The organism is Thioclava sp., from assembly GCF_048263065.1.
Classification (GTDB): Bacteria; Pseudomonadota; Alphaproteobacteria; order Rhodobacterales; family Rhodobacteraceae; genus Thioclava.
Genome location: NZ_JBLXEM010000017.1, coordinates 1 through 41,906 on the forward strand (window position 1 = coordinate 1; position 41,906 = coordinate 41,906).

Below are 41,906 nucleotides of genomic sequence, written 5' to 3' on the forward strand. Positions count from 1 at the left end.
ACAGATGTCCAAAGGTGTTCCTGTCAGCCTGTGCCCTCGCCGCCGTCGTCATGTTCTGGTTATGAATCCTGACCCTAACGATAGCGGCATGTCCCAATTCGACTGACCTCTGCGATAAATTTGAACTGATACCCACCGCTCTTCTATCCCCTAACCGATGACCCAAGCAAAGCTTTCTCTATGCTGCATCAGACACATGAGGTTACCGTAGGTTTGTAGACGCTTAACTCAGTAGTGTGGAAACCAAAGATAGATACACTGGTGCAAAGACGGTAGGCGCTCGCAATTGCAGCAGTCCAATCGCTTAGCCTTAGTCTCTCGCGCAGCACCCGCGAGCCCCCTAGCCCTCGCTCGCAAACCCCTGTAAACCCGCGCCAAACGCATCTTTCCAAGGGGCATTCATGGCGCGTCATCTGATCACCTCGGCCATTCCCTATATCAACGGGATCAAGCATCTGGGTAACCTCGTGGGCAGCCAGTTGCCCGCCGATCTGTTCGCCCGCTATCAGCGCGCGCGCGGACATGAGGTGATGTTCATCTGCGCCACGGATGAACATGGCACCCCGGCGGAACTTGCTGCGGCCAAGGCGGGCAAGCCGGTGGCCGAATATTGCACCGAAATGCACGAGGTTCAGGCCGAGATCGCGCGTGGCTTCAAGCTGTCGTTTGACCATTTCGGGCGTTCTTCGAGCGTGCAAAACCGCAAGCTGACGCAGCATTTCGCGGTACAGCTTGCCAAGGCCGGGTTGCTGCGCGAAGTGACCGAAAAGCAGATGTATTCCAAGACCGATGGCCGCTTTTTGCCCGACCGTTATATCGAAGGCACCTGCCCCAATTGCGGCTATGAAAGCGCACGCGGCGATCAATGTGACAATTGCACCAAGCAGCTTGATCCGGTCGATCTGATCAATCCGCATTCGGTGATTTCCGGCTCGACCGATCTGGAGCTGCGCGAAACCAAGCACCTGTTCCTGCGCCAATCTGCGCTAAAAGATCAACTTGATGCGTGGATTGATTCCAAGACCGATTGGCCGCTACTGACGACTTCAATTGCCAAGAAATGGCTGCATGATGGCGATGGTTTGCAAGATCGCGGCATCACGCGCGATCTGTCTTGGGGGGTGCCTGCGCAATTTGAGGGCGCACCGTGGTCGGGCATGGAGGGCAAGGTTTTCTACGTCTGGTTTGACGCTCCGATTGAATATCTCGCCGCGACGCAGGAATGGGCCGACAAGACCGGCGGCGACTGGGAACGCTGGTGGCGCACCGACAAAGGCGCCGATGACGTGACCTACACGGAATTCATGGGCAAGGATAACGTGCCGTTCCACACGCTATCTTTCCCGGCGACGATTTTGGGTTCGAACGAGCCGTGGAAGCTGGTCGATTACATCAAGTCGTTCAACTACCTGAACTATGATGGCGGCCAGTTCTCGACCTCGCGCGGGCGCGGTGTGTTTATGGATCAGGCGTTGGAAATCCTGCCCGCCGATTACTGGCGCTGGTGGTTACTAAGCCATGCGCCCGAAAGCGCCGATAGCGAGTTCACTTGGGAGAATTTCCAGGCCTCGGTGAACAAAGACTTGGCCGATGTGCTGGGCAATTTCGTCTCGCGCATCACCAAATTCACCCGCTCGAAATTCGGTGAGGCACTGCCCGAAGGCGGTGAATGGGGCGATCAGGAAGCCGCGTTGATCGACGAGCTGACCACCCGCAGCCGCGCCTATGAAACCTACATGGAAGCGATGGAAATTCGCAAATCTGCCGCCGAACTGCGCGCGATCTGGGTGGCTGGGAATGAATATCTGCAAGCCTCGGCCCCGTGGTCGGTGTTCAAGACCGATCCCGACCGGGCGGCTGCGATTGCGCGGCTCGCATTGAACCTGATCCCGCTTTATGCGGTTCTGTCCACGCCTTTTATCCCCGATGCCGCCGATAGTATGCTGGGCGCGATGCAGACCGAGGACCGTAGCTGGCCGCTAGATGTGAAGGCTGCGTTGACCGCGCTGCCCGCAGGTCATGCCTTCACCACGCCAGAGGTTCTCTTCCGCAAGATCGCCGATGAAGAGCGCGAAGAATGGCAAAATCGTTTTGCTGGAATGCGCGACTAAGGCGTAAACGGCCTGCGGCGTTAACACTTCCCAAAACGCGCCTTTTGCGGCACTCTGTTGCAAAAGGCAGGAGCAGGCCATGACATTTTCACACGACAAAGGACCGCGCTGATGGGGCAGGTTCTGGGTGTGCTTGGCGTGGCCGGATCGCGTCTGGTGCTTGCCAGTGTTGCCGTCGCAATCTGGCTGCTTTCGCGCCCCGGCGGCTGGGCCGTTCTGGTGGTATTGGTGTTGCTCGGCCTTAGAGTTTTCCCCAATGCACCACAATAAGGCTATACTCACGATCAAACTGCAAAGCAGCACATAATCAATAGGACAAGCATGAACATTATCGACTTACTGGGCGGCGGCGACATTGTGATGATCGCGATCGCAGGCTTCCTGATCGTTTGTGTCTTTCTGGGCGTGCGGATCGTGCCGCAGTCGGAAAAATACGTGGTTGAACGCTTTGGGCGCTTACGCAGCGTGCTCGGGCCGGGGCTCAACTTTATTGTGCCATTTCTGGACCGCGTGCCGCATAAAATCTCGATCCTCGAACGCCAGTTGCCCAATGCGCTGCAAGACGGGATCACCGCCGATAACGTGCTGGTCAAAGTCGAAACCTCGGTCTTTTATCGCATCATCGAGCCGGAAAAGACGGTCTATCGCATTCGCGATGTCGATGCCGCGATTGCTACCACGGTCGCGGGGATCGTGCGTTCGGAAATCGGGGTTCTGGAACTTGACGAGGTGCAATCTAACCGCGCGCAGCTGATCTCCAAAGTGCGCGAGCAGGTGGCCGCGATGGTTGATGACTGGGGCATTGAGGTGACGCGCGCCGAGGTGCTGGACGTGAACCTTGATGAAGCGACACGCGCCGCGATGATGCAGCAGCTTAACGCCGAGCGCGCCCGCCGCGCAACCGTCACCGAGGCCGAGGGACGCAAACGCGCGATCGAACTGAACGCCGAAGCGCAATTGTTTCAGGCGCAAAAAGAGGCAGAGGCCCGCCGCGTCACCGCAGATGCCGAAGCCTATGCGACCGAAGTCGTCGCAGGCGCAATCGCCAAAAATGGCCTCGCGGCGGCGCAATATCAGGTGGCTTTGAAGCAGGTTGATGCCATCGCGCAAGTCGCTAAGGGTGAAGGAAAGCAAACCATTATTCTGCCCGCCGCAGCACTCGAGGCCTTTACCGACGCCTTCTATCTACTAGGGAAAAAGTGATGGAATACTGGCAGCAAGGTTGGGTTTGGGTCGTCGCTGGTGTGGTGCTGGGTGTGTTGGAAATGCTGATCCCCGGCTTTGTGTTTCTGGGCTTTGCGATTGGTGCAGTGATTGTGGGCGCGCTGATCTGGATCGGAATTCTTGGGCATGCGTTGCCATTAACGCTTTTGATTTTCGCAGCAGTGTCGGTGGTGACATGGCTGGTGCTGCGCCGCGTGATGGGCGTGCGGCACGGACAAACCAAACACTGGGACCGCGACATCAACGAAAACTGAGCCGACGTGAAGGAACGTGAGCGCATGATGCGCCGTTTTCCTCACAGTTATAACGGTTAGAATTGTTGCAGTCTCATAGGCAAAGCGCCCCCGCAGGAACGCTTTGCAAAATGGACACGGCGCCTTTCGGGGCGCCGTTTTTCAATAAGCCAGTGATCGCTGATCATAACGAGCAAGGGAACGTGTCGCCCGTCTCTGCGTTTCTACAGTGCAAGGAAAGGAATTGGCATGATGCGACAATCCAATCTTGGTGGGTTGATTATGACCTTCGTGGCGCTCATTGCGGCGCTGGGCGTGGTGATCTGGCTCGTAGCTGACACCCCGCTGGACGGCGGCGCTCAGGTCGCCACCGACCCACCACCCTATGAACAAATATCCGATCCGAATGCGGCAAGCGTGACCGTCGCCCCCACACCAAAAGGTGGGGTGACTGCGGATCCGACCAAGACACAGTAGGGTGGCATTTAGGCCCCGCGCAACTCGGCGATAATCGCTTGGGCTGCGGCGCGCGGATCAGGGGCGCGATGAACAGGGCGCCCGACCACGATATGATCTGCCCCCGCCGCGATGGCCGAAGCAGGCGTCGCGATACGCTTTTGATCGCCCAGATCGGCCCCGGTCGGGCGCACACCGGGCGTCACAATCAGCTTGCCTGCAGCCTCGGGCAAGGCTCGGATCAGCGCGGCTTCCTGTGGACTGGCGATCACGCCATCCGCCCCCGCCTCAAAAGCACGGCTTGCCCGTTCCACCACCAGATCGGCAATGTCGCCGGGCTTGATTAGCGCACCGTCCAAATCGGCGCGATCCAAAGAAGTCAGGATCGTGACCGCAAGAATTTTCATATCCTTGCCAGCTGCACCCTGCTTGGCCGCGTTAACGATATGCGGGTCGCCATGCACGGTCAGAAAATCCAACTCGAACTGGGCCAGACCCTTAACCGCCGCCTCGACCGTCGCGCCGATGTCGAACAGCTTCATATCCAGAAAAATGCGCTTGCCCTGATCAAGCTTGAGTTCACTCGCAAGTGCCAGCCCGCCCCCCGTCAACATCCCTAACCCGATCTTGTAAAACGAAACGGCATCGCCCAGCTTGTTGGCCAGCAGCAACCCCGCGTGGGCGTTTGGCACATCAAGGGCGACGATCAGCCGATCATCGGCGGGTAGCATGTGATCAGTCATGGGGGCGCTCCTTTAACGGTTCGCCCCGTGATGAGGCGCAAAGGCGCTCCCGTCAAGCATGCGGGGCGGCGTTTACAACCCACCGATACCGCGGCGCTGCGCCTCACGGGTCAGCGCGCGGGCGAGTTGGCGGTGGCATATCTGCTCACTCGCCTCGACAAGAACGGGGATGCGCAGGGGCTGCGTCAAGCCAGGCGTAAAAAATTCTACGACCGCCTCAAAGCGGCGCTGTGCAGCGTTATAAATCAAAAGTGCGATCCGGGTGGCGGTAGCGTGATGCATTTTTCAGACCTCCACGATCAAAATAAAGTTATCTTAAGATGAACGCCAAAGATTACGATTTGGTTTCGTGCCGCGACAAAATATCCCTGCAAGCCCCGAAAATTGCTCTTGAAGCTGCGCCGCAGCGCGCCCATTTCTTACTCGAGACCCGGCCAGTGGGCGCCTTTTCTGGGCCCGAATTTTTCCGGGGGCTTTATCAAAAAGGAGAGACCGATGGACATGGAAAAGTTCACGGAACGGTCGCGCGGCTTCCTTCAGGCCGCCCAGACCATCGCGATGCGCGAGGGCCATCAACGTGTAGTGCCAGAGCATCTTTTGAAGGCATTGATGGATGACGATCAGGGCCTTTCGTCCAATTTGATCGCCCGCGCAGGCGGCGAACCCAAGCGCGTGCAAGAGGCGGTCGATCTGGCGGTGAACAAGCTACCCAAAGTGTCGGGCGGCGACGGTCAGGTTTATGTCGAACAAAGCCTTGTGCGCGTGCTGGACGAGGCTGAGAAGATCGCCAAAAAAGCCGGTGACAGCTTTGTGCCCGTTGAGCGCGTGCTAATGGCGCTGGCTTTGGTGAACACCCGCGCGAAAGACGCGCTTGAGGCCGGGGCAGTTACGGCGCAATCGCTCAACACTGCGATCAACGATCTGCGCAAGGGGCGCACGGCCGATAGTGCCTCGGCTGAGGAAGGCTATGACGCGCTTAAGAAATATGCGCGCGATCTGACCGAGGCTGCCGAACAGGGCAAGATCGACCCGATCATCGGGCGCGATGACGAAATCCGGCGCACCATGCAGGTGCTGTCGCGGCGCACCAAGAACAACCCCGTTCTGATCGGGGAACCGGGCGTGGGTAAAACCGCGATCGCCGAGGGTCTTGCGCTGCGCATCATTGACGGCGACGTGCCCGAGAGCCTGCAAAACAAAAAGCTGCTCGCGCTGGATATGGGCGCGTTGATTGCCGGGGCGAAATATCGCGGTGAGTTCGAGGAACGTCTCAAGTCGGTGCTCAAGGAAATTGAGGCTGCGGCAGGCGAGATCATTTTGTTCATTGATGAGATGCATACGCTTGTGGGCGCGGGTAAATCCGATGGCGCGATGGATGCCGCCAACCTGATTAAGCCCGCTTTGGCGCGTGGGGAGTTGCACTGCGTGGGCGCCACGACTCTGGATGAATACCGCAAATATGTCGAAAAAGACGCGGCTTTGGCACGCCGTTTCCAGCCCATAATGGTCGAAGAGCCGACGGTCGAAGACACGATTTCCATCTTGCGCGGCATCAAGGACAAATACGAGATGCACCACGGCGTGCGGATTTCGGATAGTGCCTTGGTGGCGGCTGCAACGCTGAGCCATCGTTACATCACCGACCGTTTCCTGCCCGACAAGGCGATCGACCTTGTCGATGAAGCCGCCTCGCGTCTGCGCATGGAAGTAGACAGCAAGCCTGAGGAACTCGATGCGCTGGATCGCCAAATCCTGCAAATGCAAATTGAGGCCGAGGCGCTCAAGAAAGAGGATGACGTCGCGTCCAAAGACCGGCTCGAGAAAATCGAGAAGGAGCTGGCCGAGGTGCAAGAGCGTGCCTCTGAGATGACCGCCAAATGGCAGGCCGAACGCGACAAGCTGGAATCGGGTCGCACGTTGAAAGAGCAACTCGACAAGGCGCGCGCCGAGCTGGATCAGGCCAAGCGCGAAGGCAATCTCGCCCGCGCAGGTGAGCTGTCTTACGGCATCATCCCGTCGCTGGAAAAGCAGCTGAACGAGGCCGACTCTGCCGAGGGTGACGACCTTTTGGTCGAGGAATCGGTGCGGCCGGAGCAGATCGCGGAAGTGGTCGAGCGCTGGACGGGTATTCCGACGTCGAAAATGCTGGAAGGCGAGCGCGAGAAACTGCTCAAGATGGAAGAGGAGCTGCATAAGCGCGTCATCGGTCAGGACACTGCGATCACTGCGGTGGCCAATGCCGTGCGCCGTGCCCGCGCGGGCCTGAACGACGAGAACCGTCCGCTGGGTAGCTTCCTTTTCCTCGGGCCGACCGGCGTGGGGAAAACCGAGCTGACCAAGGCCGTCGCGAACTATCTGTTTGATGATGATCAGGCGATGGTGCGTATCGACATGTCCGAATTCATGGAGAAGCATTCGGTCTCGCGGCTGATCGGCGCGCCTCCGGGCTATGTCGGCTATGATGAGGGCGGCGTGCTGACCGAAGCGGTCCGTCGGCGTCCCTATCAGGTCGTCCTGTTCGATGAGGTCGAAAAGGCGCATCCGGACGTGTTCAACGTGCTGTTGCAAGTGCTTGACGATGGTGTGCTGACCGATGGTCAGGGCCGCACGGTCGATTTCAAACAGACGCTGATCGTCCTGACCTCGAATCTTGGGTCGCAGGCGCTTAGCCGGTTGCCCGAGGGCACCGACACGAGCGAGGCCAAGGAGCAGGTCATGGAGGCCGTTCGGGCGCATTTCCGCCCCGAATTCCTCAATCGTCTCGACGAGATGGTGATCTTCGACCGGCTCAACCGCGCGGATATGACTGGCATCGTAACCATTCAGCTCAAGCTACTGGAGAAACGCTTGGCGCAGCGCAAGATCACGTTGGATCTGGATGAGGCGGCGCGCAAATGGCTGGCGGATGCGGGCTATGATCCGGTTTACGGGGCACGTCCCTTGAAACGGGTGATCCAGCGTTCCTTGCAAGACCCGCTCGCCGAGGCAATCTTGGGTGGCAAGGTGATGGATGGCGACACCGTCACGGTTTCTGCAGGCCCCGACGGGCTCGTTATCAACGGGCACGCGGCCACGCCCAAGGGCAAACCTAACGGCGAAGGCGTGCCTTTGCACTAAAGGAAACCAGCCGGGGGCTCTGCCCCCCGGACCCCCCGGGATATTTCCGTCAAGAGGAAGATGGCGTACAAGATGGGTCTGGAGACAATCTAACCATGCCCGCCCTGTGCCGCGATTGCCTAGAAAGTTTCGAAGACGCGCCCAAACGCTGCCCGCGTTGTGGGCGCGCGCGTATTTTATCGCATCCCGAACTGTTTGAACTGTCGATCGCGCATATTGATTGCGACAGCTTCTACGCATCTGTTGAAAAGCGCGATGATCCGGCGCTGAGTTCAAAGCCGGTGATCGTTGGGGGCGGCACGCGGGGAGTTGTCACCACCTGTTGCTACATCGCGCGGATCTCGGGTGTGCGCTCGGCGATGCCGATGTTTCAGGCCCGCAAATTGTGCCCTGACGCAGTTATCATCAAGCCACGTATGGATCATTACGTCGCCGTTTCACGCCAGATCCGCGAGCGGATGGCGGCGCTGACGCCACTGATCGAGCCGCTTTCGCTGGATGAAGCGTTTCTGGACCTAACCGGTACGGCCAAGCTGCATAGCGCCCCTCCGGCGCTGCAAATGGCCCGATTAGCGCGAATGATCGAGATAGAGATCGGGGTCAGCGCCTCAGTCGGGCTGTCGCATAATAAGTTTCTCGCCAAGATCGCCTCGGATCTGGATAAACCGCGCGGGTTTTCGGTAATCGGGCGCGCGGATACCGAGCCGTTTCTTCATGACAAGCCAGTTGGCGTTTTGTGGGGGGTCGGGGCGGCAACACGAGCGGCTTTGGGACGCGCTGGTATTCGCACGCTGGCCGATATTCGCCGCGCAGGGCAGGAGCGGATGGTGGCGCGGTTTGGGGTGACCGGGGCGCGTCTGTTTGATCTGGCGCATGGCCATGACACGCGCAAAATCACCCCCGGTGCGCCGATCAAATCGATCTCGAATGAGACCACATTCGGCATGGATATAAGCGGGCGGGATGCGCTATTGGCTCAGCTCTGGCATTTGGCCGAAAAGGTGTCTGCGCGTATGAAAGCGCGCGAAATTGCGGGGCGCACGGTTACGCTCAAGCTCAAGCGCGCCGATTTTTCTACGCTGACTCGGCAAACCCAACTTGAAGAGCCCAGCCAGCTTGCCGACACGCTATATCGCGCGGCGGAGCGGTTGTTTGATACGCTGCCGTCCGCGACTGCGTATCGCTTGATCGGGATAGGATTTTCGGACCTGTGTGGCGCGGACGGGCGTGACCCGGTGGGCGATTTACTGGATCCGCAAGCCAGCAAGCGCGCCGGAGCCGAGCGTGCTGCCGATGCGATCCGCGCGCGCTTCGGCCGCGAGGCGATCAGAACCGGGCGCGGACTGGATGCGAAAGATAAAACCAAATCCTGAGGGCTCATTTACGCGATCTTCACTCCTGCTCGGGCATGTTTCTTGAGATGATATACTAAGGACGGGTTGATAAGATGATCTCTGGATGATGCGCTGGTGGCCGCAATCAGAACATCTGATGACAGAGCTGAGAAATTGGCTGCGCGAGGTCAAGGCACAGCAAGCCTCGTGAGGGGCTATTCGGCGGCCAGACGCATGGGCTGCGCACCGATGGCACAGATGCGAGCAATGACGCGCTCCATCAGCGCGTGGAAGGTCGCGAACTCCTCATTGGGTTCGATCAACGCCTCATCCATGTAAAGCGCGCGGTCGATCTCGATCTGCACGACGTGAACATTGTCGCGCGGTCGGCCGTAGCGTTGCGTGATATAGGCCCCGGCGAAGGGATTGTTACGCGACACGGCAAGGCCCTCATCGGCGAACACTGATTCGATCTGCGCCACAAGGCTGCGCACCGCAGAGGCACCATAGCGATCCCCCAGAACGATTCTGGGTCGGCGCGCCCCCAAACTGTCGAGCGCCTCGGACGGCATCGAATGCACATCAATCAAAATGGCTTGGCCGTGGCGATGATGGGCTTGGCTCAACAAATCTTCCAAGGCGGCATGATAGGGGCGCCAGACATTGTTCAGGCGGGTCTCTGCCTCGATCTGGGCGATCTTGCCGCGATAAATCGCACGCCCTCCAGACACCACGCGAGGTATTACCCCCAGCCCAGCTGCCACGCGCGGACCGGGGTGCGACCGCCCAATCCCCGCGATCAAGGCCGAATCAAGCTCGTCATCAGAACGGTTCAGATCAACCCAGGCACGCGGGTATTGCGCCGCGATCAACGTCGCGCCATATCGGGGCGCAGAGGCCAGCAAACGATCCACAAACGCATCCTCGGATGACCGCAACTGCCTTATATTCAGCACAGAGCGCTGTTGCAGGCTTGCCGGGTAGTAAGCACCCGAATGCGGAGAGGCAAAAATCACCGCCGTCTGCTCGGTTTCGGGACGCAGCAGGGTAAACGCCGCCGGGGGATGTGGTTTTTCGGTCATGAAGCCTCACGATAATGCGCCGCAGCTTACACCGGAACGCTTTGTAGCCAAATCCCCCTTGAAAGCCCTTTCGACTCCTTTTATAGACCCCCAGACCGACGCGATCCCGCGTCTTTCGGTTTGTTCATCTGCCCTTAGGACATTTGACGTAATCGAGGCGATGAAACGGGGTCAGGCGGCTGTGGGCGGTTAGCTCAGCGGTAGAGCACTACGTTGACATCGTAGTGGCCACTGGTTCGATCCCAGTACCGCCCACCATGATTCACCGCCCCCGGTGTTCGGGGGCATTCGTTTTTCAAGGCGCACGCGCGCCGCGAATAGGAGAAGGCCAATGAAGGTCCGTAACTCGCTCCGCTCGCTCAAGCAGCGTCATCGCGATTGTCAGGTCGTGCGCCGCAAGGGCCGCGTCTATGTGATCAACAAGACGCAGCGTCGCTTCAAAGCCCGTCAGGGCTGAAGCAGACCGAGCCTAACGTATAAAGCCGCGCCGTGTATCACACTGGCGCGGCTTATTCATGTCAGCTGTGGACAGGTCTATTTTGCCCCACCTTCGCGCCACGCAGAAAGCGCGGCATTGTGCTCGGGCTCCTCAGGGGCGCTTAGTGCGGCGGGCGGTGTAACCGTTTTCTTCATGCGAAAATAATACGCCTCGCGCGCGCCGAAATAGAAACTCACTACAGCCCCCAGCAACCACCAAAGCGGTTCGGGGATATAATTCAGCCCGACCATGCGCTGCGCGAACCCCACGGGATCAATCATCGCATAAACGAATAGCCCCACAATCCCAAAGGCCAGGACTGGACGCGGCAAGCGATTGATACCGTTTACGATTCTATCAAACACACCCGGGCGGACATATTCAAACTCTGCCCCATGCTCTTGTAGCGCTGCAACATAGGCAGCCTGCGCGGCTTCAAGTTTCTTGGTCGCGTTGGGCACGAATACTTCGGCCATTGAGGTCGCCGCATCCCCCACCGCCTTGGCCGCCCCTGCCCCGCCAATCAGCTTGTCGATCACACCCATTTCGAGACCCGCTTGCGATGCTCGCCCTCGCTTAACCGGTAACGGGGCGAGATGAACTCCTCGGCGCGCAAAATCCAGCCGCCCTTGGTGCCGGCGCGTGTGTTGGCGTATTTGCGGCTGGCCGGGCGTGCATCGGCGACGCGGTAGTAGTAGTTGCGTCGCGCGATTCCATAAGCATCGACGAAATAGCCCGGTGCCGCGGCTTGCGCCAATTCCGCCGCCGCGATGGTTTGCGGACCGATCACGCCATCAATTACGACGCGCTGGCCCATATCGGTCAACAGTCGCTGCAAGATCACAATCGCATTGCCGCCTGCGTTGACATACATATCGAAAACAGAAGGCTGGATCGCGCCCGGCAGCTTCTTGATGAGCGGCTCTTCAAAATAATGCTTGATGAAAATTTCGACGGCCTGTTCGCGGTTTAACGCGCGCACATCCATCTCATCGACGCGACCATCGCCGGTCTGATCGAGGTCAAGCCGCTGCAACGTGCCCAGCGTCACCCCGTATTTTGTAGCCCCACCCGGATCATCGGGATCATCGACGTAACCGCCTTCACGCGCAACGATTTCTTGCGCTATCTGCGTGACAGATTTCATGGCCTATCCCCGTTTTAACAACGGCGACAGGCTTGCAATTATGGGTTAAAGGCCACGAAAAGCAGCGCGCGCTAGGGAAGTAATCAGCAAAAGATTACGAGGTCGGCGCCTCATAGACGCCTTGCTCTTTGAGCGCGTCGATAACTTCCTTGGGCATGTAATTCTCATCATGCTTGGCCAAGATTTCAGACGCGACAAATGTTCCGTCTTCCATCTGGCCGGTGCCGATCATGCCCTGTCCCTCTTTGAACAGGTCCGGCAGAACGCCCGCGAATTTCACTGGAACGGTTGCGCCGCCATCGGTAACGGAGAAGGTGATAACCTCTCCCTGACCACGTTTCAGGGTGCCGGTCTCAACCAGTCCACCCAAGCGAAAAACTTCGCCAGGCTTGGGCGGTTCGGTGGCAAGTTGCGAGGGGGCGCGGAAGAAATTGATGCCATCGCGCATCGAATAGCCGATCATCCCGGTCGCCAAGACCAAGGCGACGGCGGCCACGGCCAGCACCTGAATACGGCGTTTCTTCTTAAGGCTCTTCATCTTCTCTCCTCCTCGCACCCGATCTTACGGGAAAACCGGCGCCAGCATAAGCCCCTCGGCCTCATCCATCCCCAGCATCAGATTGGCATTCTGCATCGCTTGGCCCGAAGACCCTTTGCACAGATTGTCCAACGCGACCACGACCGTAGCGCGGCCGGGGATACGATCCCCTGATACACCAATATGAACAAAATTGGACCCCGTAACTGACCGTGTCGAGGGGAGTGCGCCGAAAGGTAGCACCTCTAGGAAGCGCTCAGAAGCATAGCGATCCTGCAATGCTTGATAAATTGCATCGACATCGCCGCGAACATAGGCGGTCGCCAGAATGCCGCGATTGAACGGTGCAAGATGTGGGGTGAATTGGACCATCACGGGACGACCGGCCAAAGCACTGAATTCCTGATCGAACTCTCCGATATGACGATGTGTTCCGCCTGCAGAATAGGGATACGTTCCACCCGACAGCTCGGCATGAAGCAGGTTTTCCTTAAGCGCGCGACCCGCGCCAGACACCCCGTTTTTTAGATCGAGTATGATCTCATCAAGGTCGATTACGGCCGCCTCAATCAGCGGACGGATCGCGTATTGCCCGGCGGCGGCATTACAGCCCGTGCCTGCCACCAGCCGCGCGTCGCGAATCGCCTCACGATAGAATTCGGTCAGCCCGTAGACCGCCTCTTTCTGCATCTCGAGCGCCGCATGGGGTTTGCCATACCATTTTTCATAGGCGGCAGGATCGCGCAGCCGGAAATCGGCGCTCAGATCGACGACTTTCAGATCACGCGGCAAGTCTTTGATCACTGCCTGCGAGGTTGCATGCGGCAACGCACAAAATGCCAAATCCACGCCGGAAAAGTCAATTTCCTCAATTTTGACCAAGTCGGGAAGGTCCAGATGGCGCAGATGAGGAAACACATCGCCCATGCTCATGCCCGCTTTTCGCTCGCCCGACAGGGCCACGATATCCATCCCCGGATGGGTGGCGATCAGGCGAACAAGCTCGGCACCGGTGTAGCCCGAAGCCCCCAGAATGGCGATTTTTTTGGACATGGATAAACCTTCGCATCATGGACGGGCGGTCAACGCCACTGCGCGCCCTATTTCGGCGCTCCACCCTGCTGCGTCAAGATTTATCCCACGCGGCCCTGTCGCCGACGCATCAGCAAAAGCCCTGCCAGCCCAGTCAGCAAAAGCGGCGCTGTCGCGGGAAGCGGCACTGCCGAGGGGGTCTCAACAAGCGGATCACCCGGCAAAAGCGCCGATGAGAGGTCGAGACCATAGCTGAGCGGCGCGTTGCCGTAGGTAAAGATCATCGCCAAATACAGCGTGCCGCCAAAGCTGCTGTCGAGCGTGATGCTTTGACTGGCGGTCAGGTTATTTGATGCGCTGACCGGCTGAAACGGATCGTATGAGATGCCGAAGTCGCCGGGATCCAGACCATCCCAATCATAGGAAAAGGGCGTAGAGCTGTAACGAATTGACCCGCCCCCGTTCAGATAGCTGCCGGTGAACGCATCCGCTCCCGACAGAAACAGCGTCAGAACCTGCGCACCGCTGGCCAGACCGCTCACTGCGAAGATATCGGTGTCACCTGCGGTCCCGGTGCCAGTGATCGCCGAAGTACCACTCGCAATCAGCGTCGGGCTGGTCCAGATTGAGGAATACTCTCCAGCATCCAGTTCTGACACAGTCAAAGCCGATACCGGGCTGGCCGCAAGGGTTAGCAGACTGACAAGAATACGCAGAGTCGCCATCTTAGGCCTCGATTCGGATTTCGTTCACGAAAGAGTTAACGTCCGATTAAGGCCGAATTAAGCGCCCTATGCGGCAACAAAGCGGATCGGATGGCGCAGAAATTGCGTCGCATGGTTTGACACTGACGCTGGATCACCTGTGGTGAGAAACTTCGACTCTTTCCCCGCGCCCGTAAATTCAGGATGGCGCGTCAGGTAATCGGCAAGGCTTTCGGCCACCAGATTGGCTTGGCTATAGACGGACACATCCTCGCCCAGCGCCTGCTGGAACACGTCTTGCATCAACGGATAATGGGTGCAGCCAAGGATTGCGGCCTCGGGATTGGGCATGCGCCGCTTAAGTGCCTCGACATGCGATTTCACCAGCGCTTCGGCCAGAATTTCATCGCCGACCTCAATGGCATCGACCAAGCCACCACAGGGTTGCGCCTCGACATCCACGCCAATCGCACGGAACGCCAGTTCGCGCTGAAACGCCCGACTGGCCACCGTCGCAGGCGTCGCAAACAGCGCCACGTGTTTCACCGCCACTTCGCGCGGCGCGGAATTGTCGCCCCATTTGCGCTCGGTCAGCGCCTCGATCATCGGCACGAAGACGCCCAGCACGCGCTTGCCCTCGGGGATCCAGCTTTCCTGCATCCGGCGCAGCGCCGCAGCCGAGGCCGTGTTGCACGCCAAAATGACCAGATCGCAACCCTCATCCCAGAGCCGCTCAACCCCTGCGCAGGTCAGATTGAAGATGTCATCGCTATCGCGCACCCCGTAAGGCGCATGGGCATTATCGCCAAAATAGCAAAATGGAACATCGGGCAGGCGCTTGGCGCAGGCATCATAAACCGTCAGCCCGCCCAGACCTGAATCAAACACCCCAACGGCCATGGCACTCTCCCGCGCGAAATCCCGGCGCGGGAATTGCGCCGGGTGGGCATCATTTAAGCCCAAGTCTTCGCGAAAGAAACGTCTTTATGCTTACTCCGCAGCCATCGGTTGCGGATGACCGCCCGCACGGAACGCCGCCAGCAGCGCCTCGCGACGTTTGGATGCCATGACCTCGCCTTGCGCCTTGACCGGGCCGTAGCCACGGATGCTAAGGGGCAGTTCGGCCAGTTCACGCGCGATTTCCAGCGTGTCCGACGTCACTTTGGGCAAGATTTCGGCCATGTCGGCCTCATATTGCGCGATCAGGGCACGTTCCATTTTGCGCTCGGCGGCGCGGCCAAACGGGTCAAGCGGCGTGCCGCGCAGCCCTTTGAGCTTGGCCAGAACCTTGAAGCCGCGCGCCATCCACGGGCCGAATTCGCGCTTGATCGGTCGCCCATTCGCACCTTCTTTCGACATGATCGGCGGCGCGAGATGGAAGTGCATCTCGAAATCGCCGTCGAATTCAGCGCGCGCTTTTTCCGCGGTCGCAAGATGCAGCCGCGCGACCTCATATTCGTCCTTATAGGCCAGCAGTTTATGATAGCCCTTGGCGACCGACACCTGCAGATCGCCGGGCGCGCTATCCACCAGCTTGCGGAAGCGTTTCGCAAGCCGTTTGTTCTGATACGCCACCAGATAATCGGCGCGGAAATCGACGGGATCGACCGGGGCTTTGACCACCTCGGACGTCATTGCCCGCGCGGCCTGTTCAGGATGCACCATCGCCCAGCGGCCCAGATCGAAGGCGCGCTTGTTTTCCTCGGGCTTTGCCCCGTTGAGATCAATCGCGCGGGTGATTGATGCAAGGCGTAGCGGCACATAGCCCTGCTGCCACGCCGCGCCCAACACGACCATGTTGGAGTAAATCGAATCCCCCAGCATGTGGCGTGCCAGTTCAGACGTATCGACAAAGGCCACACGATCTTTGAGCCGCGCCTCAAGGCTAAGACGCAACTGATCGCCCGGCAGGTGGAAATCGCGGTTGCGGGTAAATTCGCCCGTCACGATCTCATGGCTGTTCACCACCGCCCCGGTGCGCCCCGTCGTCATCAGACCCAGCGTTTTGGAACCCGCCGAGACCACCAGATCGCCACCAATCACGCAATCCGCCTCGCCCACGGCGACGCGAATCGCGCTGATATCTTCGGGTTTTTCGGCGATGCGCAGATGGATATGCACCGCGCCGCCTTTTTGCGCGAGGCCCGCCATCTCCATCATGCCCGCGCCCTTGTCATCCAGATGCGCCGCCATCGCGAGCACCGCGCCGATGGTCACGACGCCCGTGCCCCCGACACCGGTGATTACCACGTTATGCGTGCCATTGATCGCGGGCAGCGTGGGCATCGGTAGATCGGGCAGGTCCAGATCCTTGGCCTGCGCCTTTTTGATTTTCGCGCCCTTGAGCGTGACGAAGCTGGGGCAGAACCCGTCGAGACAGCGGAAATCCTTGTTGCACGACGATTGATCAATCGCGCGTTTCGTGCCGAGTTCGGTCTCCACAGGCACGATCGAGACGCAGTTGGATTGCACGCCGCAATCGCCACAGCCCTCGCAGACATCAGTGTTGATGAACACGCGCTTGTCGGGATCGGGGAATTTGCCACGCTTGCGGCGGCGGCGTTTTTCGGCTGCGCAAGTCTGCACATAGATCAGCGCCGAGACACCCTTTTCCTTAGCCAGCCGCTTTTGCACTGCCATCAGCTCGGCGCGCTCGAATTTTTCGACCGTTGAGGGGAAAGCGCTGAGATCGACCTCTTCCTTCTCGTCATAGACCACCACAACCGGCTTCACGCCCATCGCAGTGATTTCGGCGGCGATCCGCTGCGCGCTTAGATCGCCCTCGTTTTCCTGACCACCGGTCATCGCGACCGCATCGTTGAACAGAATTTTGTAGGTGATGTTGGTGCCCGCCGCCAAAGCCGCGCGGATCGCCTGAACGCCAGAGTGATTATAGGTGCCATCGCCGAGGTTCTGGAACATGTGCTCGCGGTTCGAGAACGGGGCCTCGCCGACCCAGTTCACGCCCTCGCCGCCCATATGGGTGAAGCCCTCGGTATCGCGGCCCATCCATTGCACCATGTAGTGACAGCCGATCCCGGCATAGCCACGCGTGCCTTCGGGCAGCTTGGTTGAGGTATTATGCGGACAGCCCGAGCAATACCACGGCGTTCGCGCAGCAATTTCGGGCGCGTTATCGGCGCGCTGAGCGGCCTCGATTTTCGCGATACCGGCCTTGATGGCATCGGTATCGCGCCCTTCTTCGATAAAGATTTCGCCCAGCTTTTGCGCAATCATCACCGGGTCCAGCGCGTAGCGCGTCGGGAATAACTCCACCCGGCGGCCATTTTCCCAGTTGTCACCCTTGTGCCAACCATAAACGCGCCGTCCACGGCGGTCATCAAACAGCGTCTCTTTGACCTGCACTTCGATCAGCTTGCGCTTTTCCTCTACCACGATCACCAGATCGAGCCCCTCGGCCCATTCGTGGAAGCTGTCCATATCCAGCGGGAAGGTCTGCGCGACCTTATAGGTGGTGATGCCAAGGCGCTCGGCCTCGGCGGCGTCGATACCCAGCAGCGACAGCGCATGGCTCAGATCCAGCCAGTTCTTGCCCGCAGCGACCAGACCAATCTTGGCCCCCTCCTTGCCCCAAACGCGCTTATCGATGCGGTTGGCGCGTGCAAACGCCTCGGCGGCAAAACGCTTGAAGTCAATCATCCGGGCTTCTTGTGCTACCGGCGTGTCGTTAAGGCGGATGTTCAAGCCACCTTCGGGCATCTTGAAATCGGGGGTGACGAATTGCATCCGCTGAGGATCGCCATCGACCACAGCCGTTGCCTCAACCGTATCTTTCATCGTCTTGAGCCCGACCCAAACGCCCGCAAAGCGGCTAAGCGCATAACCGTAATGGCCCAGATCAAGTATCTCTTGCACCCCTGCGGGGGACAGTACGGGCATATAGGCATCCACCATCGCCCAGTCCGATTGATGCAAGACGGTCGAGGATTCGCCTGTGTGATCATCGCCCATCGCCATGATGACGCCACCATGGGGCGAACTGCCCGCCATATTAGCGTGGCGCATCACATCACCCGAGCGATCCACGCCCGGCCCTTTGCCATACCAAAGGCCAAACACGCCGTCATATTTGCCGTCACCGCGCAATTCAGCCTGCTGACTGCCCCAAAGGGCGGTCGCGGCGAGATCTTCGTTCAGCCCCGGCTCAAAGCGTACATTCGCCGCCTCCAGCACCGTTTTTGCGCGCGCCATCTGCAAATCAACCGCGCCCAGCGGGCTGCCGCGATAGCCGGTGACATAACCTGCTGTGTGCAGCCCCGCCGCCGCGTCACGCGCCGCTTGGGCCAGTACAAGACGCACCAGCGCCTGCGTACCATTCAGCAATACCGGCGATTTCGTAAGGTCAAACCGATCCGAAAGAGTTATTTCTTGCCTTCCCATTGAGCACCTCCCCTTGCTATGTGGGCATTTGCCTTATGGTAGGTCATAAATTCTGACCTAGAAAGGGAAAATATGTTACAAAGCGGTTTCGTAAATCAGCAAGTGTAAGGTAAAGGAACTTGCGCAGCCAAGTGCAAAGCCGAACCGAAAGTGACCGGAATGGATTGGGACAAGCTTAGAATATTTCACGCGGTGGCCGATGCGGGGTCTTTGACCCATGCGGGCGACGCTCTGCATCTTTCTCAATCTGCCGTGAGCAGACAGATCCGCGCGTTGGAAGACGTGCTTGGAACGACTCTATTTCACCGCCATGCGCGGGGACTGATTCTCACCGAGCAGGGGGAATTGCTTTTCGAGGCCACCTCATCGATGGCGAAAAAGCTGGATAGCGCCTCGGCGCGCATCCGCGATTCCGAGGAAGAAGTGCTGGGCGAGTTGCGCGTGACCACGCCAACCGGCTTTGGCACGCTGTGGCTGGCCCCGCGGCTGATCAAGCTTTACGATAAATATCCCGACCTCAAGATCAACCTGATGCTGGAAGAGCGCGTGCTGGATCTGCCGATGCGCGAGGCCGATGTCGCAATCCGCATGAAGGAGCCCGCGCAGGCGGATCTGATTCGCAAGCGGCTGCTCAATATCCGGATGCGGCTTTATGCGACGCCTCAATATCTGGAAAAGGCCGGCATGCCGCAAAAGATCGAAGATCTTGCGCATCATCGGATGATCTGCCAGACGCCCTCGACGCCTCAGGTGCAAGCGGGCGCGCAGCTGGGGCAGCAGGTGCTGGCCTATGATCAGGCCTCAACCCTGATGGTGAACAACTACTTCGGGGTGCTCCAAGGGGTGCTCAATCATATCGGGATCGGCGTCCTGCCCGATTATCTGACCGCCGACTTCCCCAACCTTCAGTTGGTGCTGCCCGAGCTTGAGTCGGTCGAGGTGCCCGTCTTTCTGGCTTACCCCGAAGAACTCCGCTCATCGCGCCGCGTCACGGTGTTTCGTGATTTCATCCAAGAAGAAATTCTCGCATACCGACGCCAAAAAAGTAGTGAAACAACCGAGGGTTGAGCCGAGGCATAACCGCAACGCATAGCAGGCATGTCCGGCGCGCGACCGATTTTCCCTTGATGCGTTCACACTCTGCCCATAAATGAGGCTTAGAGGGCGAAACGTGTCTAGGCGCGCATCACCTTCTACCTCCCTGTTGGACTTCGGCCGAGCTTTGTCTCGGCCTTTTTTTTTTGCGCGGCGCATTTTCGCGGGTTGCGGCGCTGAAATCCAGCCACTCACACGGCAATAACAAGGTGTCCCTAAATTACACCCTCTCGCCGCTTTTGACCAAGCCGGAAAAGCACGTCGCCATACGCAGCGAAACGGCTGACATTGAGCCGCCCAAGACTCAGAGCCTTCGGTCTCTGCGGTTTTTTGTGCGCCCCTCGGGGCGTTTGGGCCCGCCGACCCCTTCCCCCCTTGGCCCGATTGCCCTATGAAATCGCCAAAGCGCATAGCCCCGGAGAATGCAGATGGACGAGCCGCAGATCACGCAGCAACTCATCGAGGCCCATGGTCTGAAGTCCGACGAATACGACAGCATTCTCGAAATCATCGGGCGCGCGCCGAATTTCACCGAACTCGGCATCTTTTCGGCGATGTGGAATGAGCATTGCTCGTATAAGTCGTCCAAGAAGTGGCTGCGCACGCTACATACCGAAGGTCCGCAAGTGATCTGCGGCCCCGGCGAAAACGCCGGCATCGTCGATATTGGTGACAATCAGGCCGTGGTTTTCAAAATGGAAAGCCACAACCATCCCTCGTATATCGAACCCCACCAAGGCGCGGCCACCGGCGTTGGTGGCATTCTACGCGATGTGTTCACGATGGGCGCGCGCCCGATTGCCGCGATGGACAGCCTGTCGTTTGGCATGCCCGATCACCCCAAAACCGCCCATGTTGTCAAAGGCGTGGTTGAGGGCGTGGGCAGCTATGGTAACTGCTTTGGCGTACCCAATGTCGGGGGCGAGGTGCGCTTTCACCCCTCCTATAACGGCAACTGTCTGGTCAATGCCTTTGCCGCAGGCCTGATCGACAGCGACAAGATCTTCTACTCTGCCGCCTCGGGCATCGGCATGCCGGTGGTGTATCTAGGCGCGAAAACCGGGCGTGATGGCGTCGGCGGCGCAACAATGGCAAGCGCCGAGTTCGACGACACGATCGAGGAAAAGCGCCCCACCGTGCAAGTTGGCGACCCCTTCACCGAGAAATGCCTGCTTGAGGCTTGTCTTGAGCTGATGGCCTCGGATTCGGTGATCTCGATTCAGGATATGGGCGCGGCGGGACTGACCTGTTCGGCTGTTGAAATGGGCGACAAGGGCGGGCTTGGCATCAAGTTGCATCTGGATCAGGTACCCCAGCGCGAAGCCAACATGACCGCCTACGAGATGATGCTCAGCGAGTCCCAAGAACGCATGCTGATGGTGCTCAAGCCCGAGAAAGAGGCCGAAGCCCGCGCGATCTTCGAAAAATGGGATCTCGATTTTTCCATTGTCGGCGAAACCATGGCCGAGGATCGCTTTCTCATCCTGCACCATAACGAAGTGAAGGCCGACCTGCCGCTGTCCAAGCTGGCGTCCAGCGCGCCGGAGTATGACCGCCCTTGGGTGGAAACGCCCGCAGCCGACCCCAAGATTGAGCTGCCCGCGATTGGCCCGATTGCCGCGCTTGAAGCGCTGATCGGTTCGCCCAATTACGCAGCGAAGAATTGGGTGTTTGAGCAATATGACACGCAGGTCATGGGCGACACCGTGCGCCGCCCCGGCATGGGCGCGGGCGTGGTGCGGGTGCATGGCACGCCCAAGGCGCTGGCTTTCACTGCCGATGTGACCCCGCGCTACGTCAAAGCCAACCCGTTTGAGGGTGGCAAGCAAGCCGTGGCGGAAGCCTATCGCAACCTGTGTGCCGTGGGCGCAAAACCGCTGGCCACCACCGATAACCTCAATTTCGGCAACCCCGAAAAACCCGAGATCATGGGCCAGTTCGTCGGCGCAATCAAAGGTATCGACGCGGCTGTGCGCGCGCTGGATGTGCCGATCGTGTCGGGCAATGTCTCGCTGTATAACGAAACCGACGGCACCGGGATTCTGCCCACGCCGACGATTGGCGCGGTGGGGCTGCTTGATAGCCTTGACGATCTGATCGCGGGTCTACCGATGGCGGGTGACGTGGCGATGGTGATTGGTGACACCAAGGGCCACTTGGGTCAATCCGCGCTTGCCTTCGAGGCGTTCGGTATGGAAAGCGGCGATGCACCGCCCATCGATCTTGACGCCGAGCGACGCCACGGCGAATTCCTGCGCGAAAACCGTACCTTGGTCAGATCCGCAAGCGATCTGTCAGATGGCGGTTTGGCGCTCGCAGTATTTGAAATGGCCGAAGCGGCGGGCTTGGGCGTAAGCGTCGAGAGTGACGACATCGCCACCCTGTTCGGCGAAGATCAGGCGCGCTACTTGGTCGCCTGTTCCTTCGATCAGGCCGAGGCGCTGATGGCCGCGGCACGCCGCGCCGAGGTACCTTTGACGACCGTCGGGCGCTTTGGCGGAGAAAGCATCACTTTCGGGGCCGAAACCGCGCCGCTGGCCGAGCTGTCGACCCTCTATCGCAGCGCGTTCAAAGCCGCGATTGAGCGCTGAGGCGCCTTTCGCACTCTGACCCCAAGATGCGTTCGCGCGGTAGCGCCCCCTTGCGGCGGCCTGTTCACACGCTTAGATTTGCCTCAAAGGACGAGGAGCCCTATTTATGGCGATGCAAGCGCATGACATCGAAGCCCTGATCCGGGTGGACTTCCCTGATGCCAAGATCACGATCACCGATCTGGCCGGTGACGGGAACCACTGGGCAGCCGAGGTCATCGACGAGAAATTTCGCGGCATGAACCGGGTGCAACAGCAACGCGCCGTTTATGCCGCGCTTAAAGGGGCGATGGACGGGCCCGATGGGGCGCTACATGCGCTGGCGCTGACGACGAAGGCGCCCGATTAAAGATGGGTGAGGCGCTTTCGGCGCTTTGGATTTTGTTTCGGGGATTTCCCCGGCTTTTATCACACGGGCTTCGCGGGTTGCGCGAAGACAATGCAAAGGATCACAGCGATGAGCGCGCAAGATCAGATCAAGAAAACAGTGACCGAGAATGAGGTCGTTCTCTTCATGAAGGGCACCAAGGACATGCCGCAATGCGGGTTTTCCTCACGCGTGGCCGGGGTGCTGAACTTCATGGGCATCGACTATGCCGACGTGAATGTGCTGGCCGATGCCGACATTCGCCAAGGCATCAAGGATTATTCCGACTGGCCGACAATCCCGCAGCTTTACGTCAAGGGCGAGTTCGTGGGCGGTTGCGATATCATCACCGAGATGATGCTGTCGGGCGAGTTGGACCAGCTGTTCGAGACCAAAGGCGTGACCTACAACAAAGAAGCCGCTGATCAAATTCGCGCCGCCAACGCCTGATCCGGCACGCAGCGCAGAAAATCGCCCCGCCCCAACAGGCGGGGCTTTTTCATGTGCTCAGAGCCGTGCGAAAAGCGGGTCAATCTGACAATAGGCTTCAAAATCGCGCGCCTGATTACGCGCCATTCCGGCCAATTCCATCGCGTAGATGTCCATGCTCAGCAGGGCGCCAGCTTATAGCCACGCTCTGCGGCTTCGGCGGCTGCACCCTTGCCCGTAAAGTTTTCCTCAATCGCCACAGCCGCCGCAACCAGCGTGTAGGGCAGCTCGAAAACCGCGACCTCAGGCCAGCGCGTCACAAGATCGCGCACCAACGCACGCCACTCGTCCCCCGAGCTCGTTAACTGCTTGATGGCATAGGCCACCAGCACATCATCGTTACTATACGTCATCACCCCAGCCGGATTGGCGTCATCCACGCCGACTCTCTTCGAAATATGTTTTTTTGCAATGGGATAGATCGTATTGTCCGTTAACTCTTTTTGCGGATCCGATTTCCCGCTTTGACCAAACGGTTGAAACCATTACGCGGCTTCGCTAGCGTTTGTCGCAGAGTTTTATGTGGACAGCCCCATGCCCCCCATCGACACGCCTCATCTATATCCGCGCAATCCCGGCACGCTGCTTGATCTGGCGTGGTTTGACAAGATCGCGGTAAACACCCCTGCCGCATCCGCGCGCGCAGCAACCCTAGCCACGCGCCGTTCGGTGAAACAGGAGTGGCAGGCCGCGTGGCTGGTGAATGCGATCCAATGCATCGACCTGACGACATTGGCGGGCGATGACACCGAGGCGCGCGTAGCACGGCTTTGCGCCAAGGCGCGCCACCCATTGGCCGATCATATCCTTGAGGGGCTGGGGCTGGACGCCGTGCAAACCGGCGCGGTGTGCGTTTACCCCACGATGGTAGGCGCGGCAGTGCGCGCGCTCGAGGGTTCGGGCATTCCGGTGGCCTCGGTCGCGACCGGTTTTCCCGCCGGGCTGATGCCGCTCAATTTGCGGCTCGCCGAGATCCTGTATGCGGTCGAACAAGGCGCCGCCGAAATCGACATCGTGATCAGCCGCGCGCATGTGCTGCAAGGCGACTGGGCCGCCCTATATGACGAAATCGCGGCGATGCGCGAAGTCTGTGGCGACGCCCATATCAAGGCGATCTTGGCCACGGGTGAATTGGGCAGCCTGCGCAACGTCTACAAGGCCTCGATGGTCGCGATGCAGGCGGGAGCCGATTTCATCAAGACCTCGACCGGGAAAGAAAGCGTGAATGCCACGCTGCCCGTCAGTCTGACAATGGTGCGGGCGTTGCGCGATTATGGCGCGCGCACCGGGTATAAAATCGGGTTCAAACCGGCAGGCGGGCTGAAAACCGCGAAAGACGCAATCGCTTGGCAGGTGCTGATGAAAGAAGAACTGGGCCGTGACTGGCTGCGCTCTGATCTGTTCCGCATCGGCGCCTCGTCGCTTTTGGGCGATATCGAACGCCAACTCGAACACCATGTGACCGGGCGCTATGCGTCCTCCAGCCGCCACGCCTTGGCCTGAGGGAAAGATGCCGACAGTGAACGATATCCTTGACAGCATGGACTATGGCCCGGCCCCCGAAGCGGCGGGTGAGGTCACCGCATGGCTGACCGCACGCGCGCCCTTTGGCCATTTCATTGACGGCAGCTTTACCGCTCCTGCCGACACCTTCGCCACCGACAACCCCGCCACCGGCGAGGCGTTGGCGCAAGTCAGCCAAGGCTCGGCGCAGGATGTTGCGCTGGCCGTGAAAGCGGCGCGCAAAGCCGCACCGAAATGGGCCGGGCTGGCAGGCCATGAGCGCGCGAAATACCTGTATGCGATCGCCCGCCACCTGCAAAAACGCGCGCGCTTTCTGGCAGTCTTGGAGGTGCTTGATAACGGCAAGCCGATCCGCGAGACGCGTGACATCGACGTGCCCCTCGCGATCCGCCATTTCTATCACCACGCGGGCTGGGCCGAACTGCTGACCGATGAATTCCCCGACCACACCCCGCATGGCGTTTGCGGCCAGATCATCCCGTGGAACTTCCCGCTGCTGATGCTGGCGTGGAAAATTGCTCCCGCTTTGGCGGCGGGCAATACCATGGTGCTCAAGCCCGCTGAATATACCCCGCTGACTGCGCTGGCCTTTGCCGAGATCTGCGCCGAGGTCGGATTGCCCAAAGGCGTCGTCAATATCGTGACCGGCGATGGCGCGACTGGCGCGGCGCTGGTGGCCTCGGACGTCGATAAGATCGCTTTCACGGGATCGACCGATGTCGGGCGCACAATCCGGCGCGCAACGGCAGGCACGCCTAAGGCGCTGACGCTGGAACTGGGGGGCAAATCGCCCTTCATCGTGTTTCCCGATGCCGATCTTGATGCGGCGGTTGAGGGTGTCGTCGATGCGATCTGGTTCAATCAGGGTGAGGTGTGCTGTGCGGGCTCGCGCATTCTTGTGTCTGAGGCCATCGCGCGCGATTTTACGGACCGTCTGCGCGCGCGGTTGGGCAAGCTGCGCGTCGGCGATCCGCTGGACAAGTGCACCGATCTCGGCGCGATCGTGCACCCTACGCAATTGACCCGCATCCGCGATCTGGTTTCGGCAGGTGAAGCTGCTGGTGCCACTCTGATCCAACCAGAAATGCAACTGCCCGCCAAAGGCTGCTATTTCGCGCCCGGCCTGCTGGTCGGGGCTGAGCCTGCCAACCCTGCGAGCGCCGAGGAAATCTTTGGCCCCGTGGCCACGGTAACTACCTTCCGCACGCCTGCCGAGGCGGTGCAACTGGCCAATAATACGCGCTACGGGCTGTCGGCTTCGATTTGGTCGGAAAACATTACGCTTGCGCTGGATATCGCCGCGCAGGTGAAGGCCGGCGTGGTCTGGGTTAATTGCACCAATCAGTTCGACGCCGCCGCTGGTTTTGGCGGGATGCGCGAAAGCGGGTTTGGACGCGAAGGCGGGCGCGAGGGCATGGCGGCCTATCTGCGCGCACCCGAGGTCAAATCCAAACCCGAGGCCAGCGCGCCAGACTTCAAGGCAATGCCCAGCCCCGCGACGCTTGCATCCAGCGGCATCGACCGCACCCCCAAGCTGTATATCGGCGGCAAACAGGTGCGTCCCGATAGCGGCCACTCCTACACGATCACGGCCAAGGGCCGCGAGTTGGGTCTTGCGCCGCTGGGCAGTCGGAAAGACATCCGAAACGCCGTGGAGGCCGCACATAAGGCGGGTGCTTGGGGCAAGCAAACTGGCCATAACCGCGCTCAGGTGCTGTATTACATCGCCGAAAATCTGGCCGCGCGCCAAGGGGAATTCGAAGCGCGCCTGAAAGAGGCCGGACACGATGCGTCCGAGGTCGCAGCCACCGTTGCGCGCGCTTTCTACTACGCCGCTTGGGCGGACAAGTTCGACGGAGCGGTGAAATCCACGCAATCGGCCAAAATCACGCTGGCGATGCATGAACCTTGGGGCGTGATGGGCGTCGCCTGCCCTGATGCCAGCCCGCTGCTGGGTTTTGCCTCACTCGTGCTGCCCGCCATCGCGATGGGCAATCGCGTGGTGGCCGTGCCTGCGCAATCCATGCCGCTGCTCGCCACCGATCTGTATCAGGTGTTTGACACCTCTGATCTGCCCGGCGGCGTGGTCAATATCGTGACCGGCCCGCGTGATGATCTGGCGAAAACACTGGCGCAGCATGATGACGTGGCCGCGATGTGGTATTGTGGCGACGCGCAGGGCCGCGAGATGGTAAAGGGCGAAAGCGCAGGCAATCTCAAAGCGATTTGGGCATTTGAAAACCGCGACTGGCGCGATGCGCAGGGCCGCGAACTCCTGAACCGTGCTACGCAAATCAAGACGATCTGGGTGCCTTACGGGGAGTAGGCTGTACGTGACTTGAGGGTTGAATTTCGACCGTCTAGCGCAGCTTGGGCACGCCGCCTGCCAGCGTTTCACGATCAACCACGCCTTGGCGCAGACTGACGCCGATTTTATGCGCCAGTGCCGACCAGCGCGCCGCTTGATCCGCGTCCAGCTCCTCGCATAACACCTCATCAAACAGGGCAAGCCAGCCCGAGAACATCCCGGGACGCACATTGCTGGCCTTGCGATGGGCCATCATTGGTGAGCCGTCATAACCGGGTTCGCGCAGGATCGCGCCTTTCCAGAACGCGGCTACCTTGGCCTCATGCGCGGGCCAGTCGGTGACATGCACGGCAAAGATCGGGCCAAGCATTCCATGGCCGCGCACGCGGTCATAGAAATGCGCGACGACTCGGTCGATGTCATCGGCGGAAATATCGAAACGGGCGAGCGGCTGGGTCATGACATGCAGATAGGCCTGCGCGCTGGCGCGATCAAGCGGTCAGATCGTCTCAGCCATCGCCAAACAGATCGGGTTTCGGCGGTGCGGGGCGCGGCGCCTCTAGCCCAAGATGCCGCCACGCCCGCGCGCCCAGCATCCGCCCGCGCGGCGTGCGTTGGATAAGTCCCTGTTGCAGCAAATAGGGTTCAATCACCTCTTCGATCGCATCGCGCGCCTCGGACAGTGCCGCCGAGAGCGTTTCCACCCCGACCGGGCCGCCACCGTAATGTTCGGCCATCAGCATCATGTAGCGGCGATCCGCGCCATCAAGGCCTAGATTATCCACCCCCAACCGGGTCAACGCGCGATCCGCAATGGCGCGCGAGAGTCGCCCGTCGCCCTCGATCAGCGCGAAATCAACAACACGGCGTAGCAAGCGCCCAGCGATGCGCGGCGTCCCTCGCGCGCGTTTGGCAATCTCGCGGGTCCCCTCGGGATCAGCGGGAATATTCAGCAGGCGCGCGCCACGGGTGACGATTTGATCCAGCTCGTCCTCGGTGTAAAATTCCAAGCGCGTGGGAATCCCGAAGCGGTCGCGCAGCGGCGTGGTTAGCAGCCCCAGACGGGTGGTCGCGCCGACCAGTGTGAAAGGTTGCAACTCGATGCGCACGGTGCGCGCGGCGGGGCCTTCACCGATCACCAGATCAAGTTCGAAATCCTCAAGCGCAGGATAGAGCACCTCTTCGACGGCTGGGTTTAGGCGGTGAATCTCGTCGATGAACAGCACATCGCGCGCCTCAAGATTGGTCAGGATCGCGGCCAGATCGCCCGCCTTGGCCAGCACCGGCCCCGATGTCATCTTGAAATTCACCCCCAACTCGCGCGCCATGATTTGCGCCAAGGTGGTTTTGCCCAGACCGGGGGGGCCGTGAAACAGCGTGTGATCCATCGCCTGACCGCGCAGCTTGGCGCTTTCGATGAAGACGCGCAGATTGGCACGCGCCTCGGCTTGGCCGACGAATTCCTCAAGCACCTGCGGGCGCAGGGCACGATCGGCATCATCGGCTAGGCGCTCGGGGCGCAGGGTTGGATCGGAGTCGGTCATCTCGGTCATGTTACGCTCGCATCAAGGCAAGGCCAAGCGGGGGCGCTGCCCCCGTCTCTGGCAGAGACTCCCCCGGGATATTTCGGGAATTTGGACTGCATCAGTCTTTCGGGGCCAGCAAGCGCAAGGCGGCGCGGATCAGCTTGGCGGTGTCGGTGGTATCCGGGTCATCGCTGGCTTGCGCTACGGCACCGGCAGCGTCAGAGGGCGAGTAGCCCAGATTGGTAAGGGCCGAGATTGCCTCGGCGGTGAAGTTGGTTTTGGGCGCGGCGGGGGGGGCTGGTTTTTTGGCGCGCGGAGCGGGGCCGTCTTCGATAACCTCAAGCGTGGCGGTGTCGACCGTCAACTCGGCCCCCATCGCCATCACCGAAGGCGCCTTTTCCTTGAGTTCCAACACCACACGCTGCGCCAGTTTCGGGCCTACGCCGGGGGCGGCTTTGACCGCCGCCCAATCGCCCAGCGCGATCGCGCGGCCTAGGCCCTCGGCACCCAGCGTGCCGAGAACCGCGAGCGAGGCTTTAGCGCCGATCCCCTGCACTGAGGTCAGCAGCCTGTGCCACTCTTTTTCCAGCAGGGTCGGGAAGCCAAACAGTTGCAGCAAGTCCTCGCGCACCAGTAGATCGGTATAAAGCGCGCAGGCTTGCCCAACGGGGGGCAGCGATTGCGCGGTGCGCGTGCTGACATAGACGATATAGCCCACGCCGCGCACGTCGATCAGCACATGATCCATTGCGCGATGCACAATGATGCCTGCGATGCGACCGATCATGCGCGCCTCCGTTTTTGGGTGTGGCCGAGGGCCGTGCGCGACAGTTGCGCCGCCCCCATTCGTGCCGCCGATTGCAGATGGAACGCGTGACAGATCGCAATTGCCAGCGCATCCGCCGCATCGGCGCTATCAAATTGCACGCCGGGCAGTTGGTGGCGCACCATATGCTGCACCTGCACCTTATCGGCATGGCCTACGCCGACCACGGTTTTCTTGACGGCATTGGGCGCGTATTCGCCCACCTCTAGCCCGGCCTGAGCGGGGGCAAGCAATGCGATACCGCGCGCTTGGCCCAGTTTGAGCGTGGCAACGGCGTCTTTGTTGACAAAGGTTTGCTCGACCGCAGCCGCTTCGGGCATGAACTGGGCGATCACCTTACAAAGGCCGCGATGCAGGTCCAACAGGCGCGGTGCCAAATCAGTGCCGGCAGAATGCAATGTACCGTTACCCAAATGGCGCAGGCGTGATCCTTCCATCTCGATCACGCCCCAACCCATATTGCGCAGCCCTGGATCGATTCCGATCACCCGCATCGCATTTGCCCCTGTTTGTTATCATTAATCCCCGATTAGCACGAAAAGAGAACATCGCCTAGCCCCGGCATTTCAGGAGGAACTTTTTTAGGCTTGCAAAAACTGCATGACGGACCTGCGATCTGTGATGTTGTTTTTACATTTCGCCCAGCCTATGTGCGCTCTGTAACGATTGATGCCTGAAACTTGAGCAGTCTGTGAACTGAGGAGCCTCCCAATGTCCGCCATGGAAATGACAAACCGCCTGAACCGTTCGCGCCACCCCGGCCTGATCATGTCGCTGATCGGCAGCTTTCTGGAGTGGAACGATCTTCGCGAAACCCGCAAAGCATTGTCCAAGCTGTCCGACCGTGCGCTTGACGATATCGGCTTGACCCGTTTTGACTTGAACCGCCTGCGCTAAGTCACGCGTTAGGATTGCAAAAAGGGCTGTCCCGTTGGGGCAGCCCTTTTTGCATTCGGCAATAATGGCACGGAAAATCTAGTGGATAAGGGGGCTTAACACGCTGGCGATATAGCGTGTCGCCGGGTCAGCATGCAGTACCCAAGCCCCGATCTGTTCGACCATGTTACCATTTGCAAGGATGGCAACGCGGTTGCTGTATTCCTCGGCGCCGATCTGGGCGAGCATCATACCTTTGACAAGCAGTATCCCCGCCACAAGCAGCGCAAGCCCACGCAACGGCAGACCACGGCGCGACTTCGGGCGCATCGAATCGAAATAGCTGCGCCCGAGCGAACCAGTCGCCTCAAAGGCACCGCCTGCCTCATGGATCTTGTCGATCCGGTTCAGGCGCTTTTCGAAATCATTCATGTCAGTCTTCGCCATTGCCGTTCTCTCGGATAATCTGCACGGAATCCCGCAAAGACAATCTATACCAAGACATGGCTGAACCTGAGCGAAATTATGGCCGACTATGCACGGCCCATCACCAATGTCGTCCATTCGCCAAATTCATTACGTGCAATGGAAACAAAGCCTTGGCGTTGATAGGCGGCGATAACGTCCTTGGCCTGTTCGTTTAGCAATCCGCTAAGGATAACAACGCCCGATTCGGCGCAATAGCGCGCCATATCCGGGGCCAATGCGATCAACGGCGCCTTAAGAATATTGGCGAAAATTAGGTCATAGGGGGCGGCGTCTTGCAGCTTCTGATCGCCGAAGCCTGCCGCCTCAAGGCAGATCACGCGCCCCTCTAAATCGTTCAGCGCAACATTGGCGCGCGCGGTTTCCACCGCTACCGGATCAATATCGGACGCCAAGACAGGCTCGGGCCACAGCTTGGCCGCAGCCATTGCCAGGACCGCCGTTCCGCAGCCGATATCGGCCACATTGTGAAAACTGCGCCCTTGGCGCGCCAGATCATCCAGCGCGCTCAAACAGCCCGAAGTGGTCCCGTGATGGCCCGTGCCAAATGCCATCGCCGCATCAATACGCAGCGCGACCGCGCCTTCGGGCACCTTGTCGGCATCATGGCTGCCATACAGGAAAAACCGCCCCGCCTGCACAGGTGCGAGTTCACGGCGCACATGGGCGACCCAATCGGTTTCGGGCAGCTCCGAGATCGCAAAAGGTTGCGCGCCATAAGCGATTGCCAGCAGATCCAGCGCCACATCATCGGGTTGATCAAGAAAATACCCCGAGACCTCGTAGCGCCCGTTGCCATCCTCGATCTCGAAAACGCCCGTGCCGTAAGGCGCCGGATCAAGCTCGTCCAGCCGCTCTTCGAGCGTCTCAGCAGAGTCACGATCAGCCAGCGTGGTAAAGGCGGTAAAGGTGGTCATGGCGGCTCCTTTGCGGGTGTTGCGCCGGGCTTAGGCCGGGGCGCAGGTCACGTCAAGCCGCACCCCGATCACGCCGAAAGCCCGATCGGGCAGCTCACCCCCGTGCCACCAATCCCGCAATAACCTGCGGGGGTCTTAGCGAGATATTGCTGATGATCATCCTCGGCGTAGTAAAACGGCGGCGCGTCGGTGATTTCGGTGGTGATCGCACCATAGCCCGCCTCCGCCAACCGCTTGGCATAGGTGGCGCGGGAGACTTCCGCAGCCGTTTTCTGCTTAGGCCCATAGGCATAGATGCCCGAGCGATATTGCGTGCCGCGATCATTGCCTTGGCGCATGCCTTGGGTCGGGTCGTGATTTTCCCAAAACACCCGCAGCAGATCATCATAGCTGACCAGTTTGGGATCAAAGATCACGCGAACCACCTCATTATGGCCAGTCATGCCGGTGCAGACCTCGCGGTAAGTCGGGTTTGGCGTCGGCCCGCCCGCGTAACCAACCATGGTCAGCCAAACACCTTGGGTATTCCAGAAAATCCGCTCGACGCCCCAAAAACAGCCCATACCGAACATCGCCTGCTCCATCCCCTCGGGGACGGGGCTGCGCAGATCCAGACCCGTCAGAAAATGCGGCTGGGTGATGGGCATTTCGGTGTCTCGTCCGGGCAGGGCCTCGGATTTCGTGGGGATCGTGGCAGGTTTTCCAAACAGCATTATATGTCTCCCTATCGCAGCCCCTTAGATAAGCGCGCGCGAACAGATTTCCAGATCAGGCCGGGGTCGGGGCGAGGCCGCTCAGCACTGTCTCATACCCCTTGGAGGGATGACGCGGCACCAAAAATGCAAGCCCAAGCGAGACAAGCGCCATCGCAGCCGCCAACCCAAACACGGCACCGGGCGAGATCATCCAGAGATACCCAAGCCCCGCAGGCAGGAACACGGCGGCAATGTGGTTGATCGTGAACGACACCGCAGCCGTGGGCGCGATATCGCCCGGATCGCAGATTTTCTGAAAATAGGTTTTTTGCGCGAAAGCCAGCGAGAACAGCAGATGGTCCACCACATACAGCGCGCAGGCAATCCATAGCCCCCAGCCGAACCAGTAAATCCCGCCATAGCTTAGGAATAGCAGCGTTAGGCCGATGTATTCCACGATCAAAGCGCGCCGCTCGCCGAATTTGCCGACAAAGCGGCCCATCGCGGGGGCGGCGACCATATTGACGGCGAAGTTGATCAAAAACAGCGCCGAGATTTCATCGACCCGCAGCCCAAAGCGTTGCACCATCATAAAGGCGGCAAAGACCACGAAGATCTGACGCCGCGCGCCAGCCATGAAGGTGATTGCGTAATACAGCCAATAGCGCCGGCGCAGCACGAACCGCTTGGATTGCGGCTCGCGGGTGTGAAACTGCGGATAAAGAAGTGCCGCCGCCGCCACCATTACCACCGTCGTAATTCCCGCGCTGGCATAGACGAACTCATAGCTCAGATCGAAGGCCTTCCACGTCAGCACCAGCAGCGCATAGGCCACCAGCGACGCGCCCGATCCCACCGCAACGATCCGGCCCAACGTTTGCGGAGCCTGCGCGCGGTCGATCCATTGCAATTGCAGCGATTGGTTGACCGCCTGAAAATAGTGAAACCCGATCGAGGACAGCAGCGTCACCATGATGAGCCCGCCGAAGCTCGGAAACATCGCCGTCACAGCGGTCGCTGCGCCTAGCAGCAGCAGCGCAAGAATCGCCAGCACCTGCTCACGCATCACCCAAAGCACGACGATCACGCCAATCGCCAGAAAGCCCGGCACCTCGCGAAATGATTGCAACCAGCCGATATCGACCCCGTCAAACTTGACCACGTCGATGACGAAGTTGTTCAGCAGCGCCGACCATGTCGCAAACGAGATCGGCATCGCAGCGGCGAACACATACAGCAGCGCCTCGGGCCTGCGCCAGCGCGGCAGGTGATGGGCCTCATCAAGTTGGACTTCACGCAGTTTGAACATGAAAACCTTAGACGTGAAGGGAACCTTAGGAGCAAGGCCGGAAAGCGTGTATTCTGACTTAGATCAATGTGCATTGGTGCAGAATCTGGCATCACGCTTTCGCGAACGGGAGATTTGCCATGGATATCATCGAGATCATCGAACGGATCGGTGAGGGTCCGACTGCGGCTCTTTTTGGCCTGATCACGGGCCTTATTTTCGGCGTAGCGGCGCAAAGGTCGAATTTCTGTCTGCGCGCGGCGGCCATCGAATTTGCGCGCGGCAAGCTGGGGGGCAAGGTCGCCGTCTGGTTTTTGACCTTCTCTACCGCGCTGGTCTGGGTGCAAAGTGCGCAACTCTTGGGCCTGTTTCGACAGGCTGACAGCCGGATGATGTCGGTGCCGGGCAGTTGGTCTGGGGCGATTATCGGCGGGCTAATCTTTGGCGTCGGCATGGTGCTCTCGCGCGGCTGCTCGGGGCGGCTTTTGGTGCTGGCCTCGACGGGCAATTTGCGGTCGGTCGTGGCGGGGCTGATTTTTGCGGTGACCGCACAGATGAGCCTTAAGGGCATTCTTGCGCCATACCGCGACAAGCTGGCAAGCCTTTGGATTACACCGGACGGCGCGAATGTCAGTCTTCTCAATGCGTTGCACCTGCCAGATTGGGCGGGCCTTGCAACCGGGGTCGTCTTTGCCATCGCGGGTATCTATCTGGCCAAACGCAACGAGATCGGCGTGAAAACATGGATCTTCGCTTCGGGCGTCGGCTTTGCGGTGGCGGTGGGCTGGGTGCTGACCTTCAGCCTCAGCCAAGTCGCCTTTGATCCGGTGCCAGTCAATTCGGTCACCTTCTCGGGGCCGTCGGCCAATACGCTGATGTTCTTCCTTGATCGCAACGCAGTGCTTGAATTCGACGTGGGTCTGGTGCCCGGCGTGGTGATCGGTGCGTTCCTGTCCTCGCTCGTGGCAGGGCAATTCGCTTGGCAGGCGTTCGACAGCGTGCCGGTGATGCGCCGCTCGATGATCGGGGCGGTGATGATGGGCTTTGGCGCGATGCTGGCGGGTGGATGCGCCATCGGCAATGGCGTGACGGGCACCTCGGTGCTGGCGGGCACGGCTTGGCTGGCGCTGTTTTGCATGTGGATCGGCGCGATGGTCACGGATTTCCTGCTCGATCAGCGCAGCCTTACCCCCGCGCAGGCCTGCTAAAGAAAGCTCTGCGGGTCGATATCAACGGCGATGCGCGCATTGTTGGGCAGGCGCAGCCCTTTGAGCCAGCCCTTAAGCGCTGCTTGCAACGGCGCGCCCTTTTCGGCCTTGATCAACATCCGAACGCGGTGACGCCCGCGCACCCGTGCAATCGGCGCTGGTGCGGGGCCGAACACCTGCGCGCCAACGCGGCGCAACGCCGCGTCATTGCGCGCCAATTGACTGCCAATATCGAATAGCGGCTGCAAATCCGGCCCCGACAGAATGATCCCGGCCATTCGGCCATAAGGCGGCACGCCCTGCGCTTGGCGCGCGGCGGCCTCTTGCGCCCAGAACGCCTCTTCATCGCCGCCCAGAATGGCGCGGATCACCGGATGCTCGGGCTGGAATGTCTGCAAAAGCGCAATTCCCTTCTCTTCGGCACGCCCAGCGCGCCCCGCCACCTGCCGCATCAGTTGAAAGGTCTTTTCTGCCGCGCGCAGATCCGACCCTTGCAGACCCAGATCCGCGTCGATCACCCCGACCAGCGTCAGCTTCGGAAAGTTATGCCCCTTGGCCACGATCTGCGTGCCGATGATGATATCGGCCCCGCCATTGGCAATGTCGACGATCGCCTCTTTCAGCGCGCGTGCCGATCCGAACAGATCAGAACTCAGCACCGACAGACGCGCGTCGGGAAAGCGGCGCGTGACCTCTTCGGCCAGACGTTCCACACCGGGGCCGACAGGGGCCAACTTTCCCTCGACCTCACAGCTTGGGCATTTCGTTGGGATCGGTTTGGTCTCGCCGCATTGATGGCACACGAGCCGCTTGAGAAAGCGGTGCTCGACCATGCGCGCATCGCAATGATCACAGGCAATCTGATGCCCACAGGCGCGGCAAATAGTGACCGGAGCATAGCCGCGACGATTGAGAAACAGCATCGACTGCTGGCCCGCGGCTATGCGCTGCGTGACCTCGGACACCAGCGTAGGACCGATCCAGCTGCCCGCCTCCAACGCCTCCTCGCGCATGTCGATCGCGCCCATATCGGGCATCTCGGCGGTGCCAAAGCGCGCCCCGAGATCAAGCCTGTGATACTTGCCTGCTTGCGCATTCGCCCAACTTTCTAGCGACGGTGTGGCCGAGGCCAGCACCACCTGCGCACTTGCCAGCGAGGCCCGCAGCACCGCCATGTCGCGCGCATTATACAGCACGCCCTCTTCCTGCTTATACGAGCCGTCATGTTCTTCATCGACCACGATCAGCCCGAGGTCGCGAAACGGCAGAAACAGTGCCGAGCGCGCGCCCACGACCAATTGCACCTCGCCCGCTCCGCAGGCCTTCCACAACCGCCGCCGTTCCGACTGCGTCACGCCCGAATGCCACTCGCCCGGACGTGCGCCAAACCGCGCCTCGACACGGGCCAGAAACTCGGATGACAGCGCGATCTCGGGCAGCAACACCAACGCTTGCCGCCCTTGCGCCAGACAATGCGCCACAGCCTCTAGGTAAACCTCGGTCTTGCCGGACCCCGTCACCCCCTTGAGCAGCGTGGTCGAATACCCCCCCGCACTGGCGCGCAACGCATCCGCCGCTTGCGCCTGCGCATCCGACAGCGCCTTCCCGGGCAGGTTGGGATCGAGCCGCGCAAATGGCAGATCGCGCGGCACTTCAGCCTCAATCACAGCCCCCGTTTTTGCCAGCCCCTTCACAACCTGCGTAGTGACCCCGGCGAGATGCGCCAGCTCGCCCAGATGGAACCCCGCCCCGCCATGATCGCGCAACACATCTAACACGCGCGTACGCGCGTCGGTCATCCGCGCGGGCGCATCGCCCCCCAGCCGATAGATTTTTCGCAGCCCCGGCGGGTCGCCAAGGCCCGGCGCGCGGGTCGCCAGCCGTAACACCTGCGGCAAACCCGTCATCGTGTAATCCGCCATGCGCACCAGAAAATCGCGCAACTCCTCGCGCATCGGCGCCACATCGAAAACCCGGATCACCGACCGCAATTTCGCCGCGTCGAAATCGCCCGCGCCCGGCCCCCAGACGACGCCTAACACCTTGCGCGGCCCCAGCGGCACCTCGACAAACGCGCCGGGGAAACATCCGCCCTCGGGCGCGCGATAATCCAACGGCTTGCCAATCGGCTCTGCCGTCAACACCGCAACGCGCGCACCCGTATCAAACCAGCCGGGATCAGACATCGCGCAGCGCCCCTTCTTTCATCTGGCCAAAAATACTCCGGGGTGAGGCGCATCTGCGCCGAGGGGCAGCGCCCCCTCCATCATACGCTTTCCACCCTTTCGCGAGCGTGACTTTTGCGCTACCACCCGCGCAACTGCCGCCAAGGAGAAACCCCATGAAATTTTTCGTCGATACCGCCGATACCGCCGCGATTCGTGAGCTTAACGATCTGGGCATGGTCGATGGCGTGACCACCAACCCGTCGCTGATCCTGAAATCGGGGCGCGACATTCTCGAAGTCACCAAAGAGATCTGCGACATGGTTTCAGGCCCGGTCTCGGCCGAGGTCGTCGCCACCGAGGCGAAGCAGATGATCGAAGAAGGGAATAAGCTCGCCAAGATCGCCCCCAATATCGCGATCAAGGTTCCGCTGACATGGGACGGCCTGACCGCCTGTAAGGCTTTCGCATCCGAAGGCCACATGGTCAATGTCACGTTGTGCTTCTCGGCAGCGCAAGCGCTGATTGCTGCGAAAGCGGGGGCAACGTTTATCTCGCCTTTCATCGGTCGCCTTGATGATATCAACCTTGATGGCATGCAGTTGATCGAGGATATCCGTGTCATCTATGACAACTATGATTTCAAGACCGAGATCCTTGCCGCCTCGATCCGCTCGGTGAACCATATCACCGACGCAGCCCGCATCGGCGCCGATGTGATCACCGCGCCGCCCAATGTCATCAAGGCAATGGCGAACCACCCGCTGACAGACAAAGGTCTGGCGCAGTTCCTGAAGGACTGGGACGCGACGGGTCAGAAAATCGTCTAATCACCGCACCGGCCCGCCACACTGGCGGGCCTTTTGCACTCCGCTCGGGATTTTTGCGCTGCATTTCGTGCCACGTCGTGTATGCTGGAAAAAAATAGCAACGACCCGAGCAGTGAGACAGGCATGACCGAAACGGCCCTCGTGGAACATCTCCGCGACCAAATCATTTCCGACCCTGACGTAATCTTGGAAGACCGCGATCTGATGCGCGCGCTTGTGGCTGCAAATGAGGCAGCGATGGGCGGCAATATTGTCGATCTGCGCGGTATGGCAATGGCCCGGCTTGAGGCGCGCCTTGATCGTCTTGAGGATACCCATCGTTCGGTGATTGCAGCCGCCTATGAAAATCTTGCAGGCACCAATCAAGTGCATCGCGCAGTGCTGCGCCTGCTTGACCCCATTAATTTCCCGTCCTTCCTAGCAAATCTACGCACGGATGTGGCCGAGATTTTGCGCGTCGATTCTGTGCGCCTTGTACTGGAAAGCAAGCAAAGTGAGGATGACCCCGCGCTGCATACCTTGGGCGATGTTCTGTGCGTGGCCGAGCCGGGTTTCGTGCAGGAATATCTGCGTGCAGGGCGTGGCGGCAATCCGCGTGGCGTGGTGTTGCGCCAGACGGTTCCCGGCTCTGAGGCGATTTATGGCGAGGCCGCCGACTGGATCCGCTCTGAGGCGCTGATGCGTCTTGATCTGGGTGAGGGGCGGCTGCCCGGGATGCTGGTGATGGGTGCCGAAGACCCGCATCAATTCAAACCCTCGCAGGGCACCGATCTGCTGGCGTTTTTCGCTGGCGTGTTTGAACGCGCGATGCGCCGCTGGTTGGAATAATGCTGACGCCGGGCTTGGGCGCGGCGCTGGCCGAGTGGCTGTCGCATTTGCGCGCGCTTGGCGGTGCAGCTGACAACACGATTGAGGCCTATCGCGCCGATGTGTCCAGCTTTCTAGGCTTCTTGCAAACCCATCACGGTGAAGGCTTTGGCGTCGCGCGACTGGCGACATTGGGCCAAAGTGACATGCGGTCGTGGATGGCGCATGAGCGCGGGCGCGGCTTGTCGGCGCGGTCCTTAGCGCGCGCGCTGTCATCGGTCAAAAGTTTCACGCGCTGGATGGCCGATCGCAAAGGCTTCGATGCCAGCCACGTTCTGCTGGCCCGCGCCCCGAAATATCAGCGCAAACTGCCGCGCCCTCTGTCTGAAGACGGCGCGCGCGCCATGATTGATCAGGTCGATACGCAAGCCGCCGAGCCTTGGGTGGCGGCGCGCGATGCGGCTGTTCTGACCCTGCTTTACGGCGGCGGGCTGCGGATCTCTGAGGCGCTTGGGCTGACCGGTGATCTGCACCCCCTGCCCGACGTGCTGCGCATCCGTGGCAAGGGAGACAAAGAGCGTCTGGTTCCGGTGCTAGGGGCCGCGCGCGAGGCGGTGGCCGAATACGTTCGCCTTTGCCCCTACCCCGCCGAACCGGGTCAGCCGCTGTTTCGCGGCAAACGTGGCGGGCCGCTTAACCCGCGTCTGGTGTCGCGCGCGATGGAGCAAGCCCGGATGGCCCTGGGACTGCCCGCCACCGCCACACCGCACGCAATGCGCCACAGCTTTGCCACGCACCTTCTGGCGGCTGGGGGCGATTTGCGCGCGATACAGGAATTGCTTGGACATGCCAGCCTCGCCACGACGCAAATATACACCGCCGTCGATGCGGCACGTCTGATGGAAGTCTATGATAAGGCCCATCCGCGCGCTTGAATGATGCCCGCAACCGTGCCAATTTTTGCCGCCTCAGTCGTGCTTTTCCCGGATTTTAAGTCTTGCTTCATGCCTTCGCTGTAACGTGTGCGCACGCTTGAAACGCGAAATGTCAAAGATATGTCACTTTCATCCATCAACTCCCTAGCTGGGCTGGGAACGCTCAGCACGCGCTCGACTGCCAACAACGTCCCGAACGCCCAAAGCTTTGAAACGACCGACACTATGGCTTCCCGCGCGTCAAATGCCGCCAAAGGCAGCGACGCGGCGCAAGGCCCTCCTCCGGGTGGTGGTGGCGCGGGCGTGTCTGGCGACGGCTCGCAAAGCGAAGACTCCTCGACGCTGTATGAATCCCTCTTTGAGGCCCTCAGTGTTGAAGACGAGAGCAGCTTGCTCACGACCACAAACTCGGCAGAGAAGTATCTGGCACTGTTGTCTGTAATCTCCTGACTTTGACTGGTTAAGGCGGCTTTCAAGCGGTCTCGCTTGCGCCGCTCACCAGTTTTAGGCAGGAAGGGCTATGGATATCCGTTTCAAAGCTCTCTGCGTTCACTTGCTCACAGCCACCGGCGCTGTTCTCTCGATGCTGGCCCTTCTAGCCGCGGCGGATCAGAAATGGAGCCTGATGTTTTTATGGCTCGTCGTCGCATTTTTTGTCGACGGCATAGATGGTCCGCTGGCGCGCCGCTACGACGTGAAAAACAACTCCCCGCTCTATGACGGGGAGCTGATGGATCTCATCGTAGATTATCTAACCTATGTCTTCATTCCCGCCTTTGCGCTGTTCAAATCTGGGCTGTTGCCGGGATGGCCGGGCTGGCTTGCGATTATCGCGATCACCTATGGCAGCGTTGTCTATTTCTCCGATACGCGTATGAAGATGAAGGATAACTCCTTCTCCGGCTTCCCGGGCGCATGGAATATGCTGGTGCTGGTTCTCTTTGCCCTTTCACCGGCACCAACGACCAGCCTTGTCGTCGTCGTCGCGCTAAGCATTGCGATGTTCTTGCCGTTGAAATTCATCCATCCCGTTCGCACAAAGCGTTGGCGCGTCGTGTCACTCCCTATTGCGCTCGCTTGGACGTTTTTTGCTGGCTGGGCGGCCTTGGTCAATTTTGATCCGGCGAGTTGGGCGCATTGGGGTCTGGTACCGACCTCATTCTACCTACTTTTCGTCGGCATCGTTCAGCAAATCATTCCCGAGCGTAGCTGATATTCAAGGCCCGGCTCGTAGTTAACGAAACTCGCTTTATCGCCTGATATGGGCGCTTCGTTGACTTGCCTCTAGGGCACCCACGATTAGCGCGACCGCGGGCGCACCTATTTCGCATGCACCCACACTCGTGCCTGTAATAGGACGAGCGGAAAGACATTCCGGCCTGAGCCGACGCGAAGGCCACGTTCCATTGAAACCCGCGGCCCCGATGAATCAAACGTGTCCTGTCCGTGACCGGAACTCGCGCATACGTTGTAATGACCGAAGGTCAAGTGGCCGCTTCTCCGGTCGCTTTGAAGTTACAGTTGTCGCTCTTATGAACATTCAATAGGGCCGAACGTAAAGTGGTGACATGAACCGGGGGCATGACCGTGTTGGCCACAGAAGAGATCTAGGTGGTGCGCAGCTCTAACCGCTTCCATGGCGATGATACTGGGCGCTCAGGAAATCCAGAATCCTATGCCGCTGTAGACGCTTGCGAAAAATGATCCCCGTCTCATCCAGCCTCACGAGCCTGCAAACTGCCTTGCTTCAATCAATGCCAAAAACCTTGATGTCCATCAGATGCTCCTCTCCGTTGCCGATATCGCCACCATAGCAGCGGTTCAGCTGGAAGGCAGGTCACTCCATCAACTCACCTTATGGTTGAGCGCGGCTTGAAAAAGCTTTAAGTGCATATCTATACAATCATGATATTGGAATTTCACCGATGGCTTCGTTCGCGAAACACAAAATGCAGCTTTCCCAAGCACGCATCGCAATTTTCGACCTCGGCTATGCCGAACTGCCCCTAGCAGTCGAATTTGGGAAGCAACATGATACCATTGGTTTTGATGTTTCGGCCGAGCGCATCGGCGAGCTGTGTTCTGGAAATGACCGAGCCGCAGAGATCGATCATTTGAGCCGCCCTGTTCAGCTTACATCCTCTTCAGAGTTGGGCGACGTCCGGTCTTGCAACGTCTCTATTGTCGCTCTGCCCAGGTGCGACGGCTTAAATCTCATCTCACCCTCTTCAATGCGCGCGTGCCAGACCATTTGATGAGAAGCACATTGTCAATCGGCATGCAATCCTGACCCCCCTGGGGGTGCGGACAAAAACTTGGACTGTTTTCACGGCATAAGGCCGAGGCTTTTACGGTATTCGATTGGGCTTCTGC

General features: G+C 59.8%; 42 protein-coding genes and 1 tRNA gene. 23 read left to right on the forward strand and 20 right to left on the reverse strand.

Annotated elements, in window-relative coordinates; all coding sequences use genetic code 11:
• The first annotated feature begins 401 nt into the window (after nt 1–401).
• The 5 genes from metG to ACN0SD_RS15695 all read left to right on the forward strand — a co-directional run bounded on the left by metG (nt 402) and on the right by ACN0SD_RS15695 (nt 4,045).
• The gene (metG, locus tag ACN0SD_RS15675; RefSeq protein ID WP_417809166.1) at nt 402–2,111 is read left to right on the forward strand and encodes a methionine--tRNA ligase; all 1,710 of its coding nucleotides are present in this window, start codon (nt 402–404) and stop codon (nt 2,109–2,111) included.
• Between the two features lie 111 nt (nt 2,112–2,222).
• A complete protein-coding gene (locus tag ACN0SD_RS15680) occupies nt 2,223–2,381 on the forward strand; it encodes a hypothetical protein (protein ID WP_417809167.1) in 159 nt (52 codons plus the stop codon).
• A gap of 51 nt (nt 2,382–2,432) precedes the next feature.
• Nucleotides 2,433–3,314, forward strand: coding sequence for an SPFH domain-containing protein (locus tag ACN0SD_RS15685; protein ID WP_417809168.1), 882 nt, complete (start codon nt 2,433–2,435; stop codon nt 3,312–3,314).
• Nucleotides 3,314–3,589, forward strand: a complete 276-nt coding sequence (locus tag ACN0SD_RS15690) for an NfeD family protein (protein ID WP_417809169.1) — start codon at nt 3,314–3,316, stop codon at nt 3,587–3,589. The genes ACN0SD_RS15685 and ACN0SD_RS15690 overlap by 1 nt, the downstream gene beginning before the upstream one ends.
• A 231-nt stretch (nt 3,590–3,820) precedes the next feature.
• On the forward strand, nt 3,821–4,045 hold the full coding sequence (locus ACN0SD_RS15695) for a hypothetical protein (protein ID WP_417809170.1): 225 nt from the start codon (nt 3,821–3,823) through the stop codon (nt 4,043–4,045).
• A gap of 8 nt (nt 4,046–4,053) precedes the next feature.
• Here the strand turns inward: ACN0SD_RS15695 and pyrF are convergent, their stop codons facing one another.
• A complete protein-coding gene (pyrF, locus tag ACN0SD_RS15700; RefSeq protein ID WP_417809171.1) occupies nt 4,054–4,767 on the reverse strand; it encodes an orotidine-5'-phosphate decarboxylase in 714 nt (237 codons plus the stop codon).
• Between the two features lie 72 nt (nt 4,768–4,839).
• Nucleotides 4,840–5,049, reverse strand: coding sequence for a hypothetical protein (locus ACN0SD_RS15705; RefSeq protein ID WP_417809172.1), 210 nt, complete (start codon nt 5,047–5,049; stop codon nt 4,840–4,842).
• Nucleotides 5,050–5,262: 213 nt separating this feature from the next.
• Between ACN0SD_RS15705 and clpB the strand changes: the two genes are divergently transcribed.
• Together clpB and ACN0SD_RS15715 are read left to right on the forward strand one after the other, a co-directional pair.
• Nucleotides 5,263–7,884 (forward strand): ATP-dependent chaperone ClpB, encoded by a 2,622-nt coding sequence (gene clpB / locus ACN0SD_RS15710; RefSeq protein ID WP_417809173.1) that lies wholly within the window; start codon nt 5,263–5,265, stop codon nt 7,882–7,884.
• A gap of 95 nt (nt 7,885–7,979) precedes the next feature.
• Nucleotides 7,980–9,257, forward strand: coding sequence for a DNA polymerase IV (locus ACN0SD_RS15715; protein WP_417809174.1), 1,278 nt, complete (start codon nt 7,980–7,982; stop codon nt 9,255–9,257).
• A gap of 176 nt (nt 9,258–9,433) precedes the next feature.
• On the opposite strand, the gene ACN0SD_RS15720 is transcribed toward ACN0SD_RS15715, so the two are convergent.
• Nucleotides 9,434–10,300 carry an N-formylglutamate amidohydrolase gene (locus tag ACN0SD_RS15720; RefSeq protein ID WP_417809175.1) on the reverse strand — a complete coding sequence of 289 codons (867 nt, stop codon included), beginning with the start codon at nt 10,298–10,300 and terminating at the stop codon, nt 9,434–9,436.
• 183 nt (nt 10,301–10,483) lie between these two features.
• Here ACN0SD_RS15720 and ACN0SD_RS15725 point away from each other — a divergent pair.
• Both ACN0SD_RS15725 and ykgO read left to right on the forward strand, forming a co-directional pair.
• Nucleotides 10,484–10,558 (forward strand) — tRNA-Val (locus ACN0SD_RS15725).
• 73 nt (nt 10,559–10,631) lie between these two features.
• On the forward strand, nt 10,632–10,757 hold the full coding sequence (ykgO, locus tag ACN0SD_RS15730; RefSeq protein WP_038065693.1) for a type B 50S ribosomal protein L36: 126 nt from the start codon (nt 10,632–10,634) through the stop codon (nt 10,755–10,757).
• Nucleotides 10,758–10,834: 77 nt separating this feature from the next.
• Here the strand turns inward: ykgO and ACN0SD_RS15735 are convergent, their stop codons facing one another.
• The 7 genes from ACN0SD_RS15735 to ACN0SD_RS15765 all read right to left on the reverse strand — a co-directional run bounded on the left by ACN0SD_RS15735 (nt 10,835) and on the right by ACN0SD_RS15765 (nt 18,600).
• Nucleotides 10,835–11,323, reverse strand: a complete 489-nt coding sequence (locus ACN0SD_RS15735; protein WP_417809176.1) for a holin family protein — start codon at nt 11,321–11,323, stop codon at nt 10,835–10,837.
• Entirely contained in the window at nt 11,314–11,925 is a 612-nt protein-coding gene (locus tag ACN0SD_RS15740) for a holin-associated N-acetylmuramidase (protein ID WP_417809177.1), read from the reverse strand. Before ACN0SD_RS15740 ends, ACN0SD_RS15735 begins: the two co-directional genes overlap by 10 nt.
• Before the next feature lie 94 nt (nt 11,926–12,019).
• Entirely contained in the window at nt 12,020–12,463 is a 444-nt protein-coding gene (gene ccmE / locus ACN0SD_RS15745) for a cytochrome c maturation protein CcmE (RefSeq protein ID WP_417809178.1), read from the reverse strand.
• 24 nt (nt 12,464–12,487) lie between these two features.
• Complete coding sequence (argC, locus tag ACN0SD_RS15750; protein WP_417809179.1) at nt 12,488–13,516, reverse strand: N-acetyl-gamma-glutamyl-phosphate reductase; 1,029 nt, start codon at nt 13,514–13,516, stop codon at nt 12,488–12,490.
• 80 nt (nt 13,517–13,596) lie between these two features.
• Nucleotides 13,597–14,220, reverse strand: a complete 624-nt coding sequence (locus tag ACN0SD_RS15755) for a VPLPA-CTERM sorting domain-containing protein (RefSeq protein WP_417809180.1) — start codon at nt 14,218–14,220, stop codon at nt 13,597–13,599.
• A gap of 66 nt (nt 14,221–14,286) precedes the next feature.
• Nucleotides 14,287–15,099, reverse strand: coding sequence for a glutamate racemase (murI, locus tag ACN0SD_RS15760; protein ID WP_417809181.1), 813 nt, complete (start codon nt 15,097–15,099; stop codon nt 14,287–14,289).
• Between the two features lie 90 nt (nt 15,100–15,189).
• Entirely contained in the window at nt 15,190–18,600 is a 3,411-nt protein-coding gene (locus ACN0SD_RS15765; protein WP_417809182.1) for an indolepyruvate ferredoxin oxidoreductase family protein, read from the reverse strand.
• Nucleotides 18,601–18,759: 159 nt separating this feature from the next.
• Between ACN0SD_RS15765 and ACN0SD_RS15770 the strand changes: the two genes are divergently transcribed.
• From ACN0SD_RS15770 to grxD, 4 genes are all read left to right on the forward strand, one after another.
• Entirely contained in the window at nt 18,760–19,668 is a 909-nt protein-coding gene (locus ACN0SD_RS15770; protein WP_417809183.1) for a LysR family transcriptional regulator, read from the forward strand.
• 455 nt (nt 19,669–20,123) lie between these two features.
• Complete coding sequence (purL, locus tag ACN0SD_RS15775; RefSeq protein WP_417809184.1) at nt 20,124–22,286, forward strand: phosphoribosylformylglycinamidine synthase subunit PurL; 2,163 nt, start codon at nt 20,124–20,126, stop codon at nt 22,284–22,286.
• 106 nt (nt 22,287–22,392) lie between these two features.
• Entirely contained in the window at nt 22,393–22,635 is a 243-nt protein-coding gene (locus ACN0SD_RS15780) for a BolA/IbaG family iron-sulfur metabolism protein (RefSeq protein ID WP_417809185.1), read from the forward strand.
• 108 nt (nt 22,636–22,743) lie between these two features.
• Nucleotides 22,744–23,103, forward strand: coding sequence for a Grx4 family monothiol glutaredoxin (gene grxD / locus ACN0SD_RS15785; protein WP_417809186.1), 360 nt, complete (start codon nt 22,744–22,746; stop codon nt 23,101–23,103).
• Between the two features lie 158 nt (nt 23,104–23,261).
• On the opposite strand, the gene ACN0SD_RS15790 is transcribed toward grxD, so the two are convergent.
• Nucleotides 23,262–23,522 (reverse strand): hypothetical protein, encoded by a 261-nt coding sequence (locus ACN0SD_RS15790; protein ID WP_417809187.1) that lies wholly within the window; start codon nt 23,520–23,522, stop codon nt 23,262–23,264.
• Nucleotides 23,523–23,676: 154 nt separating this feature from the next.
• Between ACN0SD_RS15790 and deoC the strand changes: the two genes are divergently transcribed.
• Nucleotides 23,677–24,645: a deoxyribose-phosphate aldolase gene (gene deoC / locus ACN0SD_RS15795; RefSeq protein WP_417809188.1), complete on the forward strand. Its 969-nt coding sequence runs from the start codon at nt 23,677–23,679 to the stop codon at nt 24,643–24,645.
• A gap of 7 nt (nt 24,646–24,652) precedes the next feature.
• Nucleotides 24,653–26,992, forward strand: a complete 2,340-nt coding sequence (locus ACN0SD_RS15800) for an aldehyde dehydrogenase family protein (RefSeq protein WP_417809189.1) — start codon at nt 24,653–24,655, stop codon at nt 26,990–26,992.
• Nucleotides 26,993–27,026: 34 nt separating this feature from the next.
• Here the strand turns inward: ACN0SD_RS15800 and ACN0SD_RS15805 are convergent, their stop codons facing one another.
• The 4 genes from ACN0SD_RS15805 to ruvC form a co-directional block, all read right to left on the reverse strand.
• Nucleotides 27,027–27,434, reverse strand: coding sequence for a group III truncated hemoglobin (locus ACN0SD_RS15805; protein WP_417809190.1), 408 nt, complete (start codon nt 27,432–27,434; stop codon nt 27,027–27,029).
• 49 nt (nt 27,435–27,483) lie between these two features.
• Nucleotides 27,484–28,518 (reverse strand): Holliday junction branch migration DNA helicase RuvB, encoded by a 1,035-nt coding sequence (gene ruvB, locus ACN0SD_RS15810; protein ID WP_417809206.1) that lies wholly within the window; start codon nt 28,516–28,518, stop codon nt 27,484–27,486.
• A gap of 100 nt (nt 28,519–28,618) precedes the next feature.
• Complete coding sequence (gene ruvA / locus ACN0SD_RS15815; protein ID WP_417809191.1) at nt 28,619–29,287, reverse strand: Holliday junction branch migration protein RuvA; 669 nt, start codon at nt 29,285–29,287, stop codon at nt 28,619–28,621.
• Complete coding sequence (gene ruvC, locus ACN0SD_RS15820; protein WP_417809192.1) at nt 29,284–29,820, reverse strand: crossover junction endodeoxyribonuclease RuvC; 537 nt, start codon at nt 29,818–29,820, stop codon at nt 29,284–29,286. Before ruvC ends, ruvA begins: the two co-directional genes overlap by 4 nt.
• A 217-nt stretch (nt 29,821–30,037) precedes the next feature.
• Between ruvC and ACN0SD_RS15825 the strand changes: the two genes are divergently transcribed.
• Nucleotides 30,038–30,223, forward strand: coding sequence for a DUF1127 domain-containing protein (locus ACN0SD_RS15825; protein ID WP_417809193.1), 186 nt, complete (start codon nt 30,038–30,040; stop codon nt 30,221–30,223).
• Between the two features lie 78 nt (nt 30,224–30,301).
• On the opposite strand, the gene ACN0SD_RS15830 is transcribed toward ACN0SD_RS15825, so the two are convergent.
• From ACN0SD_RS15830 to ACN0SD_RS15845, 4 genes are all read right to left on the reverse strand, one after another.
• Entirely contained in the window at nt 30,302–30,649 is a 348-nt protein-coding gene (locus ACN0SD_RS15830; protein ID WP_417809194.1) for a hypothetical protein, read from the reverse strand.
• Between the two features lie 86 nt (nt 30,650–30,735).
• Nucleotides 30,736–31,605 (reverse strand): 50S ribosomal protein L11 methyltransferase, encoded by an 870-nt coding sequence (locus tag ACN0SD_RS15835; protein WP_417809195.1) that lies wholly within the window; start codon nt 31,603–31,605, stop codon nt 30,736–30,738.
• A 68-nt stretch (nt 31,606–31,673) separates the two neighbouring features.
• Complete coding sequence (gene msrA / locus ACN0SD_RS15840; RefSeq protein WP_417809196.1) at nt 31,674–32,318, reverse strand: peptide-methionine (S)-S-oxide reductase MsrA; 645 nt, start codon at nt 32,316–32,318, stop codon at nt 31,674–31,676.
• 55 nt (nt 32,319–32,373) lie between these two features.
• Nucleotides 32,374–33,609: an MFS transporter gene (locus ACN0SD_RS15845; protein WP_417809197.1), complete on the reverse strand. Its 1,236-nt coding sequence runs from the start codon at nt 33,607–33,609 to the stop codon at nt 32,374–32,376.
• 119 nt (nt 33,610–33,728) lie between these two features.
• On the opposite strand from ACN0SD_RS15845, the gene ACN0SD_RS15850 reads away from it, so the two are divergent.
• Nucleotides 33,729–34,796: a YeeE/YedE family protein gene (locus tag ACN0SD_RS15850; RefSeq protein ID WP_417809198.1), complete on the forward strand. Its 1,068-nt coding sequence runs from the start codon at nt 33,729–33,731 to the stop codon at nt 34,794–34,796.
• Here the strand turns inward: ACN0SD_RS15850 and ACN0SD_RS15855 are convergent.
• The gene (locus ACN0SD_RS15855) at nt 34,793–36,982 is read right to left on the reverse strand and encodes a primosomal protein N' (protein ID WP_417809199.1); all 2,190 of its coding nucleotides are present in this window, start codon (nt 36,980–36,982) and stop codon (nt 34,793–34,795) included. The genes ACN0SD_RS15850 and ACN0SD_RS15855 overlap by 4 nt on opposite strands.
• A 155-nt stretch (nt 36,983–37,137) precedes the next feature.
• Here ACN0SD_RS15855 and fsa point away from each other — a divergent pair, with 155 nt between their 5' ends.
• From fsa to ACN0SD_RS15885, 6 genes are all read left to right on the forward strand, one after another.
• Nucleotides 37,138–37,791, forward strand: coding sequence for a fructose-6-phosphate aldolase (gene fsa, locus ACN0SD_RS15860; RefSeq protein WP_417809200.1), 654 nt, complete (start codon nt 37,138–37,140; stop codon nt 37,789–37,791).
• Nucleotides 37,792–37,914: 123 nt separating this feature from the next.
• Nucleotides 37,915–38,619 (forward strand): DUF484 family protein, encoded by a 705-nt coding sequence (locus ACN0SD_RS15865; RefSeq protein WP_417809201.1) that lies wholly within the window; start codon nt 37,915–37,917, stop codon nt 38,617–38,619.
• A complete protein-coding gene (locus ACN0SD_RS15870; protein WP_417809202.1) occupies nt 38,619–39,533 on the forward strand; it encodes a tyrosine recombinase XerC in 915 nt (304 codons plus the stop codon). The genes ACN0SD_RS15865 and ACN0SD_RS15870 overlap by 1 nt, the downstream gene beginning before the upstream one ends.
• A gap of 120 nt (nt 39,534–39,653) precedes the next feature.
• Nucleotides 39,654–39,983, forward strand: a complete 330-nt coding sequence (locus ACN0SD_RS15875) for a hypothetical protein (RefSeq protein ID WP_417809203.1) — start codon at nt 39,654–39,656, stop codon at nt 39,981–39,983.
• Between the two features lie 70 nt (nt 39,984–40,053).
• Complete coding sequence (locus tag ACN0SD_RS15880) at nt 40,054–40,746, forward strand: CDP-alcohol phosphatidyltransferase family protein (RefSeq protein WP_417809204.1); 693 nt, start codon at nt 40,054–40,056, stop codon at nt 40,744–40,746.
• A gap of 712 nt (nt 40,747–41,458) precedes the next feature.
• Entirely contained in the window at nt 41,459–41,788 is a 330-nt protein-coding gene (locus ACN0SD_RS15885; protein ID WP_417809205.1) for a hypothetical protein, read from the forward strand.
• Nucleotides 41,789–41,906: the final 118 nt, after the last annotated feature.

Coding starts and splice junctions, on each gene's coding strand:
- murI (WP_417809181.1), bottom strand. CDS start 15,099: ATGGCCGTTGGGGTGTTTGATTCAGGTCTGGGCGGGCTGACGGTTTAT.
- argC (WP_417809179.1), bottom strand. CDS start 13,516: ATGTCCAAAAAAATCGCCATTCTGGGGGCTTCGGGCTACACCGGTGCC.
- ACN0SD_RS15850 (WP_417809198.1), top strand. CDS start 33,729: ATGGATATCATCGAGATCATCGAACGGATCGGTGAGGGTCCGACTGCG.
- ACN0SD_RS15680 (WP_417809167.1), top strand. CDS start 2,223: ATGGGGCAGGTTCTGGGTGTGCTTGGCGTGGCCGGATCGCGTCTGGTG.
- grxD (WP_417809186.1), top strand. CDS start 22,744: ATGAGCGCGCAAGATCAGATCAAGAAAACAGTGACCGAGAATGAGGTC.
- metG (WP_417809166.1), top strand. CDS start 402: ATGGCGCGTCATCTGATCACCTCGGCCATTCCCTATATCAACGGGATC.
- ACN0SD_RS15755 (WP_417809180.1), bottom strand. CDS start 14,220: ATGGCGACTCTGCGTATTCTTGTCAGTCTGCTAACCCTTGCGGCCAGC.
- ccmE (WP_417809178.1), bottom strand. CDS start 12,463: ATGAAGAGCCTTAAGAAGAAACGCCGTATTCAGGTGCTGGCCGTGGCC.
- ACN0SD_RS15825 (WP_417809193.1), top strand. CDS start 30,038: ATGTCCGCCATGGAAATGACAAACCGCCTGAACCGTTCGCGCCACCCC.
- ACN0SD_RS15845 (WP_417809197.1), bottom strand. CDS start 33,609: ATGTTCAAACTGCGTGAAGTCCAACTTGATGAGGCCCATCACCTGCCG.
- ACN0SD_RS15875 (WP_417809203.1), top strand. CDS start 39,654: ATGTCACTTTCATCCATCAACTCCCTAGCTGGGCTGGGAACGCTCAGC.
- ACN0SD_RS15800 (WP_417809189.1), top strand. CDS start 24,653: ATGCCGACAGTGAACGATATCCTTGACAGCATGGACTATGGCCCGGCC.
- ruvA (WP_417809191.1), bottom strand. CDS start 29,287: ATGATCGGTCGCATCGCAGGCATCATTGTGCATCGCGCAATGGATCAT.
- ACN0SD_RS15705 (WP_417809172.1), bottom strand. CDS start 5,049: ATGCATCACGCTACCGCCACCCGGATCGCACTTTTGATTTATAACGCT.
- pyrF (WP_417809171.1), bottom strand. CDS start 4,767: ATGACTGATCACATGCTACCCGCCGATGATCGGCTGATCGTCGCCCTT.
- ACN0SD_RS15780 (WP_417809185.1), top strand. CDS start 22,393: ATGGCGATGCAAGCGCATGACATCGAAGCCCTGATCCGGGTGGACTTC.
- ACN0SD_RS15855 (WP_417809199.1), bottom strand. CDS start 36,982: ATGTCTGATCCCGGCTGGTTTGATACGGGTGCGCGCGTTGCGGTGTTG.
- ruvB (WP_417809206.1), bottom strand. CDS start 28,518: ATGACCGACTCCGATCCAACCCTGCGCCCCGAGCGCCTAGCCGATGAT.
- ACN0SD_RS15830 (WP_417809194.1), bottom strand. CDS start 30,649: ATGGCGAAGACTGACATGAATGATTTCGAAAAGCGCCTGAACCGGATC.
- ACN0SD_RS15765 (WP_417809182.1), bottom strand. CDS start 18,600: ATGGGAAGGCAAGAAATAACTCTTTCGGATCGGTTTGACCTTACGAAA.
- deoC (WP_417809188.1), top strand. CDS start 23,677: ATGCCCCCCATCGACACGCCTCATCTATATCCGCGCAATCCCGGCACG.
- purL (WP_417809184.1), top strand. CDS start 20,124: ATGGACGAGCCGCAGATCACGCAGCAACTCATCGAGGCCCATGGTCTG.
- ACN0SD_RS15720 (WP_417809175.1), bottom strand. CDS start 10,300: ATGACCGAAAAACCACATCCCCCGGCGGCGTTTACCCTGCTGCGTCCC.
- ACN0SD_RS15805 (WP_417809190.1), bottom strand. CDS start 27,434: ATGACCCAGCCGCTCGCCCGTTTCGATATTTCCGCCGATGACATCGAC.
- ACN0SD_RS15695 (WP_417809170.1), top strand. CDS start 3,821: ATGCGACAATCCAATCTTGGTGGGTTGATTATGACCTTCGTGGCGCTC.
- ACN0SD_RS15885 (WP_417809205.1), top strand. CDS start 41,459: ATGGCTTCGTTCGCGAAACACAAAATGCAGCTTTCCCAAGCACGCATC.
- ykgO (WP_038065693.1), top strand. CDS start 10,632: ATGAAGGTCCGTAACTCGCTCCGCTCGCTCAAGCAGCGTCATCGCGAT.
- fsa (WP_417809200.1), top strand. CDS start 37,138: ATGAAATTTTTCGTCGATACCGCCGATACCGCCGCGATTCGTGAGCTT.
- ACN0SD_RS15740 (WP_417809177.1), bottom strand. CDS start 11,925: ATGAAATCTGTCACGCAGATAGCGCAAGAAATCGTTGCGCGTGAAGGC.
- ACN0SD_RS15685 (WP_417809168.1), top strand. CDS start 2,433: ATGAACATTATCGACTTACTGGGCGGCGGCGACATTGTGATGATCGCG.
- ACN0SD_RS15690 (WP_417809169.1), top strand. CDS start 3,314: ATGGAATACTGGCAGCAAGGTTGGGTTTGGGTCGTCGCTGGTGTGGTG.
- ACN0SD_RS15870 (WP_417809202.1), top strand. CDS start 38,619: ATGCTGACGCCGGGCTTGGGCGCGGCGCTGGCCGAGTGGCTGTCGCAT.
- msrA (WP_417809196.1), bottom strand. CDS start 32,318: ATGCTGTTTGGAAAACCTGCCACGATCCCCACGAAATCCGAGGCCCTG.
- ACN0SD_RS15865 (WP_417809201.1), top strand. CDS start 37,915: ATGACCGAAACGGCCCTCGTGGAACATCTCCGCGACCAAATCATTTCC.
- ACN0SD_RS15880 (WP_417809204.1), top strand. CDS start 40,054: ATGGATATCCGTTTCAAAGCTCTCTGCGTTCACTTGCTCACAGCCACC.
- ACN0SD_RS15735 (WP_417809176.1), bottom strand. CDS start 11,323: ATGGGTGTGATCGACAAGCTGATTGGCGGGGCAGGGGCGGCCAAGGCG.
- ruvC (WP_417809192.1), bottom strand. CDS start 29,820: ATGCGGGTGATCGGAATCGATCCAGGGCTGCGCAATATGGGTTGGGGC.
- ACN0SD_RS15715 (WP_417809174.1), top strand. CDS start 7,980: ATGCCCGCCCTGTGCCGCGATTGCCTAGAAAGTTTCGAAGACGCGCCC.
- ACN0SD_RS15770 (WP_417809183.1), top strand. CDS start 18,760: ATGGATTGGGACAAGCTTAGAATATTTCACGCGGTGGCCGATGCGGGG.
- clpB (WP_417809173.1), top strand. CDS start 5,263: ATGGACATGGAAAAGTTCACGGAACGGTCGCGCGGCTTCCTTCAGGCC.
- ACN0SD_RS15835 (WP_417809195.1), bottom strand. CDS start 31,605: ATGACCACCTTTACCGCCTTTACCACGCTGGCTGATCGTGACTCTGCT.